The following is a 57671-nucleotide window of genomic DNA, read 5'->3' on the forward strand; positions in this document are numbered from 1 at the left end:
CACCATGTAATCCTGGAGGATTAGCGAAGCGGCCAAACGCATCAGACTGTAAATCTGCTCCCGTACGGGTTCGGTGGTTCGAATCCATCATCCTCCACCAGTTTTTCGAGTCATTAGCTCAGTTGGTAGAGCACCTGACTTTTAATCAGGGTGTCGAAGGTTCGAGCCCTTCATGACTCATCTTTTGAAAAAGAGTGATTGATCATTAATTTGATTAATCACTCTTTTTTGTTATAGATAAATAAATTAATAATGTGGAAACTCTGATAAAGACTGAAAAAGGCGATGCTGCGCAAGATATGATAAAATAATAGAAAAAAGCAGAGTGGTGGCGTTCATTATATGAAGCTCATACCTGATCTAAAAAAACAAATCGAAGCAATTATAGGTACTACATTGGACGAATCCGTGATAACTATAGAAGAATGGAATCAATATGGATTGAGCTCAGCTCACCGTATAACTGTTCCAGTGGCTCATAATACTCTTACAAAAGAGGCCGAAGGTTTCTTACGTGATGATGAGAAGATGGATGGTTTAGCAAAGGATGTAAGCAGTTGGCGTACAGAAGACCATATATATTTTAAAATCGGGATGAACGAGGAAGAAGGTACTGTTTTATATTGGGGATGCTCTGTTGACGCCGTTACGCTGGAAGTACAGCGTTTAATTGAACTTCTCATTAGTAGTCATAGGGAATCGTTAGATGAAGAACAGCCTGTGATATATGAAAACGATAGAGAACAACAGCTTGCTGAATTGGGACAGTGGCTTCGGAAACAGGTTGAGCAAAGAGTTCAGCAGGAACCTATACCGGATCATTTTTCATTGGATGGAGAATTGAACACAGAGAAAATCCCATTTTTGCTGCAATGTGAGACACCTGATGCTCATCGTATTCGTTCGAAGGAATTGAACAAGTTACTCGAAAGTTACTTCGGTGAAGAGATTATACTGATTCCTGTGGGAGCGCAGGAGTGGGTGTTTCTGGGTGATGAACAGATTGTCACAGGCGAAGCTGAAGAGGATACGACGGAAGCCAGAAAAGATTTGTTGAATGCCTTCTGTCAGGGGCTCTACGAATTGGTAGCCAGTGAATGGGCGGGTGTATTTCATTTGTCTGCATCCTTACCGTGTATCCCTGCAAAACAGCTATCTTCTGTCACGGCACTTCTTCAAGAGAGTGTTCACTTGGGCAGAGCTTTCCATGTCGTGCAACACATTCATCTTCCTTGGGATCTGCACCTTGAGCGTTTGGTAGATAGTATTCCTGTGCAACAGCGACTTCGTTTTATACAGGAAACGGGGAAAGGCACTGTGTTGTTTAGTGATAGTGAAACACTGGCTACAATGGAGACCTTCTTCAATCTCGATTGTAATGTCAGCGAGACGGCAAAGCGACTCTTTATTCATCGAAATACCTTGGTATATCGTTTGGATAAGATCAAACAGGAGATTGGATATGATGTTAGAAACTTCGAAAGTGCTGTTCTGGTGCGACTTTTATTGCTTATGTACAAAGTGACGAAAAAGCTTTGATATTTTTGTGCAGTTTGCGAATAGTCAAACATCATGCAAATGGGTTAATATAAAACTACAAAATGTATTCGATTACAAAATGATCTCTGAGGAGGCAACAATCATGGCTGGTGTACGTTTAGAGCATATTTTCAAAAAATACCCGGGTTCTGATAAAGCAACAGTAGTTGATATTAACCTGGACATTAAAGATAAAGAGTTTCTGGTACTGGTAGGTCCGTCCGGTTGTGGTAAATCAACAACACTGCGTATGATCGCAGGCCTTGAGGAAATTTCTGAAGGTAAACTCTATATCGGTGACCGCGTCGTTAATGATGTTGCTCCTAAAGACCGCGATATCGCGATGGTATTCCAATCCTATGCCTTGTATCCGCATATGAGCGTATACCAAAACATGGCGTTTGGTCTGAAATTGCGTAAAGTGAAAAAAGATGAGATCGACAAACGTGTACGTGAAGCAGCTAGAATCCTGGATATCGAGCATTTGCTTGAGCGTAAACCTAAGGCATTGTCCGGTGGTCAACGTCAGCGTGTCGCTCTGGGACGTGCGATCGTCCGTGATCCACAAGTGTTCTTGATGGATGAGCCTCTCTCCAACTTGGATGCAAAATTGCGTGGTCAAATGCGTGCTGAGATCACTAAACTTGCGAAACGTTTGGAAACAACCGTTATCTACGTAACGCATGACCAGATCGAAGCAATGACAATGGGTGATCGAATCGTTGTTATGAAGGATGGTATCATCCAACAAGCTGCTTCTCCGGAAGAGCTTTACAACCTCCCTGCTAATCTGTTCGTAGCTGGTTTCATCGGTTCCCCGACAATGAACTTTATCTCGGGTAAATTGGCTGAGCAAGGTGCTAGCATGCATTTCGTAGCTCCTGGTGTGGACGTTGAAATCCCACAAGGTAAAGCACAAGTGCTGAAATCAAGAGGATACATTGGTAAAGAAGTCATTCTGGGTGTTCGTCCAGAAGACATTCACGAAGAGCCAGTATTCCTGGAAGCATCCCCGAACTCTGTATTCTCTACACACGTAGACGTAACAGAGAACCTGGGTCACGAAATGCTCCTCTACTTGAGCGGTGTAGGTAACGACACTACAATCGCACGTGTAGACGGACGTTCCAACACTCGTGATGGTTCTACAGTTAAAATGGCAATTGACATGAACAAAGTTCATATCTTTGACAAAGAGACTGAAGCAAACGTTCTTCTTCAAGACTAATAGTACTGAGATTCATCGGTAACGATAGAATCTATCAGTTAACGCAATCATACATTGTAATCTGAGCCCCTTCCGTTATTGCTGGAAGGGGCTTTTTTACTCATACACGGGTGGAAGCCAAGATTGCATTCATCCCGGAATTCATTTAAGATTATTTGAAGGTTAGATGCTGTAACAAACAACATGAATGCGCTATTAATGCAATGGAATGACGCTAATGCTGATGTACATAGAGGGCAGCGAATGCTGAAAGGAAGAGACAAATGGCGAAAAAAGTGAAAGTATCTGAATTGGTACAACAATTCCAGTTGGAGGTTGTTTCTGGATCTCACGGACTGAAGAGAGTCATTACTGTAGACGATTTGAACCGTCCTGGCCTGGAAATGGCCGGTTATTTTGAATATCATCCACAAGAACGGGTACAGCTGCTTGGTAGAACAGAGCTGGCCTTTTTTGCAATGTTGCCAGAAGATGAGCGCCGTGATCGGATGCAACGCCTTTGTACGGAAGAAACGCCATGTATTGTAGTAACCCGTGGACTTGAAGTGCCACAGGAACTGATTGACATCAGTGAAGAACAGAACCTTGCTGTGCTTCGCAGCAACATGGCTACAACGATTCTGTCCAGCCGGATTACTGGATTTCTGGAGAAGAAACTGGCGCCTACAGCAACGATTCACGGTGTACTCTGTGATGTGTATGGAGTAGGGATGTTAATCACCGGAAGCAGTGGCATTGGTAAGAGTGAAACTGCACTGGAACTGGTAAAACGTGGTCACCGATTGATCGCCGATGATGCGGTAGAAATTCGTCAGACATCAGACTTCCAGCTGCACGGAACTGCGCCAGAATTGATCCGTCACCTGCTTGAGATCCGTGGTGTCGGGATCATCAACGTAATGACATTGTTCGGTGCGGGTGCGGTTCGTAATAACAAACGGATTACACTGGTTGTTCGTCTGGAAGCTTGGCAGCAGGATAAACAATATGATCGTCTTGGCCTGGATGAAGAGACGACACGCATCATTGACACAGATGTACCGCTTGTAACGATTCCTGTTCGTCCGGGGCGGAACTTGGCTGTTATCATTGAAGTAGCGGGAATGAACTATCGCTTGAAACAGATGGGGCTGAATGCTGCGTTGCAATTTACGAACAAGCTGACAGCAACGATCTCTGAAGATATGGAAGACATGGACTAAGAAGAGAAGGATCTATTATATGATTAAAGGCCAATTGTTGATGTGTTTTACTCCTTTATAGAGCGTTGGAGACATACAGCAGTTGGTCATGCTTGTGAATGAGTCAATTTATAGGAGTGTGAATGAATGGATACATTATTACTGTTGAACCCGATAGCGTTCTCCATCGGAGCGTTAAAGGTTCACTGGTACGGGCTTATTCTCGGTACAGCGGCACTTGTAGGTTTGCTGCTCGTCATCCGGGAAGGCAAACGATATAACATTCCGCAGGAAGTGTTCATGGACATGGTTCTGCTTGGTGTGCCTTCTGCCATTATCGGTGCCCGCATATACTACGTGGCATTTCGATGGGACGATTATAAGGATAATTTCTGGGATGTCTTTAAAATATGGAATGGTGGTATCGCCATATATGGCGCACTGATTGGTGCGATCATATGTGCAGTCATTTTCTTCCGTCGTAAAGGGTATAATTTCTGGCGTATGGCCGACATCTGTGCACCTGGATTGATCGTTGGACAAATGATCGGACGCTGGGGTAACTTTGTAAATCAGGAGGCCTATGGCGGTCCTGTAGAAGAATCATTTTTGAGAGACAAGCTTCATTTGCCAGACTTTATCGTTAATCAGATGAACGTGGAAGGTGTATTCCATCATCCTGCATTTTTGTATGAATCGATGTGGAGTCTTGTTGGTCTGATCATCTTGCTGGTGCTTCGTCGTCAGAAGTTCTTGCGTGCTGGTGAGCTGTTTATGTCCTATTTTATCTGGTACTCAATCGGTCGATTCTTTATCGAAGCGCTGCGTACCGACAGTCTGGGATTCCAGGCTCCGCAATGGGTTGCCTCCATGGTTAATGGATTATGGTCACCGATGACAGCTATGGGCTTCGAGCAAGGATATCTTGATCCAGCCTACGGTAACGTAAGAATTTCGCAGCTGCTGGCTATTGGGATCATTGTTGTTGCGGTAGTCTTCATCGTCGTGAGAAGAATGACAGGCAAGGCAGATGTACGTTATAGCGATCCGATTGTATCTTCCAAGGTTCCTTCAGAATCATCGGATGATATGGTGCAAACAGGCCCGGTTGCAGGCAAAGAGGACACGGTAACTCCAGTCTCGACCAAAGAGGATCTGAAGCAAGCTGAAGAGAAAAAGGAGTAATGCAACATGATTGACACGGTTTTGTTTGATCTGGATGGAACGATTATCGACACGAATGAACTAATTATTAACTCTTTCCTTCATGTAATGGAGGATTTGCAGTTATCTACCCCTTGGACACGCGAACAGATCATTCCTCATATGGGAGGAACACTGGAGAATCAGATGCGTACGTTTTCTGGGAAAGAGGATGTTGCGGAGTATGTCAAAGGATATCGGGCGTACAACGACGTTCATCATGAGGCGATGGTTCAGCCGTTTCCTCACGTGATTGAAGTCGTTGAGGCTCTTCATGAGGCAGGAATTGTGATGGGTGTTGTCACGACGAAGATTCGTCCATCTACTCTTAAAGTGCTGGAGCGTTTCGACCTGTTGAAGTATATGAAATCGATTGTGACAGTTACCGACGTAACCAATCCCAAACCGCATGCTGAACCGGTGCTAAAGGCGATCGAAGAGTTAGGTGCAGATCCTTCCAAAACATTAATGGTGGGTGACAGCCCAGTCGATATTCAATCGGCACAGAACGCGGGTGCGCTTGCGGCAGGCGTAGCCTGGTCCCTTAAGGGAGAGGCGGTATTGAGCGGCTATAACCCGGATTACATTTTGCACGACATGAAGGACTTGCTTAAGCTGATTGAAACGGAACGTTCATGAGAAAAGTAACCCGCTATCCCGTAGAAGGTCATAACGCACTTTGGCATATCTACAAGACAGTGAGTCCGTGGAAAGGCGTGCGTAATTTTATCTGGATTCAGTTGTCACGGTACTGCCCGATTCTATCGGTCAAGAACTGGATCTATCGTCGCATGCTTGGCATGAAGGTGGGTAAACATACGGCATTTGGTTTGATGGTGATGGTTGATGTGTTCTTTCCGGAGAAAATTACGGTAGGCGAAAATTCCGTGATTGGTTACAACACCACGATCTTGGCTCACGAGTATCTTATTAAAGAGTACAGACTCGGTGAGGTGATTATTGGGGAAAATGTATTGATCGGTGCTAATTCAACCATCCTGCCGGGTGTGACCATTGGAGACGGTGCGGTAGTAGCAGCAGGAGCAGTTGTTCATAAGGATGTAGCTCCGGGGGCTTTTGTAGGAGGGAATCCACTTCGTGATCTGTCTCGCTCGAATGCTTCGGCGGAGGAGATTGTCTTAAAGGCTGATGAAAACAAATGATTTTGGGAGACGGCCTACGGACATATCTGAAAAGATCACCAACAAAGGATACGAAAATTAACCTGAATGGATTCAGTCAGGGGAAGAGCAATAAGTCGAACGGACTGGAATAAGGAAGCTGCTGATGGCAGCTTTTTTCGTATACAAATAATTAGACTCATGTTCAGCAATGGGATCAAAATGGAGGATGTAGTACAAGCAACCCAAAGGGGCCGTATTGTTGACGATGGATAGTCATTCATGTTATCATATCCCATATCCTTTAGTTTGTTAGCACTTTACCATGTTAAAGAAACAAGATGGAAGTTAACTATAATTAAGCATAAATGAACACGTACTAAACATTTTCTAAAGGCTGCCTGGCAGCAACGATAAAAATTCAGGTTCAAGATAGAATGGGGATTTACACTACATAAATCCTGTTGAAATAGAACGTCTACCAATCTTAAATTACTGACTCGGGGTGAATAATACCAATGTCCAAACCAAAAGGCTTTGAAAAACCGACAGGTTTTCGTGACTATACACCACATGTTGTGACCAAGCTGCGAACGATTGAGCGGAATGTACTGGAATGCATGGAACGCTGGGGTTACCGTCAAATCATTACGCCAACGATTGAATACTACGATACCGTAGGTGTAGCTAGTTCCACATCGGATCGCAAGCTGTTTAAATTATTGAACAGTCGCGGGACTACGCTCGTACTAAGATCAGATTTGACAGCTCCGATTGCACGGGTGGTCTCTTCTCTATTAAAGGATGAGGAGCTTCCTCTGCGTTTGTCCTATCATGCGAATGTGTTTCGTTCCATTGAAGAGGAAGCAGGACGTGAGGCGGAATTTTTCCAGACAGGTGTAGAGCTTGTCGGTGATGATTCGCCAGAAGCAGATGCAGAAGTTGTAGCACTTGCGATTGCTTCTTTGCAGGCAGCGGGTGTGTCTTCCTTTAAAATTGCGATGGGTCATATGGGATTTCTGAACGGGTTACTGGAAGAAGTCATTCCGGGTCAAACGGTACAACAGGAACAGTTGAAAGAAGGATTGCTGGGACGTGATTATGTCGGCTATCGCCAATCCATTGAAGCATTGAATCTGGAACCGAAACTGAAGGAGCAGCTTGAAGCTATTTTGCGTCTGCGTGGCGGTAAAGAAGTATGTACACACGCAGCAGAGCTGAGTTCAAGTACTGAAGCAGCACAGTCCATTGCACATCTCTGTGCAGTATTCGAAGTGTTGGAAGCGTACGGTGTTTCTGAGCATGTGCTGATTGATCTGACGATGATTGGTGATTTCTCCTATTATACAGGCATGACGTTTGAAGGGTATGCGGCAGAGCTTGGATCCCCGGTATGCAGTGGCGGACGATATGATAATCTGTTACAGCAGTTTGGCCGTTCATTACCGGCTACAGGATTTGCACTCAAAACAAACCGTATTATCGATGGTGTTCATGGAATTACGATGGAAGAGAAGAAGCCTGTACTTATTCAATATACTTCGGAACACCGGGCTGAGGCTCTAACAGAGGCGGCGAGACTACGCAGCATTGGTCAGAATGTAGTAACATACCTCCTTCCTAAAGATGGGGCAGAGGCTCTAACAGGCAACAAGTCAATCCAGGCTGAGCAGGTTATCACGTACGGGCATGAAAATGGAGGGGGACGCTGAGATGTCGGATATTTTGAAGGTAGCTATGCCGAAGGGCCGAATCTATAAGAAAGCCTCCAAACTGTTCCGTGAAGCAGGGCTTGATATTCCGGAAGACGTGGACGATACGCGCAAGCTGGTCATCGAAGTGCCGGAAGCGGGGATGGAGTTCATCATGGCGAAGCCCGTAGACGTGCCAACGTATGTGGAGTATGGAGTAGCGGATATTGGCATAGTGGGTAAAGACGTTCTGCTTGAGGAAAATCGGGACGTATACGAATTGTTGAACTTGGGTATCGCCCAGTGCCGCATGTCTGTTATTGGACTACCGGACTGGACACCTGGCATTCAGCAGCGAGTGGCAACAAAGTACCCGAGAATCGCTTCCCAATATTTCCGCGAGCAAGGACAGCAGGTGGAAGTAATCAAACTGAACGGGTCCATCGAACTGGCGCCGCTGATCGGTCTGGCAGATCGAATCGTCGATCTGGTGGAGACTGGTCAGACGTTGCGTGAGAATGGACTCGTGGAGATGACGGGTATTCTGGATATCACAAGCCGCCTTATTGCCAATCGGGTCAGTTATCGGATGAAGAATGCACGGATTCAAGCATTATGCGATGCTCTCCAACAGGTCATTCCAGCCTCGAATGAGGTGTCTTCGGGGATCTTTCGGGGATAAATCTAGCATGTAAGATGGAGCAGAAGTAACTAATCGATGATTGATCATATAGCATAAACGGATATTAGAGGTATCACAGGTTATACAGGGATAGGGAGGTTGTACTCATGAAAATTGTACCTGCACGGGAGTTTGATTTGAAGCGGGAAGTGGAATACGGTACACCTGAGCAAAATGAAGCGGTACGGCGCATTGTCAGCGACATTCGCCGGGAAGGAGATGCGGCACTGTTGCGTTACACAGAGCAGCTGGATCGCACGAAGCTGACGGCTGCGGAGCTTCGCGTGCCGCAGGAAGAGCTGCAAGCAGCCTATGCAGCTGTGGAGCCTTCCTTCGTGACGGCGATCCGTCAGGCCGCCGCTAACATTCGTGCGTTTCATGAGAAGCAGAAGCGCAACTCATGGATGGATTGGCAGCCGGACGGCAGTCTGCTGGGCCAGGTAATCCGACCGCTGAAGCGGGTCGGCGTTTATGTACCTGGCGGCAAAGCAGCGTACCCTTCGTCGGTGCTGATGAATGTGATTCCGGCACAGGTGGCTGGCGTGCCGGAGATTGTTTTGGTGACGCCGCCGTCAACAAATGGCGGTGAAGGTATTAACCCGTACATTCTCGTGGCTGCTGCGGAAGCAGGCGTGAGCGAAATGTACCGAGTTGGCGGCGCTCAGGCAATCGCCGCCCTCGCCTATGGCACGGAGAGTATTGCCCCGGTCGACAAGATCTGTGGACCGGGCAATATTTACGTGGCGCTCGCGAAGCGTGAGGTTTATGGCGCAGTCGATATCGATAGTATCGCCGGGCCGAGTGAGATTGTGGTGCTCGCCGATGATACGGCGAATCCGGTATATGTCGCCGCCGACTTGTTGTCGCAGGCGGAGCACGACGAGATGGCATCGGCCATTCTCGTCACAACCTCGGCCGTGCTGGCGGAAGCCGTGCAGGCCGAAGTGCGGCAGCAGCTAGAAGTGCTGCCGCGGCGTGATATCGCTGCTGCTTCCGTGGAGCAGTATGGCGCAATTATTGTGGTCGATTCCATCGATGAGGGAATCGATGTGGTGAACCGGCTCGCACCGGAGCATCTGGAGATCATGGTGCAGGAGCCCATGGCTTACGCTGGCCGGATTGAGAATGCCGGAGCGATCTTCCTCGGCCCGTATAGCTCGGAGCCGGTAGGGGATTATTTTGCGGGACCGAATCATATTATTCCGACAAATGGAACGGCACGATTCAGCTCACCTGTGGATGTGGATGATTTTATCAAAAAATCAAGTTTGATCTATTACAGCAAGGAAGCGTTGCTCCAAAATGGAGCGGCTATTATAGAGCTGGCCCGGCATGAAGGGCTCGAAGGACACGCCCGTGCGATCGCTGTACGGTTAGAACAGGAAGGAAAGGCGGAATCGGATAATGGATAAGCAGAATAATGGTTTGGACCTTCAGAATAAGGGTGCTGTACGTCAGGCAGAGGTAGACCGCAAAACAAATGAAACGAACATTCAGCTTTCTTTTGCCGTAGATGGAACCGGGCAATCCGAGATTGAAACGGACGTACCTTTCCTGAATCATATGCTCGATCTGTTCACAAAGCATGGACAATTCGATCTGAACGTACAGGCGCGCGGCGATGTTGATATTGATGACCACCACACGGTGGAGGATATCGGAATCTGTCTGGGACAGACCCTTCGTGAAGCATTGGGTGACAAGCGGGGCATCAAACGTTATGCGAGTGTTTTTGTGCCTATGGATGAGGCTCTCGCTCAGGTAGTCATCGATGTCAGCAACCGCCCTCACTTTGAGTACCGCGCACAATACCCATCTCAGCAAGTGGGCAGCTTCTCAACCGAGCTGGTACATGAGTTCCTGTGGAAACTGGCGCTGGAAGCGCGCATTACATTGCACGTTATCGTGCACTACGGACAAAATACACACCACATGATCGAGGCGATCTTCAAAGCATTGGGACGTGCACTGGACGAGGCAACAACGATTGATCCACGTGTAACGGGTGTGCCTTCCACGAAGGGAGTGCTGTAGACGATGGCGATTGCAATTGTCGATTATGGTATGGGGAACCTGCACAGCGTCGGCAAAGCGGTCGAACGTCTTGGCTACGAAGCGCTGGTCACAGGTGACCGGGATGCGATTCTTGGTGCAGATGGTGTGATATTGCCAGGTGTAGGTGCATTTGGCGATGCCATGGTGCACTTGAGAGAGAGTGGCTTGGACGCTGTGGTGAAGGAAGCGGCAGCTGGACCAACACCGCTGCTCGGGATCTGTCTGGGCATGCAGCTGTTGTTCAGCTCAAGTGAGGAGCATGGCGAGCATGAAGGATTGAATATTTTGCCGGGTAAAGTGGTGCGATTTGCACCGGGAGAACTAAAGGTTCCACATATGGGCTGGAATCGATTGCAGTTCCTGCACCCGGAAAATCCGCTATTCGCGGGGCTTGAGGCAAGTCATGTCTATTTTGTCCATTCATATCATGCACGTACGGACGTAGAGAGCGATCTATTGGCAGTAACGGATTACGGACATCCGGTTACGGCGATTGTTGGCAGAGGCTCCAATTTCGGTATGCAGTTCCACCCGGAGAAGAGCGGAGAGCTGGGTATGAAGCTGCTTGGAAACTTCCTGGCGTTGACTGGATCAAAGGCGTAATCATAATCAGCGATCATATGATTTTTTAATTCCATCCTTATAAAATAATACGTAGCTAATCTTATATAGAGCACAAATATGAATATATTCAGGAGGCCTTGTATGTCATCTTTTATCATATATCCGGCAATTGATATCCGGGACGGCAAATGTGTAAGACTTGTGCAGGGAGATTACAATCAGGAGACGGTATATAACGATGACCCGGTTCAAGTTGCTCTTTCCTGGGAGAAGCAAGGTGGTACATACGTTCATCTGGTGGATCTGGACGGTGCAAAAGCAGGTCATCCCGTGAATGATGAGCTGATCGGGCGTATTGCTTCGGCCGTGAACGTGCCTGTTCAGGTCGGTGGAGGTCTTCGTACAGTGGCTGATGTAGAACGTTTGTTGGGTCTCGGTGTAAGTCGTCTTATTATCGGGACAGCCGCTATTGAAGATCGCGCTTTTACAGAAGAAGTACTGGGACGGTATGGAGACAAAGTAGCTATTGGCATTGATGCACGCAATGGCTATGTGGCGACACGCGGGTGGCTGGAGACATCGGAAGTTCAAGCTGAGGTACTGGCGAAGGAGCTGGCGGCATTTGGTGCCGAAACCTTCATCTTCACAGACATCTCCCGTGATGGCATGATGCAGGGTCCTAACGTGGAAGCGATCGTGTCTCTTGCGAAGGCGAGTGGCCGTACGGTGATTGCTTCCGGGGGAGTTAGTGTCATGGATGATCTGCTTCGTTTAAGCAAGCATGCGGAAGATGGTGTCGGAGGAGCAATCGTAGGTAAAGCGCTGTATACTGGTAGTATTGATCTTTCCGAAGCGGTACGTGCGGTAAATAAATAATAGCGATACTATATAGGCTCAAATAAACATTGGCACGATAACGGAGAGGACAGAAATAACCTGAAGAAGTGAAAGGTTCGCCTTTATCCCCGGATTTTCCCTTTAAAAAAGGATCAAAAAATCTGGGGATAACAGCGCTCGTAAGGTTGTTCTGTCATCGGAGTGGCTAGTGTGAATATTCTAAGTTGAACTTATACAGGTATGCGATCATCAGGAGAGAGGAAGAGGAGCATGCTGGCAAAAAGAATCATTCCTTGTCTGGACGTGAAGGACGGCCGGGTTGTCAAAGGCGTTAACTTCGTCAATCTCCGCGATGCGGGTGATCCGGTGGAGCTGGCGGCGCTGTATGACCGCGAGGGTGCGGACGAACTGGTGTTTCTCGATATCTCCGCTTCGGTGGAAGGCCGCGAAACGATGGAAGAAGTGGTGCGACAAACCGCAGGCGAGATCGCCATTCCTTTTACCGTAGGTGGAGGGATCTCCAAGGTGGAAGACATGAAGCGCATTCTGCGTGCAGGAGCGGACAAGATTGCGGTAAATACGGCAGCTGTGCTTAATCCTCAGCTGATTGCAGACGGAGCACGTCGCTTTGGTTCCCAGTGTATCGTCGTTGCAATAGACGCCAAGTATAATGAGGCTTGGGGCGAATGGGAAGTGTACACGCATGGTGGACGTAAACCTTCAGGAATTAAGGCGCTTGATTGGGTTAAACAGGCGGAGACCTTAGGCGCTGGCGAAATTCTGCTGACAAGCATGGACGCGGACGGAACGAAGGACGGATTCGATCTGAAGCTGACTGCAGCGGTATCCGAATCGGTACGTATTCCGGTCATTGCTTCAGGCGGTGCAGGCAAGGAATCCCATTTCTATGATGTCTTCACTACAGGCAAAGCGGACGCAGGTCTAGCAGCAACGATATTCCATTACAAAGAAATCGCCGTTCCGGCGTTAAAACAACATTTGAGAGAGCAAGGGGTGGAGATCCGTGACTAATGTAAGCAATGAGATTAAGGAGCAGTTATCCTTGGAGCAGGTTGTGGAACACATTCGCTGGAGCGATGGTTTGGTACCTGCCATTGTGCAGGATGCAGAGACACGTCAAGTTCTGATGATGGCTTATATGAATCGGGAATCCCTAAAATTGTCGCTGGAATCCGGTGAAACGTGGTTCTGGTCACGCTCGCGTCAAGAGCTGTGGCACAAGGGCGCAACTTCAGGTAACGTACAGACGATTACTTCATTGAAATACGATTGTGATGGTGACACCTTGCTGGTTGAAGTGAAGCCGAACGGACCTGCTTGCCACACCGGAGCAGTGACGTGTTTCCATAATGAAATCGTGGGCTTGCCAGAGCAATCAGCAAATCAGACTTCAGGTGATTCTATTGCAACGACTGCAAGTGCCAGCTCCGAAAGCCGTTTTGAAGTACTGGCTGAACTGGAATCGGTCATTGCAGAGCGTGAACGTGAGCGTCCGGAAGGTGCATATACGACGTACCTGTTCGATAAAGGCGTTGATAAAATTCTGAAAAAAATCGGTGAAGAAGCGTCCGAGACGATCATTGCCGCCAAAAATAAAGACAATGACGAGCTTCGTCTTGAGGTCAGTGACCTGATGTACCACTTGCTCGTTCTGTTGCAAGAGCGCAAGCTGCCGCTGGATGACATTATGTCAGAGCTGAGCCGTCGCCACGAGCGGCCTCGCCGCGATTAGGAGGCGAGCCTGTGCTAATAGACTATCATACACACCATGAGCGGTGTGGTCATGCGGTTGGCAAGCTGGAGGCTTATGTGCAGCGTGGGGTGGAGATTGGCTTGTCGCAGATTGGGCTGTCGGATCACATGCCTTTGCTGCATGTAGACCCTGCTCACTATTATCCTGAGATGGCAATGCCTATGGACGAGCTGCCGCGTTACGTGGAAGAGTGTTTCTCTCTGAAAGAGCGCTACCGTGGTCAGATTGATGTGCGTGTCGGCCTCGAAGGCGACTATATCGAAGGCTGGGAGACAGAAATTCGGGCCATTATTGAGCGGTATCCATGGGACTATGTGATTGGATCGGTTCATTTTCTCGGGGAATGGGACATTACGGATTTTCGCCAGACCCATCATTGGGAAGGGAAAGACGTACTAGAAGTCTATCGTCAGTACTATGATGCTGTGAGCAAAGCGGCAGCGACGGGAATGTACGATATTATGGGTCATACAGATGTGATCAAGCGCTTTGGCTTCACTCCGGCACCAGAGCAGACTGAAGAGCGTATAGATCTGGAGAATGCGGCGCTGCAAGCTATCGCAAAAAGTGGCTGTGCTATGGAGCTCAATGCATCAGGATTATCGAAGCCATGCGCAGAGATGTTCCCTGGTCGCCGGATGTTAACGGAGGCCATTCGATTGGGAATTCCGCTGACCCTTGGCTCCGATGCACATGATCCGCTGAAGCTAGGCGATTATCTGCCTGAGGCCGAGGCGCTCTTGCGTGAGCTGGGCTGTACGGAGGTAGCCGTTTTTGAAGGTCGACAGCGCTCGTTCCTTTCTTTAAATGTATAAGGTAGTGGAGTATAATGAGGGTAGGAAATAACCTTTTTAGAGGTAGTTCAAAAAAGTCCGCTTTTGATTACGAAGGATGCCTAATGGCATCATCAGCGTCGAAGCTGGAATTCAGCCGAAATGTTCGTTGCTCACGTAGTTTTGCCTACGCTCCGCTACTCCATTTCTAGCTTTATCCCATCTTCTCGGTACTGAAAACGGGTCTTTTTGAACATTCACTTTTAGACTGATAAAGGATTATATTGGGACTTCAACCCTCGGGAGGGCATTATGCAGCATTCGTTACGTATTTTTTCCGGTTCATCGAACCCTAAGCTGGCAGAACAGGTATGCGACAAGCTGGGTGTACAACTAGGCAAGATCAAACTGTCCCGGTTCAAGAGCGGAGAAATATACGTTCACTACGAAGAGACGATCCGCAACTGTGATGTATTTCTGATACAATCATTATCTCATCCGATCAATGAGTTGTTCGTAGAACTGCTCGTCATGATTGATGCAGCCAAAAGGGCTTCTGCGCGTACGGTAAATATTATTGTTCCTTATTACGGATATGCCCGTCAGGAACGCAAGTCTGCTCCGCGTGAGCCGATCTCGGCCAAGATGGTTGCGGATGTGTTAACTACTGCTGGGGCAAACCGGGTAGTTACCATTGATCTGCATGCAGCGGCAATTCAAGGATTTTTCAATATTCCTGTGGATCACATGACATCATTGGATCTCATCAGTGATTATTTGCTGAGTAAAGGGATTGAAAACCCGGTAGTTGTCTCCCCTGATGCGGGACGAGCCTCGATGGCAGAGAAACTGGCGAATCGTCTGGATTCACCTTTTGCCATTATGATCAAGAAGCGGCCAAGCCACAATGAATCGATTATTACGCACGTTATTGGGGATGTTGAAGGTCGAACTCCAATTATTATTGAGGATCTGATCGATACCGGAACGACAATTCTCAATGTTGTTGAAGGATTGAAGGAGCGAGGCTCCAAAAACGTATATGTATGTGCAACACATGGTCTGTTCTCGGACGGAGCTCTAAGTAAACTTAATCACCCGTCTATAGCCGAGGTGGTGGTCACAGACTCCATCGCACTGCCGGATGATCACCCAGAATGCTTCAAAGTGTTGCCCGTAGCTCCAATGCTTGCACGTGCTGTTCGCATTATTGTGGATGGCGGCTCCATGGCGACGTTGTTTAAAGATTCAGGGATTTAATCATGCAGCACAGATCTGTGCGAATCCAGGTGTATTGTACCGTGTTTGAGTGGTTTGCTGCTCAGCACGGTTTTTGTTTTTTTATGATGGATTAGGGTAAAGATGCGGATGAGTTAAGGAGAAGGAGGGAATCGATTACTGATTTGCTGCCTGGGGGCTTGTGCTATAATAACTTAAAATTGATTTTATGGCTGCGTATATAGGGAATTCAATCCCAGAGATGTAACTGATGTGATGAACAGTAGAACCACGGCTATTATACAACGGTGTCGTGGAGTGAGGAGTGGGGTCTATTGTCCCGGACTTGGTATTATCGTTTACTGTTTTCTTATTTTCCTATTTTCTTTCTTACCATGACCGTACTCATTTTTATCGCTTTTGTTTTCATTAATGACATCTCCAGGGAAGAAACAAGGAAAGCAGACCGTATCTCCTCCAGCTATTTGGTGGACAGTCTGGACCGGACGATCCGGGATATTGAGTTGTCGGTTATGGAAGCGGTGCAGAGTGAGCAGGCCTATAAGTACTATTTTAATAGCCAGAACCAGGTGGGCAAAGAGACCGTGTATAGCATTGCTCAAAACTTGCGTGAGCTGACGAGTTCCAACCCTTGGATCCAATCCATTTATTTGTATGACAAGAAAAATGAAAGCGTTTTAACATCAAGCGGCTCTAAGGAGGTAGATAGCTTTTCAGACAAGGCATGGATCGACCGAATCGACTCTGGTTCTCTTACTTCAGGCTGGCAGCCTGTCAGGGAATACGATGCAGGAGTTAATCAGCGTACGCCTATTCGGGTGTTGACGGTAGATAAGGATATGCCCTTGCCATTTGGCTCTGATGGGGTGCTTGTCATTAATATCAAGATGAGTAGCATCGAGCAGAGCATTGATAGTATGGTTAATGGACAGCTTTCTTTCATGAGCATTCTTGACCGTGGCGGTCAGGTTGTGTACGATGCGCATTCAGATCGTGAAGGTGCTGTAGAAGGCCAAGAGCTGAACACCCTTTCGCTGGAAAGATTGGGTTGGACGATCTCCAGTGGGATCAAGGAGGGAAACTTATATGGTTGGGTCTCGGTGGTTTCCTATGTATGGGTGATTATTGCGGTTGTTACCGTCATTTGTGCAATCGTCTATATTATCTATATCACTCGTCGCAACTATAAACCCATTCAGATTATTATGAATCGGATTGAAGCCCATCAGATTCGGGTGCTGGAGCAATCGGGCTCACGGACCGATGAGATGAAATTGATTGATGGCGTGTTAGAAAACCTGATTAACCATATGATGGATTCGGACAAAAAGAGCAGAGAAAACGTGCTGCTGCAGCGCAGCAAACTTTTTAACGATCTGCTGAATGGGGAGAATCTGGATCATGCGGTAGAGCGATTAAAGGATCTTTCCCCGTTAACTGGCGTGGATACTTCGTCATGCTTCGCTGTTGTGGTTGGCGAAATCAACCGATATGAGAAAGGATTCCAGGAACGGTTTACGAGAGGCGAGCAGAATACACTCAAATTTGCGTTAATGAATGTGCTGCAGGAGCTCTCACGCGATGCGGGTATGCAATGCTGGACCGAATGGGTCAGCTCAGATCAGATTGCGATCCTTTTCCTGTCCACAGACGGTAACGCGGATATGACGGAGCAAATTCGCTTAGTTGCGGAGGAATGCCGATCCTGGGTTGAGCAGAATCTGCGTATATCATTGAGTTTCGGTATCGGACCGATCGCGGAGGGCATCAAGGCTATTCGTGAATCATACGTAGCGGCTGAGACTGTGATGCACCGCAGATTGCTGAGAGATGGTGATATCGCTCTGGCCGGGTATGGAGAAACCCAGCAGCAGTTGCTTGATACCTATACCTATTTGCAGATGATTGCTGATTTTGTTAAACGGTTTCGGATGTCGAGCAGTCAGTGGCGTGATCAACTGGAGGAGATCTTCGCGGCTTTTGAACGTGATAAGCTGCCAGATGATGAGATTCACTCCTTGATTCAGGCGATGCTACAGATGCTCAGCCGGGAAGTAGCGGTCATGTCCGAACAGCTGCAGGAGAAATTATCGGAGGAAAACATAAACAAGTGGTTGATGCTGATGAAAGAAGCGGAGACACTTGAAGGTGTCAAAGACATTCTGTTTGATGACCTGACGGACTTGTTCAGAACTTATGTGTCGGTAACTGAAACCAAGAGCTACAAAGCGATGGTCAATGAAATGAAAAACTATATCGAGGAACAGTTTGCGAATCCTGATCTTTCGCTGAAACATCTGAGCGATCGATTCCAGATTACCGGCAAACATGCAAGTTATTTGTTCAAGACAGAGTTCAATATGAAGTTTGTAGACTTTCTTACAGAATTGCGGATGAAGGAAACGGAGCGTCTTCTGCGGAGTACGGATCTTTCCCTACAGGACATTGCCTTGAAGGTGGGGTATGCCAATGGAATTACCTTGGGACGTGTATTTAAACGGGTTGAGGGTATTACACCGGGAGACTATCGCCGTATGAAACGTGAACATCACGATTCCGAGTCGTAATTCAAAGGCTCATGCTACGTATTATACCGTGCTAAGCACAGGGTGGAATTCATGCAGGTTTTTCTCAGGAGAAGCCATGTAGGAGTCCGCCTTTTTTGCTGCTAGTGTAAACCTATATTCCGTCTTGGAAGCTTGCGCTTATGCAAGAAATCCTTGATTTACGCCTGTTTTCGGGTCCTTTACGAATATAGTCAGTCTGCGAAAATAGTCGCTCGGGATAAACCATTATCCTTATGTAAGCGTTTCCGAAACGAGTTTATTGCCAGAGCGCGGAAAGATGTGGAATACTCTGGGCAAGCTTTAAACATTCACGCAATGCTAAGGAGATGACAAAATGACAGGAAAAGCAACCAAAGGGAGTCTAAAGAAATGGATGGGATTGGCGCTTACTATGGTAATGGGAGTTTCCTTGCTAGCCGGCTGTTCATCTGCATCGAATCAGGAATCAGAAGGCAGTGCATCAGGCAATGGCGAGCGTGTCACTTTAAAAGTGGAGGTGTTTGACCGCGGGAATAGTCCTTCACCTTATACCATTACGAATAACTATTTGTCCAAACTGATCCAGGAACGGTTCGGCGATCCGAATAACATTGATATACAATTCGTACCGATTCAGCGCTCGGAGGAAGTAACCAAGCTGAATGTCCTAATGGCGAGTAATACGGATGTTCCGGATATTGTATTTGTTTATGACTCAAGTGTATTTTATCGTTACGCCGAACAAGGCGGTCTGACTGATGTGGGAGAGTTGATTGATCAATACGGACCTAACCTGAAAAAATTCCTTGGCGAGGACACCCTTAAGTTTGGTCAATTAGAGGGCCAGCAGTTCGCAGTTCCTGGCAAACGTGCCATCACAGGCAGATATAGCTCTTATATTCGTCAGGATTGGCTGGATAAACTGGGATTGCCAGTACCGAAGACGACGGATGAATTGTATACCACTTTGAAAGCATTTAAAGATAAAGACCCTGGTGGACTTGGCAGCAAAAACATTCCAATGGGAATGGCACTGGCGCCAGCTCAGTTCGAAACGCTGATCTACTCATTCATCAAGCCGATCAGCGGAGATCTGACTTATGCACAACGTTATGAATTGCCTCTCCATGAGGGCTTCAAGGATGCCATGAAGTTCATGAACAAGCTGTACAATGAAGGCTTGATCAGCAAGGACTTCAGTTTGGATGAAGATAAGGCCCAACTGGTGAAGGATGTACAGAACGGAAACATCGGCTACTGGTCTGAGGATGTCGACGCTATTTTCTATGCAGATGGCACTCTGGATAACTTGCTTAAAAATACGCAGGGCAGTAAAGTGCTTCCGGTTGATGCGTACACCAACGCAAACGTAGACAACAAACATATCAAATCCCGTTACGGTTCAAACGGCATGTACATCATGATTCCGAAGAGCAGCAAACGTTCGGTGGAAGCAATCAAATATTTGGATTGGATGGCATCAGACAATAACCTGATTGATATTTACAGCGGCGTGGAAGGAGAGAACTACGATCTGGTAGACGGAATTCCTGTTGTCAAAGAGGATGCTTCACAGGAAGCGAAGGATCGTCTGTTCAACGCAGGGGATACAGCTATTATCTCAAATGGTAAAAATATCGGTGATCAGGCTACCAACGAAAAAGCATGGATCATGGGCTTCCCGCAAAATAATCAGGAGATGCTTAAACAGTCGATTGATATTGCTAACACCGATACGGTAGGACCCATCATTTTTGACAAACCGATTCAGGCAGAGATGAAGTACAGCACGGCGCTCAAAGATAAGCTTAATGTCATTATCGTAAAAACAGCAATGGCTAAACCGGAAGAATTCGACGCAGTGTATGAACGGGAAATGAATGATTTCATGTCCCTGGGCGGCACAGAATTGAAGAAGGAACTGGATCAAGCGGTTCAGGAGCTTGCTGCGAAGTAGCAGTCGGAGATATGTGTGAACGTACGAATCCAAAGTAATCCAACTTACACAAGCTTGATATCGGATCATTTATGAAGGGACTTGTGCCGTCGGCTGAGGTTAAGGCGGCACAGTGTTTCTTCGTTGTTAGGAGGAGACCGACTTGACCGCATACTTGAAGAGGTATTGGCAATTATACGCGTTGATTTCACTGCCCCTCATCTATTTCGTGGTGTTTCGCTACGGACCGATGTATGGCGTTCAGATCGCATTTAAAGATTTTAATCTTTTTCAAGGTATTAACGGCAGTGAGTGGATCGGTTTTGATGCCTTTCGCGAGGTATTCGGGATGCGAGATTTCTACACCACGTTGCGCAACACCTTTATGCTGAATTTTCTTGATCTGATCGTTTCGTTTCCTGCTCCCATTATATTAGCCATCATGCTCTATGAAATCCGGTTTAAATGGTTTCAAAAAATATCGCAGACGATTCTGTATATCCCTCATTTTATTTCGTGGGTCATTATTGGGGGAATTGTGTACCAGTTATTCGGCAACCAATCCGGTATGGTAAACGGTGTACTTGAAAGTATGGGCTTAAATCCGATTCCATTTTTGACGGAGAAAAACCCGTGGCTTGTGACCTACCTGTTCACAGGTGTCTGGCAAAGTGCAGGCTGGGGAACTATTCTATATCTGGCTGCGCTGACGGGTGTTAATAAGGAATTGTTCGAAGCGGCAGAGATTGATGGAGCGACACGGCTGAAGAAAATCTGGCATATAACCCTGCCAAGCATCAAGCCTACTATTGTTACTCTGCTCATTCTTAATTTGGGACATATGGTCAGCATCGGATTTGATCGTCCTTATATTATCGGGAACACGGCAGTACGTGAATATTCTGATGTGCTCAGTACCTTTGTATACCGGGTCGGGCTGGAATCGGGACAATATACGCTGGCAACCGTCGTTGGACTGTTCCAGGCAGTCGTGGGACTTATATTTGTACTCGGTTCGAACTATATATCGAAAAAGACAACAGGTGAAGGAATTCTTTAAAAGAACAGAAGGTACGCTTAGCTGCTTTATATGTATACCATCAGTAAAGGAGTTGTGCGCATATGAGTGAACGCACCTCAAACCGGATTTTTGATACCGTTATCATTCTATTTATTAGCTTGTTCGTCGTGTTCTGTCTCGCTCCGTTTCTGCACACGATTGCCATATCATTAAGCTCCAATCGTGCCATTACATCGGGTGAAGTCACCATTTTTCCTAAGGAGTTCAATTGGGATGCGTATGTTAAGGTGTTCTCCGATCATTCGATGCTGTATTCCTTGGGATATACGACCCTGTTAACGATTGTGACAACGGTGTTATGCATGGTGTTCACAATCGCAGCTGCATACCCGTTGACCAAGAAAAAAATGAAGGGCCGCAAGCTCTTCATGTACGTGATCATCATTACGATGTTCTTTAGCGGGGGGATCATTCCCGAGTACTTGCTCATTCGTGACCTGCACTTGCTTAATTCGCCGTGGGCGCTAATTCTGCCAGGTCTGGTCAGTCCATTTAACCTGATTATCCTGATCTCCTTTTTCAATGGTATACCAGAAAGTCTAGAGGAGTCCGCTGAAATTGATGGCAGTTCACATCTGCACACACTGTTGAAAATCATATTACCGCTGTCGATGCCAGTCATGGCAACTTTGGCGTTGTTCTATGCTGTTGGACGCTGGAATGGCTTCCAGGATTCCCTGATGTACATTAATGATCCTAAGCTGTATCCACTTCAGCTTAAACTGTTCCAAATGGTGCAAAACAACATGGTGAGTGAGCTCACACAGATGGAAGGTGCCAACCGCGCTCCATTAACCCCGGAAAGTCTCAAGGCGGCCACCGTTATTTTTGCAACCGTACCGATTCTGCTCGTCTATCCATGGCTGCAAAAATATTTTGTTAGCGGTGCCATGCTTGGAGCTGTTAAGGGCTGATCATAGGTTTTCTTAAGCCAATCGTGATTAACCAGATGACAAGAATTATTGCGCCGAATATTCCGTTCATCGGCATTTGTTTGGAGGGACTGGACATGTACAGACAACTGGTGGAAAGCAATGACAGAGCAGTGCAAAAAGGGATATCGCGGCAAGTGCTTGATCCGGACAGCCGCTATTATGGAGGAACGATTGACCCCTCTACAGGTATCGCCTGGGTCAACCATACGACCGGAACACCTACGGACATGTGTTACTGGGGAGCAGCACTCGCCAATCCGGATTCGATCTATTATCGGGATGAAGATCTGTTAAATCGTCTGCAGCTTGCATCGGAGTACGTACTCCGTAATCAGCATAAAGATGGCTCCATCTCCCCCGGTTGGACCAATTCCCATTCTCCGCCGGATACCGCATTTCTTGTCGTGGGATATGCCCAGTTATATCAACTTCTTCAGCAGCAAGACTGGGAGCCATTGCAACCTGTGCTGGACAATATGCGCCTGTTTCTGGAACGAACTATTCCAGTCTTGCTGACTGGAGGCTGTCATACGCCGAATCATCGCTGGGTGCTATGCGCGGCGCTCGGTTTCCTGCATCAATTGTTTGACCTGGAGGAAGCTGTGCAGCGTGCAGAGCAGTGGCTGGCTGAAGGTATGGATATTACGCCTGATGGGGAGTGGACTGAACGAAGCAACGGAATCTACAGCGCGGTTAGCGACATCATGCTGATTCATGCGGCACGCCTGTTGAACCGTCCCGAATTGCTGGACCCGGTGAGACTCAATCTTCGTATGATGGTGTATCTTGTACATCCAACAGGTGAGGTTGTTACAGAATACTCAGGTCGCCAGGATCTGGGGAGCGTGCATGATTTATCACCGTATTACTTGCCGTATGCCATTATGGCTCGGTTGGACGGTGATCCGATCTTTGCCGGCATGGCCGATTGGGCTGGAGAAATGTTAACAGATCCCGGCGTCTGCTCGGTCAATGCGCTCGTTCGGCTGCTGCTGGAGCCTGAGCTTCAGCAGCAGGCTGGTAAGGCACGGGAACAGCTGCCTGAGCGGTACGAGATCATACTGAACGAACGATTTGTGCGGGAGGGCTATTTACAGCGAATGGATTCGGCAGGTCATCATGGACACATCTCGCACAGCCGGTTGCATACGGACTTCGGCGCACCTGTAGCACGTATTCGTTCAGGTAATACAAGTGCGACTGTAATGACGGAGGTGCCTTCATTCTTTGCCCTTCGTCATGGCGCCGTACGTCTGCTGGCCGTTCAGTTGGCCTCCTATTTTAATCCAGGGTATGTGCCGATGCAGCATATGTCTCGATTGCCAGCAGGTTACCGTCTGACGGGCGAACAGAGGAAAGGCTATTACGGCCCGATCCCGGATAGCCAACTGCCTGAGACGGCGGGAACAGCTATCAGTCCGTGGTATTTGTTGCCCCATCAGAGTCGAGATCTCACCCATGAACAGACGTTCCTTGTACAGACGGAAGTATTAAGAACGGAAAATGGCTGGACCCTGAAGCTGGCGGGAGAGCAGCCGGAGCAGCTTATGGTGCAGCTGTCTTTCGTGTTCGGCAGCGAGGGCGAACTTTCCCAGGGGGAATTGCTTGAGACAGATGAAGGCCATTATCTGTGGAAGAGCGGCACATTGCGTTATTCCTGTGGAGATGACTGGATTGAGCTGACCGGAGGCGAGGTAGGGCATTTGGCAGCAACTGTACGTGAGGCAAAGCTGCCAAATAAGTGTAAGGTTGTACTGGTTAACTTTATGACCCCTTTCCACAAGACAGTTCATATCTCTCTTTCGCCATCCATGGCGTTGAAGCTGTAATTCTGATGAATCTCTCTATAAGGAAGAGTACATGAAGCAAAAAGATGACATTTCATTCGAAAGGGATGAGGGGGTGTCATCTTTTTTTGCGTATTTTTGGCATAAACGACATGAAACTACATATTGAGAAGTGGGCCTTAAGATGTGGTATACTGGAGAGTATGAATGAAAGCAAAGAGGAGGTGCCTTGGAAGATGAAGGGCAAGCTACTGCGGGCTGAGGGACACCTTGCCAATGTAATACCGATTCACTTGGATGCTTCTTTCTTTTTTGAGAGAGCTGTCCGCTCGCTGGACCGTAATCACGTCGACAAGGCATTAAAATATTTTCGTAAAGCTGTTGAATATGAGCCGGAAAATCCGGTGAATCATTGTAATATGGCGGGTATATTATCAGAGAAGGGGGATTACGAGGCTTCCAATGCCGTTCTTGCGCATGTGCTCGACGTGGTAGATCCGTCCATGACGGAATGTTATTTCTACATGGCGAACAATTATGCGAATATGGATCGGTTTGAAGAAGCTGAGCAAGCGCTTGTTACGTATTTGGAGGAGGATACCCAAGGTCAGTTTATGACGGAAGCCGAAGAGATGATGGAGCTTCTGTACTACGAGCTGGATCGACCAGCCAAACTGAACCGGATCAAATCACGTAAAGGTGTCGTTGAACACGATCAGGCGCGGGAATTGTTGGAACAAGGGAAGTTTGCACAGGCGGCTGAGCTGCTGGAAGGCATGTCACCCGAGTATCCTGATTATTTGGCTGCTCGCAACAACTTGGCGCTTGCCTATTATTATATGGGGCTGTTTCCCAAGGCGAAAGAGACGATTGCCGAGGTACTGGAGCAGGAGCCTGGTAATTTGCATGCACTGTGTAATCTGGCGATCTTTCATCAGAACGAGAATCGAGCCGACCAAGTGCTGCTTCTGATCAAAAAATTGCGTGTCATCGTGCCTTTCCAGCACGAACAGGTCTACAAACTGGCTACCACGATGGGTATCCTAGGTCAACATGATACGGCTTATGTACATTTCCGTCGCCTGTTGAAGGATGAAGAAACCGCTGCGGACCCAGCTCTCGCACATTATGCAGCAGTCGCAGCTTATAATACCGAACGTTACGATTCCGCTGAACGTCTGTGGCGTCATGTAGGCAAGCTGGATCCAGGTTCGGAAGTATCCCGGTACTATCTGTCGGGTCTTGAGGCTGTGAGACAGGGAGAGAAAGATCCGGAGAAACTAAGTTATCACTATCATCTGCCATTTGACGAGCAATTCAGACAATGGGAGAACTATGGCAACGGCATACCTGAAGAGATGAAAAATGATCCCTTGATCCGTTCCTCTTTCTTCTGGGCGTTGCGACATGGGGATCGGGCAACTAAGCTCCAGGTCATTCATGCTCTTGGCATGATTGGTGATTACGAGGTGCAGCAGGCGCTGCAATCCTTTATCGAGGAACCTGGTGAAGATCAGGATCTGGTGGAAGCCGCTCGTTCCGTATTAAACGGTCTTGGTTCAGAAGGAACTAAGCAGGATGATTCTCCTGTTCTGCGACCGCTAACTGCGTTGAGCAAACGCACTATTCCGAAGATCGAGTCGATGACGGAACAAACGGAGACGAAAGCTTCTTCGCATTGGCAGGCGGTCGTGGACCGTGCGTTACAGATGTCTGAAGCCAAAGCCGAATTGCAGCAAGAAATGGAGCGGTTGTGGACCGACTATGTATCTCGCGTACACCTGGAGGTGCCTGGCACGAAGCAAATTGAAGGCTTGGCTGCGGGATTGGAATATCTGGCTGCTAAAATTCATAGTCGTCCAGTGACCTACCAAAGCATAGCCGACCGGTATGGCATATCAGCTGCCACAGTCAGCAAATATGCACGGCAAATCAATAAAGTGTGCAATTCCAACCCACCGGTCCAGTAAATGTTCCTTGAAATTCTCGCTTTGGAATAGACTTCATTGCGTGAAGGATACATAAGCCTGGAAAACGGGTAAACTTAACGAATAGGTCTCGACATGCCTGTAGGATATCATCATAGCAAGTTAATCGCCACTCAACACACTCTCAACCTTATTAAGGAGGCTGTATCTATATGTCTAAATACAGAACGATTGTGATCGGAACCGGACCTGCGGGTCTGACAGCAGCGATATATCTGGCTCGTGCTAATCTTAACCCACTGGTTATCGAAGGTCTTCAGCCGGGTGGTCAATTGACGACGACAACGGAAGTTGAGAATTTCCCTGGTTTTCCGCAAGGCATTATGGGTCCGGAACTGATGGACAATATGCGCAAGCAAGCGGAGCGTTTTGGAGCTGAGTTCAAAAATGGTTGGGTGGAAGAAGTGGATTTCAGTAAACCGCCCTTCAAGGTTAAAGTTGGAGGCATCGGTGAACTGGAAGCCGAATCAATCATTATCTCTACCGGTGCATCGGCCCGTTATCTCGGTATTCCCGGAGAGCAGGAGAATGTGGGACGTGGGGTAAGTACATGTGCCACCTGTGACGGATTCTTTTTCCGTGGTAAAAAGATCGTCGTTGTTGGCGGTGGAGACTCCGCGATGGAGGAAGCCAGCTTCCTGACCCGTTTTGCAACAGACGTTACCTTGGTTCACCGCCGGGACGAATTACGTGCATCGAAAATTATGCAGGATCGGGCTCGCAGCAACGAGAAGGTGAAATGGGCTTTGAACCGTACACCGCTCGAAGTTGTGCCTGAGGCTCTTGGTGTTAAAGGGCTTAAGGTACGTAATAACGAGACTGGACAGGAAGAATTGCTTGAAGCCGATGGCGTATTCATTGCCATTGGACATACACCGAATACGGGTTTCCTGAGCAACCAGATTACTTTGGATGAACACGGCTATGTTGTCGTTAAACCGGGTACAACCGAGACCAACATTCCGGGTGTGTTCGCCTGTGGTGATGTTCAGGATACGAAGTATCGTCAGGCCATTACAGCAGCAGGTTCAGGGTGTATGGCCGCAATGGACTGCGAGAAATTCCTTGAAGGCAGTATTGTGCATGACTGGAGCGAAACACTGGATAAGTAAGCATGAAAAGGGTATGGTTTGGCATAAATTAAGTAGAAGAGACAACGGGAAGTCTCATAATGTGAGAAGCCGGAAGGCTTCTCTTTTTTTGAAACCAAAGTGGGCATGAGATCGTATACATAATGGGCATATTAGCTGTGAGGTGAAGACTTTGGGGGAAATGATAAAAGATTGGTTACAGAATGCAACAGTGCGGCGATTTTTGATCCTGCTGTTGTTTTGTTTGGTTCTATTCAGCATGGGGAGTATGCTGCACATGATTTTGCTGTTATTCCTGGTGACCTATGTCATGAACAGGTTGCAGCATTTTATCACAGAGAAGTTGAATCGTTTATTTCCGGTTAACTATAAAGTTGTAGTCATCCTGCTCTATCTTATCGTTATTGCAGCCATTGTACTGGGCATCTCCAAGTATTCACCACGAATTGTGGATCAGGTCGTTCAGTTAACGAATGAGATCATGAAATTTCTTGATACCGCTGACGGAGATAATTTTGCTTCCAAAATTGCCGGTTATCTTCAATCGTTCGATATCAAAAACTATACCAACGATGCATTGAAGTATATTTTTGCGTTAAGCAAATGGTTGGAGTTCATTCTGTTGGTTATCATCCTGAGTCTGTTCTTCTTGTTGCAGAAGCGGGAGATTTCCAAGTTTACCTCCAAGTTCAAAACAAGCAAAATCGGCTGGTTCTATAATGAAGTGGCCTATCTCGGAGATAAGTTTGTATCTTCTTTTGGTAAAGTAATCGAGGCACAATTGATGATAGCTGTGTTTAATACGGCTTTGACGATTCTGGGATTATGGATACTTGGTTTCCCGTACTTGTTCGCCTTGACCATTCTGGTGTTCATGCTGAGTCTGGTACCCGTTGCGGGGGTTATCATCTCACTAGTTCCGCTGTGTCTGATCGGTTATCAACTGGGAGGATTACAACTCAGCGTGATCGTGATTATTATGATCATCATCATTCATGCGCTGGAAACGTATTTCCTGAATCCGAAGCTGATGGCTCACAAAACCAAATTGCCGATGTTCTACACGTTTATCGTACTGATTCTGTCTCAACATTTCTTGGGGATCTGGGGGCTTATCATCGGTATACCGATCTTTGTCTTCCTGCTCGATATTCTGGACGTCAACAAGATGGAAAAAACGGAAGAGCCCGTACGTGTGGAAACGAAGCTGTGACCAGTAGCTGAATAGCTGCTGAAGGTATAGGTTTAGGTAATGTTCATAAAAGTAGAGAAACGCCTCCTGTTATGGGAAGGCGTTTTTTGCGCCGTTAGGCTAAGGGTTGCAACAACTGAACCACGAGTGAACTTATCTTGAATCACGTCTGTTCTATAAGATATTTCCATCTTACCGAACTGTCTGAGACGTGATTAGTAAGGATTGTCATGAAATTCAGATGACAATTGTCATCTTTTACGCATGGAACGAGTGGATATGCAATATCATGAGTTGAGGCTTCCTCCTCTATGGAGGAAGGAATGAAGCCTGCGTTTTTAATAGAGACAAATAAGGTTGTATACGTATTCAAAAATAGCCTGTGATGTTGTTCACAATAGCGAGGAAGCTAATCACAGCAAAGGTCTTATCGTCTTGACCCAGGCGTATCCTTCAATTATAGTTGGTACGTAGGATTAAACTATTATAGATAGATAAAGGTGGCTTGTAGCATGTCTGAGAAAATCTACGTTGGGGTCGATCTCGGCGGAACAGCAATCAAGGTCGGTATATGTGATGAACACGGTCAGCTTATGCATACGTATGAAGGACCGACTGAAGTGGATAAGGGCGTTGACACGGTCATTGCCAACATCGAGAAGTATGTCCGTCATATCGTTGCTGAATCGCCTTACAGCTGGGAACAGCTTGAAGGTGTAGGAGCAGGAGTGGCTGGGTTCACCAATGTACGCGAGGGAATTATCGTTCTTGCCCCTAACATTGGATTTCGGAATGTAGCCATTCGTTCGATTTTGGAAGAACGTCTGGGCAAGCCAGTCAAAATAGATAACGATGCAAACGTGGCTGCACTGGGTGAAGCTTGGGCAGGTGCTGGCAAGGGTGTGGACAACTGTGTATGTTATACGCTTGGTACAGGCGTTGGTGGCGGACTGATCTTGAACGGCAAGATCTATCAAGGTTTCTCCGGTATGGCTGGTGAGCTTGGTCATGTCAGTGTTGTTCCTGATCTGGAAGCCATTCAGTGCGGATGCGGCAAAATGGGATGCGTGGAAACTGTATCTTCAGCAACCGGAATTATTCGTATGGCCAAAGACGCTGTAGAGCGTGGAGATCATACATCACTGGCACTCGTGGACAAGATTGCAGCTAAAGAAGTATTTGATGCAGCTAAGGAGGGCGATGAAGTTGCTCTTCGTATCGTCAATCGTGCAGCGTTCTATCTGGGCAAATCAATGGCGGCTGTAGCGGCTGTGATTAACCCTGAGATGTTCATTATCGGTGGCGGTGTATCCAAAGCGGGTAATATTTTGTTTGATGAAGTACGGACTGTATTTGCGAAACTGACACCTGAACCGCTGCAAGAAGGGGTTAAGATTCTTGAAGCAACGCTTGGCAATAATGCAGGTATTGTTGGCGCGGCAGGTCTTCTCTTGCGTTCCTAGTAACCTCGTAACAGTATAATCCGACAGCAATATGATAAGGAGGGGACATTTATGCTTGAAGGTGAAGTTTCACCGGGCACAGGCGCCACGCTCATTATCATTACGGGCATGTCCGGAGCAGGCAAGACGATTGCAGTACAAAGCCTGGAGGATCTTGGTTTCTTCTGTGTGGATAATCTTCCACCGGTATTGATTCCAAAATTTGCGGAGTTGATTGAGCAATCGAACGGCAAAATTGGCAAGGTCGCACTGGTTATCGACCTTCGCGGTCGTGAGTTCTTTACGGCTTTGTCCGAGTCACTGAACTATATTAAAGATCATTTTACCATTCATTGTGAAATATTATTCCTGGACGCGACAGACTCTGTATTAGTCCAGCGCTATAAGGAGAGCAGGCGCAGACATCCACTGGCTCCTGAGGGCATGCCGCTGGACGGCATCCGGCTGGAACGTAAGATGCTGGAGGAACTCAAAAATTCCGCTACTCAGGTATTGAATACCAGTACGATGAAGCCTGCTCAACTGAAAGAGCGCATCATATCCCGCTTTTCTCATCTGGAAAGCCATATGCTGTCGGTAAATATTACGTCGTTTGGGTTCAAATACGGTATTCCTATCGATGCGGATCTGGTGTTTGATGTTCGTTTCTTGCCAAATCCGCATTATATTGAACATTTACGTCCGAATACCGGACAGAATAGTGATGTATATGAATATGTTATGAAATGGCCGGAGACGCAGGCGTTTCTGACCAAGCTGCTGGATATGCTGCATTTTCTGATTCCGCAATACCGGAAGGAAGGCAAAAGCCAGGTTATTATTGGAATCGGCTGTACCGGAGGCAAGCATCGTTCGGTAGCAATATCGGAATATTTGGGCAAAATGTTGGGAAGCAGCGAAACTGAGGCTGTCACCGTGAGCCATCGCGACGCCGACCGGGACCGTCATTGAAGAGGGTGAAGGGATGAAAGAAGCCGGACCACGAAGAGAACGTCCGAGAATAGTAGTCATGGGCGGCGGAACCGGATTATCCGTGATGCTGCGCGGTTTGAAGGAAAAGCCGCTGGACATCACGGCCATCGTGACGGTGGCGGATGACGGAGGAAGTTCGGGCATCCTGCGTAATGAGTTGCAAATGCCGCCTCCGGGCGACATTCGTAACGTACTCACGGCGCTAGCAGATGTAGAACCGTTGTTGTCGGATATGCTGAACTATCGCTTCAATACAGGCGCGGGGCTTGCAGGCCACAGCCTGGGTAACTTGATTTTGGCTGCAATGACGGATATATCGGGCGACTTTGTGACCGCTGTGCGGGAACTTAGCCGCGTGTTTGCCGTTCGGGGTGAGGTATTACCCGCAGCCGGGCAGGCCGTTATACTGCATGCAGAGATGGAGGACGGATCGATTGTTACGGGCGAGTCCAAGATCCCTGAAGCTGGCTTACGGATCAAACGCGTTTTCCTTGAACCGGATCACGTGGAGCCGTTGCCAGAGGCTGTTGAGGCTATTCGTCAGGCAGACGCCATCCTGATTGGACCAGGTAGTCTCTACACGAGCATTCTGCCCAATCTGCTTGTACCTAAGCTGGCTGAAGCTGTCGTTGAAGCTGACGCAGTAAAAATGTTTATTTGTAATGTGATGACACAGCCAGGAGAGACGGATAATTACACGGTGAGTGACCACCTCAAGGCGGTACATGAGCATGTAGGACAACAAATTTTCGACTATGTCATTGTAAATAATGGTGATATTCCGCTGCAGGTGCAGAATAAGTATGCGGAAAAAGGAGCTAAACCAGTTGTGCTGGATATGAATGTGCTGAAGAGTGCCGGCTATCAAGTGGTTGCGGATACGTTGGTCCTATTCCGGACTTATCTGCGTCATGATGCCGACAAGCTGAGCCATCACATCTATCAACTTGTACAAAATTGGATGTTACGGAAGAGGTGAAGTCCCATGTCGTTTGCAGCACAGACCAAAAAAGAACTAACGATGATCGAAAGCGAACCGTGCTGCGAAAAGGCGGAACTTTCAGCCCTCATCCGTATGCTTGGTGCGGTGCAGTTATCGAATAAAAAAGTCATCTTGGATATTTCGACGGAGAATGCCGCCATTGCAAGACGGGCATACTCTCTGCTTAAAAAGCATTTTCAAGTGCATACGGAATTGCTTGTCCGCAAAAAAATGCGGCTGAAAAAGAACAATGTATATATTGTTCGGATTCCAACCATGGTACAGGTGATTTTAAAAGATCTGTACATTGTTTCCGAAGGATTTCTGTTTACTCCTGGGATCAGTGGAGAGCTGTTCAAAAATAACTGCTGTAAACGTGCTTATCTTCGAGGAGCATTTATGGCAGGAGGCTCAGTCAACAATCCTGAAGGTTCATCCTACCACCTGGAGATTGCATCCATGTACGAGGAGCACTGTCAGGCCCTGGTGGACCTGGCGAATGAATTTCATCTCAATGCCCGGTGTATAGAACGCAAAAAAGGATTCATCCTATACATTAAGGAAGGCGAGAAAATCATTGAACTGCTCAGTATCATTGGTGCACATCAGGCCCTTTTCAAGTTCGAGGATGTGCGTATCATGCGAGATATGCGTAATTCCGTCAACCGAATCGTCAATTGTGAGACGGCGAACCTGAACAAAACGATTGGAGCAGCCGTCAGACAGATCGATAACATCAGATTGTTGCAAAAGGAAGTTGGTCTGGAGTCGTTGCCCGAAAAGCTTCGTGAAGTGGCTGAAGTCAGACTTGCCCATCCGGATATCAACTTGAAGGAAGTAGGCGAACTGCTTAAGGGTACAGTAAGTAAGTCCGGGGTGAATCACCGGCTTCGCAAGATTGATGAGTTGGCAGAGAAGGTTCGTACCGAGCGTTATGGTTAAATGAAGGGTAGGGCTGCTAGCAAAACTGACTGCTTTGGTTTTCGCCTAAAGGTCAACTTAAAGTCAGCCTGTAAAGATCTTGGAGAGCTGCTCAGGTGTAATGAGGTGATGTAAAAAGGCTAAAATGGGTCATAATAATGACATCCAATCACCCTGAGTTTTTTCTTCTAGTGTCCTGCTCTGGTTATATGGTATAATGTTATAAATATAATTGTGTATTTAATGTCCAGATTTCATAATAGGGGGTAAGTTTCCATGACAAAGCACCCGGTAGTTGTCCGTTTGAAAACGGGTCTCCATGCCAGACCTGCGGCACTGTTCGTTCAAGAAGCGAATAAGTACTCATCTGAAGTGTTCGTCGAGAAGGACGACAAAAAAGTAAATGCAAAAAGTATCATGGGGATCATGAGCCTTGCAATCAGTACTGGTACGGAAATCCAGATTAGTGCAGAAGGCGCGGATGCCGAACAGGCTGTAAACGCTTTAGTTAGTCTGGTAAGCAAGGAAGAGCTTGAGAACCAATAAGATATGATTTGAACTCAATGAAGAAGTCCCGAAAGGGGCTTTTTTGCGTTTTATGACTGTCAAGTGCAACATTATGGAATTAAGCCCGTCTGTTAGGTATCAAATCGATTTGAGTTTGAGATGTTAAAACTTAAGGAGGCTAAAGTGATGGGTAAATTATGGATGAAACCGCTGGGCGCGGTGATGGTCGCAGGTACATTGCTAGTAGGAGGTACTGCGTGGGTGGCACCAAGTAACTACGCATATGCTGCTGAGGTACAGGGGGTACAGCAAAACGTGATTAACGTTGTGGGTACAGGTGAGATTCAGGTGAAGCCTGACATCGCTTATCTTTCCATTGGAGTGAACAGTACGGCAGATACCGCAGCCTCTGCGCAAAAAGCGAATGCAGCGAAAATTCAAAAGGTTAGCAATCTGCTGAAAAGTACGTGGAAAATCAGTGCGGATGATATTCAAACCAGCCAGTTCTACGTACAGCCTGACTACACGTATAGTGAAAAAGACGGACAGAAGATCAAAGGGTACACAGCTCATCACACATTGACTGTAACTTACCGGGAGATGGACAAGATTGGTGAACTCCTGGATGCTGCATCCCAAGCTGGTGCCAACAATATTGAAAATGTACGTTTTACGGTAGAAAAACCAGAGAGCTTTGAAGCTCAAGTGATTGAAAAAGCTGTTGCCAATGCTGATGTGAAAGCTGGAGCTATTGCAAAAGCGGTTAAACGTCAACTGGGTGCTGTTCTGTCTGTGAGCCAAGGTGACGCGAATGTACCTGTATTCTATGCAAGTGAGGCTTTGATGTCCAAGTCGTTAGCTGATTCTGCTGGTAGCACACAAATTGAAACAGGACAGGTTAAAGTAAGTACTACGTTGAATATTACTTATGAAATGAAATAAGTGAAATAAATAAGGCTGGATGTCCGTTAAAGATATGCTTGAGCGGGCGAAAGGCAATAATGACAAAGACGTTGTCCATCGGACAGCGTCTTTTTTGTTATAAAGGCGCACTTTGATGAAGTTTGGAAAGAAGAGGTGAAATATGACGAAATGAATTGCTGGTTTTTGGTATCTTTTTTGTCCATTTGTTCGTAACAAAACCTTCATTATAGACATCTGGATCGAACAACATTGTAACTGGAGCTGTAAACCTTTCCGCAATTGGGTTAATTATAATAAAGAGGTGAGCGTATGAGGCATACGATCAAATCAGGATACATACGCAATGACACTCAAATTTGAATTCGAGAGAGGAGTTTTATATATGACATCATGGAAAAAATGGACTAGTGCACTACTGGCGGCAGGAATTATTGTGGGGAGCGGGGCTGTATGGCAGGATAGTTCTGTACAGGCAGCTTCAGTATCCACGAAAGTGACAACACCTACTGAGGTAACTCTGAAGTCGGGAGGCAAAACTCTTACTCAAAAAGGGCTCCTTCAAGGTGGCTCCACTTGGGTATCGCTTACCGCAGTGAAAGATGTTGCAGGTGGAAGCTTGAAATATGATGCAAAGGCTAAGGAGTACTCCTTAACGGCAGCTAATAATACGATGACCATCAGCCTGATTGATGGGGCACCGAGTGTTAGAATTAATAACTACTATCCACAAGTGGAAGCGAAGCTGATCAATGGCCGATTGTATATTCCGTTTTCTGCAATGAGAGATTATTTGGGTGTTCAGGGCAACTGGGATGGCAAAGCCAAGACACTGACGCTGAGCAAAGTGAAGCAAAATAGCGTGACAGTCAAAGCGGCAACAGTGAAAGTCAGCATCAAGAACGCTGAAGTCGATATTCAATATCCTCAGGTTAGCGGACTGGCTAACGATAAAGCAGAAGCAGCTATCAACAAGGTGCTGAAAGATGAAGTCGATGCTTTTGTAGCAGATTTCAAAAAACAAACTAAGGAATTTGGTGACGCAGCAGCGAACCGTCCATATGCATTTGAGAGTTCTTATGTCGTGACATACAACGAAAATGGTGTGCTTGGACTCATTACGCAAAGTTATCAGGACTATGCAGGTGCACATGGCATGACGTTCCGTTCAGGTCACACCTTTGCTCTGGATTCCGGCAAGGAATTGAGTCTGGATGATGTAATTCAAAATAACAAAACTGTGCGTCAGACAGTAAGCAAAAAAGTTGGAGATCAGCTTAAAGCTAGCGGTGGTTACCTTGAAGGCTATAAAGGTCTGAATAAAGATCAGGATTTCTATGTAACACCAACAGGTGTAGTTGTATTCTTCCAGTTGTATGAGTATACAGCTTATGCGGAAGGCTTCCCAGAATTCCCGTTCACATACAAAGAGTTGCTTCCTAAAGGCACAGAGCCGTTCAGTGGCTTAACAGCAGACAAGTAAAGTATTAGAATTTCATTTCGTTGAAATGATGGCTAATAGCGTATGCGTAGCTCGGTTCGTAAATGTAACTTTAGTATTAGTCTTGGGCTTATTGCAAACGTAACGCTAAGAGAGTTAAAGTGAATCAATTAAATATGTATCATGCACTTTTAAATTATCTTCAAAAAAAGGACGCCCTCGTCATATTGACGAGAGCGTCCTTTTTTCATATAGCCCACTCAACTGGGCGTTGCCGTTTGAGTGGGCTATATGGTATATCCGTTTAATTGGCGATTCGCCTCGGCTTAGATGCCTTGGGAACCTACGTTTTCAATAACTTTATCGATGATACCGTAATCGGCAGCTTCAGCAGCACTCATAAAGTAGTCACGATCTGTATCTTTCTCGATACGCTCCAGCGGTTGGCCTGAACGCTCAGCGATGATGCGGTTCAAAGTATCACGCATTTTCAGGATGCGGCGGGCACGAATTTCGATGTCCGAAGCTTGACCTTGCGCACCACCAAGTGGTTGGTGAATCATGATTTCGCTGTTAGGCAATGCAAAACGTTTACCTTTGGCACCTGCGTTCAACAGGAATGCACCCATCGAAGCCGCCATACCTACACAGATGGTAGATACATCCGGTTTGATGAATTGCATAGTATCGTAAATCGCCATACCGGCCGTAATGGATCCGCCTGGGCTATTGATGTATAAGTGAATGTCTTTCTCCGGATCTTCCGCAGCTAGGAACAACATCTGTGCCATGATGGCATTCGCCACAACGTCATTTACATCACTGCCAAGGAAGATGATACGATCCTTCAGCAATCTGGAATAGATGTCATAGGCGCGCTCACCGCGGTTGCTCTGTTCAACGACCATTGGAATATAACTCACGTGAAAAACCTCCTCGGAAATGTAAATGTTAAATTGGTGTTTATATATAAACTGTTACCGTATTACCCACATCATAAACAATTTCAAACAAAAAGTCAAAGAAAGTCAAACTAAGTTTTAAAAAAAAGAAACCTATTCGGTTTCATTGGTTAAGAGTGTTATGAGCTACTAATTAAGAATGGCGCGCCCGCCAAGAATCGAACTTGGATCTCAGGCTTCGGAGGCCTACGTCATATCCATTGGACCACGGGCGCACATTGATTATTGCTGCAAACATAGTTGCATAAAAGCAGTTTTGTAATAGAAGCTTCAAATATGTGACAGCAATAATGATTATAGCTCATGAGTAATTTAATTGCAAGCTGATGTTCGCTGTTTTGGTTTGGATTACCCTAAAATTGATCATGATGAAAATAAGTGGATAAAGAGCGCAAATAGGTAAATGCTAAAAGAGGTTTTGGACATGCCATATGAAAAACCATAGCAAGCAATATGTAGATGAGAATTTTACTTTGCTTCTATATATGGTGTCGAACAGGTTGTTCTCGATCATAGTAGATTGACATTGTGAAAATAGGCGCGTACAAACGCCTGAAACGTGTCGAATTAACGCTTCGAAACACTTGCATGTCACGTCAGTTTTAGGTAGAATAGACGTGGGACTTAAAAAGTTAACCCGGGACGTTTTGGGGCCATGAAAGAGAGCTTGGAACGAGAAGCTTGCGGGAGTGGAAAGCATGCGAACGATTTTAGAAGTGCAAAAGCAGCTTCTGCCTGATCTCATGGATGTCTTGAAGAAGAGGTATACGATTCTGCACCAGATCATGTTATCGGATGTGATCGGACGAAGAACGTTAGCTAATTCCATGCAGATGACCGAGCGGGTTCTGAGGGCTGAGACCGATTTGTTAAAGGCTCAGGGACTTATTGAAATTGACAGTGCAGGGATGAAGATCAGTGAGGCAGGGCATGAATTGCTGCAGCAGTTGGAACCCGTCGCCAAAGAGCTGTTCGGATTATCCGAACTGGAAGAGCGCATCAAGCAAGCCTACGGTCTGCAAAAGGTAGTTGTGGTTCCTGGTGATTCGGACATTTCTCCATTTGCCAAACGGGAACTGGGTAGAGCCGGAGCGAAGGCTCTGGGTAATATTATGACTGATAACGATGTTGTCGCCGTAACTGGCGGTTCAACAACGGCTGGAGTTGCAGAGCAACTGACTCCGCCAACATCGCTGAAAGGTGTCTGGTTTGTGCCGGCACGCGGTGGGCTGGGAGAAAGCCTCGAAATTCAGGCCAATACGATTGCATCCACGATGGCAAAACGGGTAGGGGCCCAATACAAACTCCTGCATGTACCGGATTTGCTTAGTGATCATGCTTACGAATCACTAATCCAGGACCCAAGTGTTCAGGAGATTCTGCAGCTGATTCGAAAATCGCGGATCGTCATTCATGGAATCGGTGATGCCGTAGAGATGGCACGGCGCCGTAAACTTGCGACAGAGATCATAGATGAACTTCAGGCGCAAGGGGCCGTATCTGAATCCTTCGGTTATTACTTTAATGATCAGGGTGAGGTGGTACACACCATGCTTACGCTGGGCATGCGACTTCAGGATATTGAACGAACCGATGTCGTGATCGGAATTGCAGGTGGCAAAAGCAAAGCTGCTGCTATACACTCCGTGCTGCGATTTGGCCAGGAAGATATTCTGATTATTGACGAGGCTGCTGCCGAAGTCATCGTTGCCGAAATGGAATAAGAGTTTACTTTTCACCACAACCATTGTTGTCTTGACGGACTTCACGGTCTGTCTTGAATATATAAGTTTCATAAAAAAAATTAATCAAAACTTGGGAGGAACTTACTCATGATTAAAGTAGGTATTAACGGTTTTGGACGTATTGGACGCTTGGCATTCCGCCGTATTCAAAATGTAGAGGGCATTGAAGTAGTAGCAATCAACGACTTGACTGATGCTAAAATGCTGGCTCATTTGCTCAAATATGATACAACTCAAGGTCGCTTCGATGGCGATGTTGAAGTACACGATGGCTTCTTCAAAGTGAACGGTAAAGAAGTTAAAGTATTGGCTAACCGTAACCCAGAAGAACTTCCTTGGGGCGACCTGGGCGTAGATATCGTTCTGGAATGTACTGGTTTCTTCACAACTAAAGAAGCAGCTGAGAAACACTTGAAAGGTGGAGCTAAGAAAGTTGTTATCTCCGCACCAGCTACTGGCGACATGAAAACCATCGTTTACAACGTAAACCATGAAATCCTCGACGGTACTGAAACTGTAATCTCCGGCGCATCTTGCACAACAAACTGCCTGGCACCTATGGCAAAAACTCTGCAAGACAAATTCGGAATCGTTCAAGGTTTGATGACTACAATTCACGCTTACACTGGCGACCAAAACACATTGGATGCTCCACACCCTAAAGGTGACTTCCGTCGTGCTCGCGCAGCAGCTGAAAACATCATCCCTAACACAACTGGTGCTGCTAAAGCAATCGGTTTGGTTATTCCAGAACTGCAAGGTAAACTCGACGGTGCAGCTCAACGTGTACCAGTAGCTACTGGTTCCCTGACTGAGCTCGTAACTGTATTGGGTAAAAAAGTTACTGCTGAAGAAGTTAACGCAGTAATGAAAGAAGCTTCCGATCCACAAACTTTCGGATACACTGAAGACGAAATCGTATCTTCCGATATCCAAGGTATCACTTTCGGTTCCCTGTTTGATGCAACTCAAACTAAAGTTCTGACTGTTGGCGACCAACAATTGGTTAAAACTGTAGCTTGGTATGACAATGAAATGTCCTACACTGCTCAACTGGTTCGCACTTTGGAGCACTTTGCAAAAATGATTAAGTAATATCTGCAATAACATAGAGCGGAAACAGATGCTATTGTTTCCGCTCTTTATATATCAACATTTTGCAAATTTCTCAAAAACACCAGGATTGACAAGGGATTTCAGCTCTTGATTGGTCCACCAAATACATGGGTGCGGAGGAAATACAGATGAACAAAAAAAGTGTACGCGATATCGAATTGACAGGAAAACGGGCTTTTGTCCGTGTAGATTTTAATGTGCCGCTCGAAGATGGTAAAATTACAGATGACAAACGTATTCGTGCCACGCTTCCTACGATCAACTACTTGATCGAAAAAGGCGCTAAAGTTATTTTGGCAAGCCACATGGGCCGTCCAAAAGGCGAAGTGGTTGAATCCATGCGTTTGACTCCAGCTGCTGAGCGTTTGTCCGAATTGCTCGGTAAAAAAGTCGTTAAAGCGGATGATTCCGTTGGCGAAACAGTAAAAGCTCAAATCGCTGAACTGAACAATGGCGACGTATTGTTGCTTGAGAACGTTCGTTTCCACGCAGGCGAAGAGAAAAACGATCCTGAATTGGCAAAACAATTTGCTGAACTGGCTGACGTATTCGTTAACGATGCATTCGGCGCAGCTCACAGAGCACACGCTTCGACAGAAGGTATCGCTCATTTGTTGCCAGCAGTATCCGGTCTATTGATGGAGAAAGAACTTGAAGTGTTGGGCAAAGCAATCTCCAACCCTGAGCGTCCTTTCACAGCAATCATCGGTGGTTCCAAAGTTAAAGACAAAATCGATGTGATCGACAACCTGTTGAACATTGCAGACAACGTAATCATCGGTGGCGGCCTGACTTACACGTTCTTCAAAGCACAAGGACATGAAATCGGACAATCTCTGTTGGATGATTCCAAACTGGACGTTGCTCTTGGTTTCATTGAAAAAGCGAAAAAATTGGGCAAAAACTTCTACCTGCCGGTAGATATCGTTGTATCTGACGACTTCAGTGCAAGTGCAAACACACAAATCGTTGGTATCGACGGCATCCCTGCAGACTGGGAAGGCGTGGACATCGGACCGAAAACTCGTGCAATCTATGCTGAAGTGATCAAAAACTCCAAGCTGGTTGTATGGAACGGACCAATGGGCGTATTCGAAATTGAGCCTTTCTCTAACGGTACACGTGAGGTTGCTGAAGCTTGTGCAGAGACAGAAGCATACACCATCATTGGTGGTGGTGACTCCGCAGCAGCAGCTGAGAAGTTCAAATTGGCTGACAAAATGGACCACATCTCTACAGGTGGCGGTGCATCGCTCGAGTTCATGGAAGGCAAAGTGCTTCCTGGCGTAGTTGCATTGAACGACAAGTAAGCTTTAAGCTATAGCATGAAGGAGTTGAAAACCATGAGAACACCGATTATCGCAGGTAACTGGAAAATGTTCAAAACGGTTTCCGAATCCAATGACTTCATTCAGGAAGTTAAAGGAAAAGCGGAAGTTGAAGGCGTAGAGACTGTTATTTGCGCACCGTTTACGAATCTGCCATCCCTGGTAGAAGCCGTTAAAGGCACAAACATCAAAATTGGTGCACAAAATCTTCATTTTGAAGACAACGGTGCATTCACAGGTGAAATCAGCGGCGTGATGCTGAAAGACCTGGGTGTGGATTACGTCATTATTGGTCACTCGGAGCGCCGTCAATATTTTGCGGAAACCGATGAGACTGTCAATAAAAAGTTGCATGCAGCATTCCGTCACGGATTGACTCCAATCTTTTGTCTTGGTGAGACGCTTGAAGAGCGCGAAGCTGATCAAACGAAAGACGTGTGCAAAGTGCAAACGGAAGCTGCTTTTGCAGGTCTGTCCGCAGATCAGGCAGCACAAGTGGTTATCGCTTATGAGCCAATCTGGGCGATTGGTACAGGCAAATCCTCCACTTCCCAAGATGCGAATGAAGTTATTGCTTACATTCGTACGCTGGTGAAGGATCTGTACGACCAAAAGGTAGCAGATGCAGTTCGTATTCAATACGGCGGCAGTGTTAAACCTGAGAACGTAACAGAATACCTCGGACAAAGCGACATCGACGGCGCGCTTGTTGGCGGTGCCAGCTTGCAGCCGGCTTCGTTCATCGCGCTTGTTGAGGGGGCGAAGTAATGACAGCTCCAAAACCTGTAGCACTGATCATTATGGACGGCTTTGGTCTTCGTAACACGGTGGAAGGCAACGCGGTAGCGCAAGCCAAGAAACCGAACTATGACCGTTTTATGAGCCAATTCCCACACACAACTCTCACTGCTTGCGGTGAAGCGGTAGGTTTGCCTGAAGGGCAAATGGGGAACTCCGAGGTAGGTCACCTGAATATTGGTGCCGGCCGGATCGTATACCAGGATTTGACTCGTATCTCCAAATCGATTCGTGACGGTGAATTTTACGACAATGAGACACTCGTTAAAGCTGTTCGCGAAGCGAAACAAAGCGGTAAAAAGCTTCACTTGTATGGTTTGTTGTCCGATGGCGGCGTACATAGTCACATCGACCACTTGTTCGCTATGCTGGATCTCGCCAAAAAAGAAGGAATGAATGACGTATACATTCATGCTTTCATGGATGGCCGTGATGTTATGCCAGATAGCGGTAAAGAGTTCATGCAGAAGCTGATTGCCAAAATCGAGGAAGTCGGTGTAGGACAAATCGCAACGGTTCAAGGTCGCTACTATGCGATGGACCGTGACAAACGTTGGGAACGTGTTGAGAAATCATATCGTGCCATCGTTTATGGTGATGGACCAAAATACACTGATCCACTCAAAGCAGTTGAAGAATCGTATGAAAAATCCGTATTTGACGAATTCGTTGAACCAACGGTTATCGTTAAAGCGGATGGCCAGCCGGTAGGTTTGGTGGAGAGCGGCGATTCCGTCATTTTCCTCAACTTCCGTCCTGACCGTGCGATCCAACTGTCGCAAGTATTCACGAACCAGGATTTCCGTGGTTTCGACCGCGGTCCGAAGTTCCCTGTGGGCTTGCACTTCGTGTGCCTGACCTTGTTCAGCGAGACCGTTGAAGGTTATGTGGCTTACTCGCCTAAAAACCTCGACAACACGCTGGGTGAAGTTCTGGTACAGAACAACAAGAAACAATTACGTATTGCAGAAACCGAGAAATACCCGCACGTAACCTTCTTCTTCAGCGGCGGCCGTGATGTTGAGCTTCCGGGCGAAACACGTGTGCTGATCAACTCACCAAAAGTTGCAACGTACGACTTGCAGCCGGAGATGAGCGCGTATGAAGTAGCTGACGCATGTGTTCGTGAGATTGAAGCAGACAAACATGACGCCATCATTCTGAACTTCGCTAACCCTGATATGGTTGGACACTCCGGCATGCTGGAGCCTACCATTAAGGCAGTAGAAGTAACAGACGAATGCATGGGCCGTGTTGTGGATGCAGTTCTCGCTAAAGGCGGCGTTGTGCTGATTACTGCGGATCATGGTAACGCGGATATGGTGTTCGATGAGCAAGGACGTCCGTTCACTGCTCACACAACGAACCCGGTTCCACTCATCGTTACAGATGCTAACGTTACCCTGCGTGAAGGCGGAATCCTCGCGGATATCGCTCCAACGATTCTTGACCTGATGCAATTGCCTAAACCGGCTGAAATGACAGGTACATCTGTCATCGCTACCGGTAAATAATATAATTTTAATAGGTTATTGAATAAGGCCTAAGTTGAACCTTAACGAAGCGGGCAGAACCGATCTGTAGAAGCGAAGCGTTCGCCTTTATCACATGATTTCAACTTATAAAAACAATTTCAAAGAAATCAGGGGATAACAGCGATCGGAAGACGGTACTGCATGCGGAGTGGCCTGGTGAAACTCAACTATTCTGAACGTATTAAAATAAAATTCCAAATTAAAAGGAGATTATCACTCATGACTATTATTTCTGACGTGTACGCTCGCGAAGTCCTCGACTCCCGCGGTAACCCTACAGTTGAAGTTGAAGTATACCTGGAGTCCGGCGCAATCGGACGCGCAATCGTTCCATCTGGTGCATCTACTGGTGCCCACGAAGCTGTTGAGCTTCGCGATGGCGACAAATCCCGTTACCTGGGTAAAGGCGTTCTGCAAGCTGTTAAAAACGTAAACGAAACAATCGCTCCAGAAGTAATCGGTATGGATGCATTGGATCAACTGGGTATCGACAAATTGATGATTACTTTGGATGGTACGCCAAACAAAGGTAAACTGGGTGCTAACGCAATCCTGGCTGTATCCATGGCTGTAGCTCGCGCAGCTGCTGACGCTTTGGATCTACCATTGTACGTTTACCTGGGCGGATTCAACGCTAAAGTACTGCCAGTACCAATGATGAACATCATCAATGGTGGTGAGCATGCTGACAACAACATCGATGTTCAAGAGTTCATGGTTCTTCCAGTTGGAGCACCAAGCTTCAAAGAAGCTCTTCGCGTAGGTGCGGAAATCTTCCACAACCTGAAATCCGTACTAAGCTCCAAAGGCCTGAACACAGCTGTTGGTGACGAAGGCGGCTTCGCACCGAACCTTGGTTCTAACGAAGAAGCAATCACTACAATCATCGAAGCGATTGAAAAAGCAGGTTACAAACCAGGCGTTGACGTATTCCTGGGTATGGACGTAGCTTCCACTGAGTTCTACAAAGATGGTAAGTACACACTTGCTGGCGAAGGTAAATCTTACACTTCCGCTGAGTATGTTGACCTTCTGGCTTCATGGGTTGAGAAATACCCAATCATCACAATCGAAGACGGTATGTCCGAAGATGACTGGGATGGTTGGAAATTGCTCACTGAGAAATTGGGAGACAAAGTACAACTCGTTGGTGATGACCTGTTCGTAACGAACACAGAGCGTCTGGGTAGAGGTATCGAACAAGGTATCGGTAACTCCATCCTGATCAAAGTTAACCAAATCGGTACATTGACTGAAACATTCGATGCAATCGAAATGGCTAAACGTGCAGGATACACTGCTGTAATCTCTCACCGTTCCGGTGAGTCCGAAGACAGCACAATCGCTGACATCGCTGTTGCAACAAACGCGGGTCAAATTAAAACGGGTGCTCCTTCCCGTACAGACCGTATCGCGAAGTACAACCAATTGCTCCGCATCGAGGATCAACTGGGCGAACTGGCTCAATACAATGGTCTCAAAGGTTTCTACAACCTCAAAAAATAAGTTGTCTTACGACAACTCATGGGCAAGCCGGGTAACCGGCTTGTCTTTTTTATTAAGTTGATTTTAATTACTAAAGAAGATTAAAAGGGTTGAAAATGTTGGCTATATCTCAGTAATTGAGGAAATGCCACTACTTGTATCACGTTAATAGCTGTGTTACAATTAAAGTAACTGTTTTTATGGTGAGATGTTATGCCCACATGGGTAGGAGGTGGAAAGAATGGATATTGCTTTGAAATTGCTGCTCGTGGTGTTTTCGATCGGTCTAATCACTGTAGTATTGCTGCAGCACGGGAAAAGCGCTGGTTTGGCGGGTGCCATCTCCGGTGGTGCGGAACATCTTTTCGGTAAAACGAAAGCGCGCGGACTGGATCTTTTCCTGCAACGTGCAACAGTTGTACTGGGTGCAGGATTCTTCATTTTGTCTATCATCGTTACTGTTGTCTCCAAGTAAGAGTTGGAGTGCCTTATGTAACGCGATAGTTTCGAGCAGGAACGCTTGAATGATTAACCTTCGTTTCGAGAAGAAACGGAGGTTTTTTAATAAATTCATTCATGACCAGTCTTTTCCAATGAACTACATGATTCTGATCTTCGATTTCTTCTCACTTCCGTTCGGTAACCTTCCTACATATTCGCCCTGTTCTGGGCCGATTCTTTTCTGTCTTTTCGAGAGCAAAACACATGTAGCATAAATGCTGTTATGATGCATGAAAGCGCGGTTATGCAAGGGGCCATGCATGCTTGGTTTATTTTGCAGGGTACGGATGCGCCGGATTGAATTCGTGTATACTAGGGTATGAGATAGTGAGGCCTGAGTTAATTGGTTTTTCTATTTGTAAGGTTTCTGATACATAGAGAGATGAGACAAGATTACACTTTTATGTTTCCCGAGGTGAATATTAATGATAACAGAACAACAATTGCTCGACTTTATGCGGGATACCGCTTATAAACCGATGACTTATCAGGAACTGGAACAGCACTTCGAGATTGAAGACGCGGCTGATTTCAAAGCCTTTTTAATTATGCTTAATACGTTGGAGGAATCCGGCAAAGTCTTGCTGACTCGCAATAACCGCTACGGCATGCCAGAACGTATGGATTTGGTGCGCGGACGTTTGCAGGCTCATGCGAAGGGGTTTGCTTTCCTCATCCCTGAGGATCGGGAACACCCGGATGTGTACATCCATGCCAATGATATGAAAAGCGCGATGAACGGAGATACGGTATTTGTTAAAGTGACTTCTCAAGGTCCTTCCGGTGGGCGTTTGGAGGGCGAGATTGTCCGTATTGTTACCCGTGCGGTCACGCAAGTGGTCGGTGTATTCCAAAGCCACGAGGTTTATGGCTTCGTCATTCCGGACGATAAGCGGATTAACCGGGATATCTTCATCCCACGGACGAACTTTAATGGAGCTGTTGATGGGCAAAAAGTTGTTGCGAAAATCGTCAGCTATCCAGAGGGCCGGGCAGCAGCAGAAGGTGAAGTGATCGAGATTCTCGGTCATAAGGATGAACCGGGCATTGATATTTTGTCAGTGATCCGTAAACATCAGCTGCCTGAAGCTTTCCCGGATGAAGTGGTGGAAGAATCCGAAAAAGCACCGGATGCCATTACGGAAGAAGAAATTATCCAGCAAGGTCGCCGCGATCTGCGTGGGTTGAATATCGTTACGATTGATGGCGAAGACGCGAAGGATCTCGATGACGCTGTCAATGTGGAGAAACTACCTAACGGTAACTATCGTCTGGGCGTTCATATTGCCGATGTAGGCTATTATGTGCAGGAGAACTCCAAGCTGGACCAGGAAGCGTACAATCGGGGATGCAGCGTGTATCTGGTGGACCGTGTTATTCCGATGCTTCCGCAACGGTTGTCCAACGGGATCTGTAGTTTGAACCCGCAGGTAGACCGCTTGACCCTGTCTTGTGAGATGGAGTTCAACGACCAGATGAAGGTTGTGAAACACGACATTTTCACAAGTGTTATCAAGACCAAAGAGCGGATGACGTATTCCAACGTTCGTAAAATTCTTGAAGGTGAAGAGCCTGAATTGTTGGAGCGTTACAAGGACCTAGTGGATGATTTCCACTTGATGAAAGAGATTGCTTTGAAGCTTCGTGCGATGCGTATGCGCCGCGGTGCGGTTGACTTTGATTTTGAAGAATCCAAAATCATCGTGGATGAAGAATGCAAACCAGTCGATATCGTGAAACGGGAGCGTTCGATTGCGGAGCAAATCATTGAGGAATTCATGCTGGCAGCCAATGAAACGGTAGCAGAGCATTTCCACTGGTTGAAGGTTCCGTTCATTTATCGTGTGCATGAAGATCCAGATCAGGAAAAACTGCAAAATTTTCTCGCCTTTGCGGCGAATTTCGGACACCACGTCAAAGGACGTGGCAACGCGATTCATCCACGGGCGCTTCAATCCCTTCTTGAGGATATCAAAGAAACGAAAGAACAAACCGTTATTAGTACAATGATGCTGCGTTCCATGAAACAGGCCAAGTATGATTCCGAGATGTCCGGTCACTTTGGTCTGGCAGCAGAGTTCTACAGTCACTTCACATCACCGATCCGTCGTTATCCCGACCTCGTCATTCACCGTGTTATTCGGGAAGTGATTGAGAACAATGGAGCTTTGCCTGAGAAACGTCAGGAGTATTTGGCTGGACGTATGGCCGATATTGCGCAACAGTCTTCGGAGCGCGAGCGTGTGGCGGTTGAAGCTGAGCGGGATACAGAGAAAATGAAGAAAGCCGAGTATATGCTTGATAAGGTCGGTGAAGAGTTCGAAGGCATGATCAGCAGTGTTACCAGCTTCGGTATGTTCATTGAACTGGAAAATACGGTAGAAGGTCTGATTCGCCTGAGTGCGCTCACAGACGACTATTACCATTTTGACGATCAACATATGGCTTTGATTGGCGAACGTACCTCCAAAGTCTTCCGCATCGGTGATGAGGTGAAGATTCGAGTGGCGCGTGTGAGCATGGAAGAGTACACGATTGACTTTGAAATGGTTGATATGAAACCTCGCGGCGAACGTCCAGGTAGCTTCAGCGGTGGACGTGGTGGTAAAGGTGGACGTCCTGCTGGTGGCGGAGCACGCGGTGGTGCGAAGAGTGGTTCCGGTGGATTCAGTGGCTCGCGTGGTGGTAAAGGCGCCCCAACTGGTGCTGGAGGCAGCCGTGGGGGCAGATCTGCCGATGAGAGCAGCAAAGGCGGACGTGGCGGTCGTAGCGGAGCTTCGAACACAGCAGGAAGCGCGGGTGGCAAAGGTGGCGGCAAACCGAGAGGTGAGCGTCGTGCTGGAGATATCGGCGGATCAGCGGGTCGGAGCAAGGGAGCGGTAAGCTTTGGTTTTGGCTCGGGCAAAGGTGGTTATAGCTCTACCGCAGGTGGCCAGGAAGGCACTTCAGCTAGTGGACAAGGGAATGCTCTGAACAGCGGCAGCAGTCGCGGTGAAGGTAGCTTCAAATCCGGTAAAGGCGGAGGTAAAGGTGGCAAAGGCGGTAGTGGACGCAAAAACACCTCACCTAGCGGTGTGTTTATCGGAGAAGGAGCTACACCGGGTGGTGTTCAGGAAGGCGGCGCACCACGCCGTAAGCGCAAGAAGAGTAAAGGCGCACCAGCCAACGGAACGGCGGCTTTTGTACGGAAGAAGAAAAAGTAATCGCGTTTCGCTGAGCATGAAATGAGTGTAATGGGAAGGGGCGGCGCAGACCGCCTCTTTCTTGATTTTAACAGCGGTCCTTGCTACAATTAAGGTCTGGCATGTGGTACCTGAGAAAATGTATGGTGCGCTGCTGTAGAGCATAGGTACCGGCTTATTTTACGGAGAAGGAGTGAGGACATGGGCAAGAATGATGGACAGAGTAAAGTGCTTGCACAGAATAAAAAGGCTTCCCATGACTACTTCATTGAAGATACGTATGAAGCGGGCATGGTGCTTACCGGAACGGAGATTAAATCTCTTCGTAACGGCCGTGCGAATATTGGCGATGCTTTTGCCACGATTCGGAACGGTGAGATTCATATTCACAATATGCATATTAGTCCTTTTGAACAAGGGAACCGTCATAATCCAATTGATCCAACACGTACACGCAAACTGCTGATGCATAAAGTGCAGATCCACAAGCTGCTAGGGTTGTCGAAGCAAGAGGGATACAGCATTGTACCGCTGAAGATCTATATTCGTAACGGGTATGCGAAGCTATTGCTCGGACTGGGTAAAGGTAAGAAGCAGTATGATAAACGGGAGTCTGCAGCAAAACGCGATGCACAACGTGATATTCAGCGGGTACTGCGCGAGAAGCAGAAGGTGGCTCGTTGATTGGGTTGCTATGTGTTGGCATGGTAAGTTAGTTAGTGATAAGCGCGTCATGTTAGAAATAAGGATCTCAAGGTTTGCCCGTAATTGGGTGGAGCTTGAGATTTTTTGTTTTGATTAGAGGTTTCTTGTTAAAGGGGAAGCGGTGTAATGAGTTTGGCGCAACACGCTCATTTGCCGTGCGCCAGTCAGATTATTGTGCCGGTTATGATATGAGATACACCAGTTGTTGCCACGTATCCTGTCTATTAAGATGTTAGGTTAGTACAAGTTAAAACTGTATGGTTTATTGGCAAGGTTGATGGAGTAAGTTTGCAGATGGCTGCGTAGTTTGTTCGGATCGTGGGTAAGATAGTTAAGTGGAACTGTTTGTGAATCGTTGGCATTGGGTACTCAACTTTACTTCCCTTGAGGGACGCGGTATAATATGTAGACGCTTGAGCCTCATATGTGTGTTGGTTAAACTTGCACAGTTGCTCAGTCTGCTGGAACGTCTTCCAGCAATCTGTACTATATCGGTGATTGTTCCTGTGTTATGATGTTCTTGTAGCAGACAGGAATGCCGAGTTTGAAAGAAGCATCTTTTTACCTTGGAGGAAAAAGATGTGCAGCACCTTTGCTCCGTATTCACGGATTAATCCTGGAGCCCTTCTTATATGAGGGGGCGTTTATGGATTCGACGGGGATAGTTCGAGCATGGGTAGCGGGTAGTGGGGACGCGTCCGCTTCATCAACGCTAAAGCCTATTAAACGGCAAACAACAAACAAACTACGCTTTCGCAGCCTAAGAAACTGTGTGCGTGCTTCTAACCTGCATCGCCCATGTGACAGGATTAGGGGCTAACAAGTAGTGGGATACGCTGTCACATCTCCGCCTGGGGTGTGCTGAAGAAGACAATCAGGCTGACCCAACGTATAGCCGGTTACAGGGCGATACTCGGGTGACATCAAAACTGTGACTACACCCGTAGAAGCTTATGTGTCGTTATCTTCGGACAGGGGTTCGACTCCCCTCGCCTCCATTAGAGTCAAGTCAAAAGCCATCAACCAGTGTTCTGGTTGGTGGTTTTTCTGTTTATGATATAATAAGCATAAATTTAAATTGGTTTTTTTAAATAAATTTATAGTACATACCTACGCAAAGAGATGGATGATAAAGTCATATCAATCGGGTTAATTCTGATGGGATTCTATAAGAAGTTAATTTTATTGAAGGGAATGTTAAATAAGTGAAAAAAAAGTTTTAGTCATTACTGGCACCATTATATTGTTTATATCACTTATTATTGGAGTATCTATTGCTTGGAAAAGTAATATGGATTTAAAATTTGAAGAGGAAAATGAAATTACTGAAATCAGTCCTAATACATCTAAGGAAACACAAACACTAACTTGGGATTTGATGGGTGATCAAGTAGACCCTGTGAAAGATTATTTTGTTTCAATAGGGTATCCACACATTAAACTTAATGTAAAAAATACAGGAGTACACTCTTTTAGAGTAGAGGTAAAGCACAACATTAAGAATACAGTTATTTTTGATGAGAACGTTACAGCAGGAGCAACAGTAGAATTAGTAAATAATGATCATATGCCGCTCGTTCCTTCAGGTGCCTATACAGTAACTATTTATGGTGGATTAGGATTACCCAAAGGACAAGTTCTTCTTACACAATCAAAGGAACCACTCTAAAAGATTGTGATCCTGTATTTTTAACATACAGATTAATATGTGGATATCCTATCTGTATTGTCCAATCACCATTAGGGTCAGCAGTAGTGTTTTTTAATAAATCCAATTCGAAGTTTTTATTTTGGATTGCATAAGGAGTAAATACATTATCCTCAGTCCCTACCTCAGATAATGCATTTTCATTTGCTGTTTGATGGCATTAGCTTTAAAAGTTCTGTATCTAATGGATATAACCTTGTATTGTTTGATGCTAATGTTTGTAAATATACAAGTGAAGAATCAGATGTTTTGTTATGTGAAGAGGTGAAGTACAGTATTCGCGGAATTAATGAGGATGTGGTATTTGACGAACAAGATTTTGAGGAGTATTAATTGTATTACGGGGCGATACTCGGGTGACATCAAAACTGTGACTACACCCGTAGAAGCTTATGTGTCGTTATCTTCGGACAGGGGTTCGACTCCCCTCGCCTCCATTAGAGTAAGTAAAAACCATCAACCAGTTGTTCTGGTTGGTGGTTTTTCAGTTTTTAATATAATAACCTTAACAATAATAAAAACGGAGGTGGTCAAGACGTTTGGAGATCGAAAACAGCTCCAGGAAATTTTAAAAAAAGTAAATCAACATGCACGAAGCAAACCAAAGGTGCTATCACTAGATTCTAGTATTTTTTAAGTGCGTCAATCATTAGTTTCCAAAAACCGTCTACATCAAGTTCTAAACCAAACTTAGCATTAACTTTTCTACCAGTAACCCCGTGCAGATCAACAAGGGTTGTTCCCGCGGTATACTCACCTTTCGTTTCCACGACAATATTCACATCTTTAGTCTTGAACAATTCTGGTGCCACACAATAGGCCACAGTTAAGACATCGTGTACCGGTGCCCCATCAAAATCGAACATTTCTTTATAGGTCGATGCAAAAAATACTAGTAGTTCGCCCACTATTTTAGCGACATGGTTATCGATTTTATTTACTTCGTCGATGACTTCTTTGGTCGCCAAGGCTTGATGTGTAATATCCAGTCCCATTACTACGGTTGGAATACCGCTATCAAAAACTTTTTTTGCGGCTTCTGGATCAGCCCAAATATTAAACTCAGCAGTTGGTGTCCAGTTGCCGATAGTTCCGCCGCCCATGAGTACAATTTCATCAATATTGCTTTTTATTTCCGGTGCTTTTGTTAATGCTAACGCAATATTGGTTAACGGTCCTGTTGGAAGAAGGGTAACTGGCTCTGTCGACTCTTTTACAAGTCTAATAATGGTATCAACGCCATGTTCTTCGCTCCAGCTGCGGGAAGGTTCAGGAAACTTAGGACCATCCAAGCCTGACTCCCCATGAATGCCAGGAGCATTTTCACGTAATCGGACCAAAGGCTCACTGGCACCTTTTGAAACCACAACATCATTTAACGAAATCAAATCACAAATTTGTAAAGCATTTTGAGTCGTTTTTTCAATTTCTGCATTTCCGGAAACTGTTGTAATCGCTAGAATCTCCAATTCCGGTTGTGCAGCAGCTAAAATAATCGCAATGGCGTCATCATGTCCTGGATCACAATCCATAATCACTTTTCTTGTTGTCATTATATTTCACCTCTACATTTTATTTACATGACAAGTCCCATCATTGTGCCTGAAATAACAGATGCTAATGTTGAACCTAACAGCAATTTAAGAGCAAACTTCGCAACATGGTCTCCTTGCTTGTCGCTGATCGATTTGATTGATCCGGAGATGATGCCTAGCGTTCCGAAATTTGCGAAACTAACTAAATAAACAGATATAATAGCGACCGTTTTCGAGGAGAATTGGTTCGACATATCACCAAAGCTCAACATAGCAACAAATTCATTCGTAATCAGTTTGGTAGCCATAATTCCGCCTGCTTGTACAGCTTCTGTCCACGGAACTCCCATTAAGAAGGCGATTGGCGCAAAAATATAACCAATTACCGTAACGAATGAAACGTGTAATGCGCTTTGGAAAATCACATTGACCAGCTCCATCAGGGAGATAAATCCGAGCAGCATGGCACCAACAATAATGGCGATTTTAAAACCATCGATTACGCTTTCCCCAACCATTCGGAAGAATGGTAGCCGTTCTTTTTCCTCAATTTCAACTAAGTCCTCATCCTCATCCAGATCATATGGATTAATTATATTGGCAACGATAAGAGCGCTGAAAATATTCAATACAACAGCCGTTACAACAAACTTGGGCTCCAGCATATTGGCGTATGCTCCAACCATCGCCATGCTTATTGCACTCATTGCAGATGTACAAATCGTATATAATCTTTCTTTGGACAGATGAGGGATTTGTTTGAGAATGGTTAAAAATACTTCCGGTTGTCCAAGTGCAGATGTAGATATGGCAAAATAACTTTCAAGTCTGCCCATTCCCGTTATTTTGCTTAGAAACAGACCTAAATATTTAATGAGGAAAGGCAATACTTTGATATAATTCAGAATTCCAATCAATACAGACATGAACACAAGAGGCATTAACACGCCAAGGAAAAACGGGACTTGACCTTCATTCGCCAAGCCGCCAAATACAAACTGTATTCCCGCATTGGCAATCCCCATCAGCTTTTCAAACAACAAGCCCACTTTTGTAATCGCAATGATCCCTATACTCGTGTTCATCATAGAGTAAACCAAAAGGATCTGTATGACCAACATGATCAGAACACAGTTGTATTTTATTTTTTTGCGATTGTTGCTTACTGCAAAACCAATAATAAAAACAAGAAGAAGGCCAGTTAGTAAGAAAACAAAATTCATGTATATCTCCTCCATGTTAATGCCAATGTCTCATGCAAGATTGACTTGTCTGTCCACAAGATAATTAACAGCCAATGTACACCTCCTAATAATTATAAACAAATGTTTATATATAAAACATATGTTTAGTATACGCTTTCATTTTATTGTGTCAATACACAAAATTAAATCATGATGCTAGAGATCCATAACAATCCATAACAAATGGCTAAATTTCGCATGGCACGACTGCATGAATTCATTTGAAGGTAATTTTAGTTGTATAATGAATACGACAGACAAACACGCGGTTGTATTGAGGAATATAAGAAGAAATGAGGTTACTTCGTGGATAAAGAAAAACAAATTTTAGACTATATAAAAATGAATCCTTATATATCTCAACAAGAGTTATCCGCTAAGGTTGGTTTATCCCGTCCGACGGTTGCCAATTATATTGCCAGCTTGACCAGACGCGGTGAAATCAAGGGACGGGCTTATATTTTACGGGAAGACTCGTCGGTTGTTTGTATTGGAGGGGCCAACATAGACAAGAAAGCGCGATCCAATCAGATGATCAGTTATTCTTCATCCAATCCGGTAAAAATCAATGAATCCTGCGGCGGCGCAGCACGCAACGTTGCTGAAAATTTAAGTCGGCTCAATTGTAATACTTCCATTATGACTTGTGTTGGAGACGATAAAGAAGGCGACTGGATCCTAAATGAAATAAAGAGCCAAGGTGTTGATGTTAGTCAAGTTTGGGTGTTGCCAACTGAACGGACGGGGATTTTCATCACTCTTCTGGATCCAACCGGTGAGAGCGTGGTCTCGATGGATGATATGCAAATATATGAAAAAATGACGACGTCCATGTTTGAGGAGAAGTGGTCCTACATCGTTTCCTCGCAAGCCGTTTTTATGGATACGAATATTCCTAAGGAATGTATCAGCTATATCATTAAACGTTGTGCCGATGAACATATTCCTTTGTACATAGATCCTACATCTGCAGCCAAGGCGCAAAAACTTCCATTTCGTCTCGACGGAGTAGAACTGTTGCTCCCCAACCGAGTTGAAGCAGAGGTGCTTGCCGACATGAGAATTGACTCAATTGAGGATTGCCAGATCGCGTGTGAAAAAATAAGAGAACGTGGCGTTAAACAAGTAATGATTACGCTTGGCGATCAGGGGGCGTATTATTCTTCCTCGGAGGAATCTGGACATTTACCTGCTATCCAGACGGATATTGTGGATACCACAGGGGTTGGTGACGCGTTTTCTTCTTGTGCCATATATGGAATCATGAACAATGAATCGCTTCATAGCGCGTGCCAGCTGGGACTTGCCGGTGCTGTTCTTACCCTTCAAACGGAAGAATCGATTTGCACATCTTTAAAACCTGAAAAAATACATGAAGTCGTACAGGTATATTCACGATAATATTTACTTCTTCGCTACATTAAATGGGCGATGTCTATGGCGAGTCAAATAGGACCATGCTTTTAACCATAACTATGTAGGCGATCCCCATGCCTCCACCAAACTTTGAAAAAAGCGACCGTATTAGGTCGCTTTTTTGCTTTTCCGTAATCTGTCGGGGATGGTGAAATCGTGTGGTTGAGGCAACATCAAATAAACTGGCATCTATAAGGTCAAAAAAGGGCCAATCCCAAGTGACCTCTTGCACAGGTATGAGGTGAACGAGTGCGGCAGTGCAATCTACGCAAAGATTCCATCGTCAATGACAGTAAATCTTTTAATAGTATTAATTATTAAAAAGTGGTTCCGTTCGAAGCAAATAGTTACCCCTTACCTCTGCAGCCCAATAAGCAAAGACCTCTCTCCATTGAACACTGTTAAAGAAATCGTCTACGGATTGGTTGTCGGAATCCCAGTCAACAAATATGTTGAGAGGTGTGATTCCTCCAGCCCAAATTCCATTACTGACGTCCGTTCCCTTCTCTCTCACTAATAAGATTGGAATGCCGAATTGAAAGGCCATGGCAGGCTCAATTTGAGAAAAGGTCGATCCTTCCCAGAACGGAGTGGTCGTTGGGGGCTCTCCTACATTGGATTCAAGAATTTGAACAAAAAATCTGCGGAAGTTGATCGCGAGCAGACCATAGCTTGAAAAAACCAGGCGTCGTATATTCGTTAGAATGTTTTCCGGGTATTGTTCACTAACGGGCAATGTGCGGGGAAAGAGCAATGCATCTTCAATTTCCCTAATCAGACGGTTCAAAAATTGCTCTTGCGGGCCATTTACCGTGTTGGTTGTACTCAAAAATATAGGAATACGAAAAGCACGGTCTACACATGCATCGATAGCGGATGTTTTGTCCTTTTCATTATGAATGGCCTTATTTGGATTTAAGGAAGAGGTTCTTAAATTACCGCGGACGGGAGGAAGCTCCGTTACCATGCTTACGGGGGAAAGCTTTTTCATGGCAATAGGCTGAGTCTTAGCCTTATTTTTTGTATTACTCAATGTTCACATCTCCAATGCAAGAGTCTGGTTTATATTTAGCCCAGTCTATGCACATTAGCCCATTTATGTGACGTGATACTCATGAGCGGGGGCAAGTACCCTTTACCCATCAACCGATTACTGTATTATTTTGAAATTTTACTTCGTACTAGAATGTAATTTATAATAATAAGTTAATATAAACCGCGTCAGGAGGATACAATGGACTTTATCAAAAATCAACTAGACGGAACTGGCATGAGTGAACAAACCATTGGATATCTTTCGAATTTGATCATGGTGGTATTTATAGCTGTGGTCTCCATACTGGCCAATTTTATAGCCAAAAAAATCGTACTGAAGATTATTATCCAAATCATCAACAACAATCGGTACACGTGGGATAAAATCATTGTGGAGAAAAAAGTGTTCCACAACCTCTCGCATCTGGTACCGGCAATTATCATTTATTATTCTGCGTATGTCTTCCCGTCCTATCAAGCTTTGATTGAAAAAGCAGCTTTAACTTATATGATCGTCATAACCATCACGGTATTAAATGCGCTGCTTAATGCCTTTGATACCATATATCGTTCCTATGAAGTCTCCAAGATCAGACCCATTAAGGGATACATTCAGGTAGCCAAGATCATTCTTTTCATCATTGGAGGCATTATCGTCATCTCGAGCCTCATTGGTCAGAATCCGTTGATTATTCTCAGTGGACTCGGCGCTTTATCTGCCGTTCTGATGCTCGTCTTCAAGGACTCCATATTGGGACTGGTGGCAGGCGTGCAATTATCATCGAATGACATGGTGCGTGTCGGTGACTGGATTGAAATGCCCAAATATAATGCAGACGGCGACGTCATCGATATTACATTAAACACGGTGAAGGTTATGAATTTCGATAAAACGATCACGATGATTCCGAGCTACGCGCTCATCTCGGATTCTTTCAAAAATTGGAGAGGCATGCAGGTATCCGGTGGTAGAAGGATTAAGCGAAGCGTCTATATCGATACAAGCAGCATAAGCTTCTGCACCAAGGAAATGATTGGGGAATTTCAGAAGATCCACTATCTTACGGACTATCTCGAGACAAAATTAAATGAAATTAACGAATACAATATGGAACATCACATTAATACGGAAAGTATTGTGAATGGTAGACAGCTTACGAATGTGGGTGTATTCAGAGAATATATCCATCAATATTTGAGGAATCATCCGAAAATTCATAAGGATATGACATTGATTGTGAGACAGTTAGCGCCGGGAGATAACGGACTACCTCTTGAAATCTATGCATTCAGCAATGATATCACCTGGGGTGTGTATGAATCGGTTCAAGCGGATATTTTTGACCACATCTTCGCGGTTGCGCCGACATTTGGCCTTCGTGCCTTCCAAAATCCAACAGGACATGATATCGTGCAACTAAAAGAAAGCCCCCAATATTCGAGAGGATATTGAGATCTGTTATTTACCTGATCCAAAATGAATATGAACAGAGAGAGCACCGTAAAGGTGCTTTTTTTGTTCAAAAAGTGACATATACACTATTTACAAAATTGGAAATAATTAATAGTATATTCATATGGGCATGATTTCCAGATTTTATTTTACACGTATCGTATCTTGAAGCTAGAAATAAAATGTCCCGCTTTGAAGATTGGAAAATTTAATGGAGGTGAATTTCGTGGCACGTGTATTAGTTGTAATGATGCCTGCAGAAGGGCATATCAA

48 protein-coding genes, 3 tRNA genes and 1 other RNA gene (1 of these 52 running past the window's edge) are annotated in these 57671 nt (G+C 45.9%); 47 read left to right on the forward strand and 5 right to left on the reverse strand.

The annotated features are described in order from the left end of the window. The first annotated feature begins 14 nt into the window (after window positions 1-14). The 33 genes from BUA17_RS28640 to BUA17_RS28800 all read left to right on the forward strand — a co-directional run bounded on the left by BUA17_RS28640 (window position 15) and on the right by BUA17_RS28800 (window position 35692). Window positions 15-100: transfer RNA gene (locus tag BUA17_RS28640), tRNA-Tyr, on the forward strand. A gap of 7 nt (window positions 101-107) precedes the next feature. Next, window positions 108-180, forward strand: a tRNA-Lys gene (locus tag BUA17_RS28645). A gap of 162 nt (window positions 181-342) precedes the next feature. Next, window positions 343-1539: a PucR family transcriptional regulator gene (locus tag BUA17_RS28650; RefSeq protein ID WP_244552245.1), complete on the forward strand. Its 1197-nt coding sequence runs from the start codon at window positions 343-345 to the stop codon at window positions 1537-1539. 103 nt (window positions 1540-1642) lie between these two features. Next, on the forward strand, window positions 1643-2767 hold the full coding sequence (gene ugpC / locus BUA17_RS28655; RefSeq protein ID WP_063566522.1) for an ABC transporter ATP-binding protein: 1125 nt from the start codon (window positions 1643-1645) through the stop codon (window positions 2765-2767). A gap of 263 nt (window positions 2768-3030) precedes the next feature. Continuing rightward, complete coding sequence (hprK, locus tag BUA17_RS28660) at window positions 3031-3969, forward strand: HPr(Ser) kinase/phosphatase (protein ID WP_063566521.1); 939 nt, start codon at window positions 3031-3033, stop codon at window positions 3967-3969. 126 nt (window positions 3970-4095) lie between these two features. Beyond that, complete coding sequence (gene lgt, locus BUA17_RS28665) at window positions 4096-5133, forward strand: prolipoprotein diacylglyceryl transferase (RefSeq protein WP_063566520.1); 1038 nt, start codon at window positions 4096-4098, stop codon at window positions 5131-5133. A 6-nt stretch (window positions 5134-5139) separates the two neighbouring features. Further along, window positions 5140-5790: a pyrophosphatase PpaX gene (gene ppaX, locus BUA17_RS28670; RefSeq protein ID WP_063566519.1), complete on the forward strand. Its 651-nt coding sequence runs from the start codon at window positions 5140-5142 to the stop codon at window positions 5788-5790. Then, window positions 5787-6314 carry an acyltransferase gene (locus tag BUA17_RS28675; RefSeq protein ID WP_072735749.1) on the forward strand — a complete coding sequence of 176 codons (528 nt, stop codon included), beginning with the start codon at window positions 5787-5789 and terminating at the stop codon, window positions 6312-6314. The genes ppaX and BUA17_RS28675 overlap by 4 nt, the downstream gene beginning before the upstream one ends. A gap of 476 nt (window positions 6315-6790) precedes the next feature. After that, window positions 6791-7984 (forward strand): ATP phosphoribosyltransferase regulatory subunit, encoded by a 1194-nt coding sequence (locus BUA17_RS28680; protein WP_072735750.1) that lies wholly within the window; start codon window positions 6791-6793, stop codon window positions 7982-7984. Between the two features lies 1 nt (window position 7985). Further along, window positions 7986-8645: an ATP phosphoribosyltransferase gene (gene hisG, locus BUA17_RS28685; RefSeq protein ID WP_063566516.1), complete on the forward strand. Its 660-nt coding sequence runs from the start codon at window positions 7986-7988 to the stop codon at window positions 8643-8645. A 107-nt stretch (window positions 8646-8752) separates the two neighbouring features. Further along, complete coding sequence (gene hisD / locus BUA17_RS28690) at window positions 8753-10057, forward strand: histidinol dehydrogenase (protein ID WP_072735751.1); 1305 nt, start codon at window positions 8753-8755, stop codon at window positions 10055-10057. After that, on the forward strand, window positions 10050-10679 hold the full coding sequence (gene hisB / locus BUA17_RS28695) for an imidazoleglycerol-phosphate dehydratase HisB (protein WP_063566514.1): 630 nt from the start codon (window positions 10050-10052) through the stop codon (window positions 10677-10679). The genes hisD and hisB overlap by 8 nt, the downstream gene beginning before the upstream one ends. 3 nt (window positions 10680-10682) lie before the next feature. Beyond that, on the forward strand, window positions 10683-11303 hold the full coding sequence (gene hisH, locus BUA17_RS28700; RefSeq protein WP_072735752.1) for an imidazole glycerol phosphate synthase subunit HisH: 621 nt from the start codon (window positions 10683-10685) through the stop codon (window positions 11301-11303). 102 nt (window positions 11304-11405) lie between these two features. Next, the gene (gene hisA / locus BUA17_RS28705; protein ID WP_024634114.1) at window positions 11406-12140 is read left to right on the forward strand and encodes a 1-(5-phosphoribosyl)-5-[(5-phosphoribosylamino)methylideneamino]imidazole-4-carboxamide isomerase; all 735 of its coding nucleotides are present in this window, start codon (window positions 11406-11408) and stop codon (window positions 12138-12140) included. A 231-nt stretch (window positions 12141-12371) separates the two neighbouring features. Beyond that, on the forward strand, window positions 12372-13133 hold the full coding sequence (gene hisF, locus BUA17_RS28710; RefSeq protein WP_072735753.1) for an imidazole glycerol phosphate synthase subunit HisF: 762 nt from the start codon (window positions 12372-12374) through the stop codon (window positions 13131-13133). Further along, on the forward strand, window positions 13126-13854 hold the full coding sequence (gene hisIE / locus BUA17_RS28715) for a bifunctional phosphoribosyl-AMP cyclohydrolase/phosphoribosyl-ATP diphosphatase HisIE (protein WP_064641184.1): 729 nt from the start codon (window positions 13126-13128) through the stop codon (window positions 13852-13854). Before hisF ends, hisIE begins: the two co-directional genes overlap by 8 nt. An 11-nt stretch (window positions 13855-13865) precedes the next feature. Further along, window positions 13866-14690, forward strand: a complete 825-nt coding sequence (hisJ, locus tag BUA17_RS28720) for a histidinol-phosphatase HisJ (RefSeq protein WP_072735754.1) — start codon at window positions 13866-13868, stop codon at window positions 14688-14690. Between the two features lie 270 nt (window positions 14691-14960). Beyond that, window positions 14961-15908 carry a ribose-phosphate diphosphokinase gene (locus tag BUA17_RS28725; protein ID WP_063566509.1) on the forward strand — a complete coding sequence of 316 codons (948 nt, stop codon included), beginning with the start codon at window positions 14961-14963 and terminating at the stop codon, window positions 15906-15908. A gap of 293 nt (window positions 15909-16201) precedes the next feature. Further along, window positions 16202-18454 carry a helix-turn-helix domain-containing protein gene (locus tag BUA17_RS28730; RefSeq protein WP_072735755.1) on the forward strand — a complete coding sequence of 751 codons (2253 nt, stop codon included), beginning with the start codon at window positions 16202-16204 and terminating at the stop codon, window positions 18452-18454. A 334-nt stretch (window positions 18455-18788) separates the two neighbouring features. Next, on the forward strand, window positions 18789-20390 hold the full coding sequence (locus tag BUA17_RS28735) for an extracellular solute-binding protein (protein WP_072735756.1): 1602 nt from the start codon (window positions 18789-18791) through the stop codon (window positions 20388-20390). A 142-nt stretch (window positions 20391-20532) separates the two neighbouring features. Next, a complete protein-coding gene (locus BUA17_RS28740) occupies window positions 20533-21429 on the forward strand; it encodes an ABC transporter permease (protein ID WP_063566506.1) in 897 nt (298 codons plus the stop codon). Between the two features lie 62 nt (window positions 21430-21491). After that, window positions 21492-22364: a carbohydrate ABC transporter permease gene (locus tag BUA17_RS28745; protein WP_063566505.1), complete on the forward strand. Its 873-nt coding sequence runs from the start codon at window positions 21492-21494 to the stop codon at window positions 22362-22364. A 95-nt stretch (window positions 22365-22459) separates the two neighbouring features. Next, entirely contained in the window at window positions 22460-24214 is a 1755-nt protein-coding gene (locus BUA17_RS28750) for a hypothetical protein (RefSeq protein ID WP_072735757.1), read from the forward strand. Window positions 24215-24408: 194 nt separating this feature from the next. Further along, window positions 24409-26142 (forward strand): tetratricopeptide repeat protein, encoded by a 1734-nt coding sequence (locus BUA17_RS28755; RefSeq protein WP_063566503.1) that lies wholly within the window; start codon window positions 24409-24411, stop codon window positions 26140-26142. Between the two features lie 170 nt (window positions 26143-26312). After that, the gene (gene trxB, locus BUA17_RS28760) at window positions 26313-27272 is read left to right on the forward strand and encodes a thioredoxin-disulfide reductase (protein ID WP_063566502.1); all 960 of its coding nucleotides are present in this window, start codon (window positions 26313-26315) and stop codon (window positions 27270-27272) included. A 160-nt stretch (window positions 27273-27432) separates the two neighbouring features. Continuing rightward, window positions 27433-28464 carry an AI-2E family transporter gene (locus BUA17_RS28765; RefSeq protein ID WP_072735810.1) on the forward strand — a complete coding sequence of 344 codons (1032 nt, stop codon included), beginning with the start codon at window positions 27433-27435 and terminating at the stop codon, window positions 28462-28464. A gap of 491 nt (window positions 28465-28955) precedes the next feature. Continuing rightward, window positions 28956-29906: an ROK family glucokinase gene (locus BUA17_RS28770; RefSeq protein ID WP_064641195.1), complete on the forward strand. Its 951-nt coding sequence runs from the start codon at window positions 28956-28958 to the stop codon at window positions 29904-29906. A gap of 51 nt (window positions 29907-29957) precedes the next feature. Beyond that, window positions 29958-30857: an RNase adapter RapZ gene (gene rapZ, locus BUA17_RS28775; protein ID WP_053782949.1), complete on the forward strand. Its 900-nt coding sequence runs from the start codon at window positions 29958-29960 to the stop codon at window positions 30855-30857. 13 nt (window positions 30858-30870) lie between these two features. Continuing rightward, window positions 30871-31857, forward strand: coding sequence for a gluconeogenesis factor YvcK family protein (locus BUA17_RS28780; protein WP_063566496.1), 987 nt, complete (start codon window positions 30871-30873; stop codon window positions 31855-31857). A gap of 6 nt (window positions 31858-31863) precedes the next feature. Then, window positions 31864-32802, forward strand: a complete 939-nt coding sequence (gene whiA / locus BUA17_RS28785) for a DNA-binding protein WhiA (protein WP_063566495.1) — start codon at window positions 31864-31866, stop codon at window positions 32800-32802. A 255-nt stretch (window positions 32803-33057) separates the two neighbouring features. Then, on the forward strand, window positions 33058-33327 hold the full coding sequence (locus tag BUA17_RS28790) for an HPr family phosphocarrier protein (RefSeq protein WP_017691248.1): 270 nt from the start codon (window positions 33058-33060) through the stop codon (window positions 33325-33327). Window positions 33328-33474: 147 nt separating this feature from the next. After that, window positions 33475-34230 (forward strand): SIMPL domain-containing protein, encoded by a 756-nt coding sequence (locus tag BUA17_RS28795; protein WP_072735758.1) that lies wholly within the window; start codon window positions 33475-33477, stop codon window positions 34228-34230. A 364-nt stretch (window positions 34231-34594) separates the two neighbouring features. Then, the gene (locus BUA17_RS28800) at window positions 34595-35692 is read left to right on the forward strand and encodes a stalk domain-containing protein (RefSeq protein ID WP_072735759.1); all 1098 of its coding nucleotides are present in this window, start codon (window positions 34595-34597) and stop codon (window positions 35690-35692) included. A 284-nt stretch (window positions 35693-35976) separates the two neighbouring features. Here BUA17_RS28800 and clpP read toward each other — a convergent pair whose 3' ends face one another. Further along, entirely contained in the window at window positions 35977-36573 is a 597-nt protein-coding gene (clpP, locus tag BUA17_RS28805; protein ID WP_072735760.1) for an ATP-dependent Clp endopeptidase proteolytic subunit ClpP, read from the reverse strand. 179 nt (window positions 36574-36752) lie between these two features. Then, window positions 36753-36827, reverse strand: a tRNA-Arg gene (locus BUA17_RS28810). A gap of 483 nt (window positions 36828-37310) precedes the next feature. Between BUA17_RS28810 and BUA17_RS28815 the strand changes: the two genes are divergently transcribed. The 11 genes from BUA17_RS28815 to BUA17_RS28865 all read left to right on the forward strand — a co-directional run bounded on the left by BUA17_RS28815 (window position 37311) and on the right by BUA17_RS28865 (window position 50676). Further along, a complete protein-coding gene (locus BUA17_RS28815; RefSeq protein WP_063566491.1) occupies window positions 37311-38336 on the forward strand; it encodes a sugar-binding transcriptional regulator in 1026 nt (341 codons plus the stop codon). A gap of 108 nt (window positions 38337-38444) precedes the next feature. Then, window positions 38445-39452, forward strand: coding sequence for a type I glyceraldehyde-3-phosphate dehydrogenase (gap, locus tag BUA17_RS28820; RefSeq protein ID WP_056695277.1), 1008 nt, complete (start codon window positions 38445-38447; stop codon window positions 39450-39452). 149 nt (window positions 39453-39601) lie between these two features. Continuing rightward, window positions 39602-40783, forward strand: a complete 1182-nt coding sequence (locus BUA17_RS28825) for a phosphoglycerate kinase (protein WP_024629502.1) — start codon at window positions 39602-39604, stop codon at window positions 40781-40783. A 33-nt stretch (window positions 40784-40816) separates the two neighbouring features. Next, on the forward strand, window positions 40817-41569 hold the full coding sequence (tpiA, locus tag BUA17_RS28830; RefSeq protein ID WP_063566490.1) for a triose-phosphate isomerase: 753 nt from the start codon (window positions 40817-40819) through the stop codon (window positions 41567-41569). Beyond that, window positions 41569-43113, forward strand: a complete 1545-nt coding sequence (gene gpmI / locus BUA17_RS28835) for a 2,3-bisphosphoglycerate-independent phosphoglycerate mutase (RefSeq protein WP_072735761.1) — start codon at window positions 41569-41571, stop codon at window positions 43111-43113. The genes tpiA and gpmI overlap by 1 nt, the downstream gene beginning before the upstream one ends. 240 nt (window positions 43114-43353) lie before the next feature. Then, window positions 43354-44640 carry a phosphopyruvate hydratase gene (gene eno / locus BUA17_RS28840; protein ID WP_063566488.1) on the forward strand — a complete coding sequence of 429 codons (1287 nt, stop codon included), beginning with the start codon at window positions 43354-43356 and terminating at the stop codon, window positions 44638-44640. 220 nt (window positions 44641-44860) lie between these two features. Continuing rightward, complete coding sequence (gene secG / locus BUA17_RS28845; RefSeq protein WP_024629498.1) at window positions 44861-45094, forward strand: preprotein translocase subunit SecG; 234 nt, start codon at window positions 44861-44863, stop codon at window positions 45092-45094. Between the two features lie 451 nt (window positions 45095-45545). Continuing rightward, complete coding sequence (gene rnr / locus BUA17_RS28850) at window positions 45546-48323, forward strand: ribonuclease R (protein WP_072735762.1); 2778 nt, start codon at window positions 45546-45548, stop codon at window positions 48321-48323. 180 nt (window positions 48324-48503) lie between these two features. Then, entirely contained in the window at window positions 48504-48986 is a 483-nt protein-coding gene (smpB, locus tag BUA17_RS28855; RefSeq protein ID WP_072735763.1) for an SsrA-binding protein SmpB, read from the forward strand. 657 nt (window positions 48987-49643) lie between these two features. Further along, window positions 49644-50008: a transfer-messenger RNA gene (gene ssrA / locus BUA17_RS28860) on the forward strand. 290 nt (window positions 50009-50298) lie between these two features. Then, a complete protein-coding gene (locus tag BUA17_RS28865; protein WP_244552246.1) occupies window positions 50299-50676 on the forward strand; it encodes a hypothetical protein in 378 nt (125 codons plus the stop codon). A 662-nt stretch (window positions 50677-51338) separates the two neighbouring features. Here the strand turns inward: BUA17_RS28865 and BUA17_RS28875 are convergent. Then, a complete protein-coding gene (locus BUA17_RS28875) occupies window positions 51339-52268 on the reverse strand; it encodes a nucleoside hydrolase (protein ID WP_072735766.1) in 930 nt (309 codons plus the stop codon). 23 nt (window positions 52269-52291) lie between these two features. Further along, window positions 52292-53473 (reverse strand): NupC/NupG family nucleoside CNT transporter, encoded by a 1182-nt coding sequence (locus BUA17_RS28880; protein ID WP_072735767.1) that lies wholly within the window; start codon window positions 53471-53473, stop codon window positions 52292-52294. Between the two features lie 327 nt (window positions 53474-53800). Here BUA17_RS28880 and BUA17_RS28885 point away from each other — a divergent pair, with 327 nt between their 5' ends. Then, the gene (locus tag BUA17_RS28885) at window positions 53801-54895 is read left to right on the forward strand and encodes a carbohydrate kinase (protein ID WP_072735768.1); all 1095 of its coding nucleotides are present in this window, start codon (window positions 53801-53803) and stop codon (window positions 54893-54895) included. 325 nt (window positions 54896-55220) lie between these two features. On the opposite strand, the gene BUA17_RS28890 is transcribed toward BUA17_RS28885, so the two are convergent. Beyond that, complete coding sequence (locus BUA17_RS28890) at window positions 55221-55943, reverse strand: hypothetical protein (RefSeq protein WP_083584903.1); 723 nt, start codon at window positions 55941-55943, stop codon at window positions 55221-55223. A gap of 201 nt (window positions 55944-56144) precedes the next feature. Here BUA17_RS28890 and BUA17_RS28895 point away from each other — a divergent pair, with 201 nt between their 5' ends. Next, complete coding sequence (locus BUA17_RS28895; RefSeq protein WP_072735769.1) at window positions 56145-57398, forward strand: mechanosensitive ion channel family protein; 1254 nt, start codon at window positions 56145-56147, stop codon at window positions 57396-57398. Window positions 57399-57624: 226 nt separating this feature from the next. Next, a protein-coding gene (locus BUA17_RS28900; RefSeq protein WP_072735770.1) for a macrolide family glycosyltransferase crosses the window boundary here: on the forward strand, window positions 57625-57671 show its 5' end (the start). 1204 nt of this gene lie beyond the right edge of the window; 47 of the gene's 1251 nt are visible here — the first part of the coding sequence; its start codon is at window positions 57625-57627; its stop codon lies beyond the right edge, outside the window.

The organism is Paenibacillus sp. ov031, assembly GCF_900143165.1.
Classification (GTDB): Bacteria; Bacillota; Bacilli; order Paenibacillales; family Paenibacillaceae; genus Paenibacillus; species Paenibacillus marchantiae.

Coding starts and splice junctions, on each gene's coding strand:
- BUA17_RS28735 (WP_072735756.1), top strand. CDS start 18,789: ATGACAGGAAAAGCAACCAAAGGGAGTCTAAAGAAATGGATGGGATTG.
- gpmI (WP_072735761.1), top strand. CDS start 41,569: ATGACAGCTCCAAAACCTGTAGCACTGATCATTATGGACGGCTTTGGT.
- BUA17_RS28875 (WP_072735766.1), bottom strand. CDS start 52,268: ATGACAACAAGAAAAGTGATTATGGATTGTGATCCAGGACATGATGAC.
- rnr (WP_072735762.1), top strand. CDS start 45,546: ATGATAACAGAACAACAATTGCTCGACTTTATGCGGGATACCGCTTAT.
- hisG (WP_063566516.1), top strand. CDS start 7,986: ATGTCGGATATTTTGAAGGTAGCTATGCCGAAGGGCCGAATCTATAAG.
- BUA17_RS28800 (WP_072735759.1), top strand. CDS start 34,595: ATGACATCATGGAAAAAATGGACTAGTGCACTACTGGCGGCAGGAATT.
- BUA17_RS28780 (WP_063566496.1), top strand. CDS start 30,871: ATGAAAGAAGCCGGACCACGAAGAGAACGTCCGAGAATAGTAGTCATG.
- gap (WP_056695277.1), top strand. CDS start 38,445: ATGATTAAAGTAGGTATTAACGGTTTTGGACGTATTGGACGCTTGGCA.
- hisF (WP_072735753.1), top strand. CDS start 12,372: ATGCTGGCAAAAAGAATCATTCCTTGTCTGGACGTGAAGGACGGCCGG.
- hisB (WP_063566514.1), top strand. CDS start 10,050: ATGGATAAGCAGAATAATGGTTTGGACCTTCAGAATAAGGGTGCTGTA.
- hprK (WP_063566521.1), top strand. CDS start 3,031: ATGGCGAAAAAAGTGAAAGTATCTGAATTGGTACAACAATTCCAGTTG.
- eno (WP_063566488.1), top strand. CDS start 43,354: ATGACTATTATTTCTGACGTGTACGCTCGCGAAGTCCTCGACTCCCGC.
- whiA (WP_063566495.1), top strand. CDS start 31,864: ATGTCGTTTGCAGCACAGACCAAAAAAGAACTAACGATGATCGAAAGC.
- BUA17_RS28865 (WP_244552246.1), top strand. CDS start 50,299: ATGGATTTAAAATTTGAAGAGGAAAATGAAATTACTGAAATCAGTCCT.
- BUA17_RS28765 (WP_072735810.1), top strand. CDS start 27,433: ATGATAAAAGATTGGTTACAGAATGCAACAGTGCGGCGATTTTTGATC.
- ppaX (WP_063566519.1), top strand. CDS start 5,140: ATGATTGACACGGTTTTGTTTGATCTGGATGGAACGATTATCGACACG.
- hisA (WP_024634114.1), top strand. CDS start 11,406: ATGTCATCTTTTATCATATATCCGGCAATTGATATCCGGGACGGCAAA.
- BUA17_RS28675 (WP_072735749.1), top strand. CDS start 5,787: ATGAGAAAAGTAACCCGCTATCCCGTAGAAGGTCATAACGCACTTTGG.
- BUA17_RS28790 (WP_017691248.1), top strand. CDS start 33,058: ATGACAAAGCACCCGGTAGTTGTCCGTTTGAAAACGGGTCTCCATGCC.
- rapZ (WP_053782949.1), top strand. CDS start 29,958: ATGCTTGAAGGTGAAGTTTCACCGGGCACAGGCGCCACGCTCATTATC.
- BUA17_RS28795 (WP_072735758.1), top strand. CDS start 33,475: ATGGGTAAATTATGGATGAAACCGCTGGGCGCGGTGATGGTCGCAGGT.
- BUA17_RS28755 (WP_063566503.1), top strand. CDS start 24,409: ATGAAGGGCAAGCTACTGCGGGCTGAGGGACACCTTGCCAATGTAATA.
- secG (WP_024629498.1), top strand. CDS start 44,861: ATGGATATTGCTTTGAAATTGCTGCTCGTGGTGTTTTCGATCGGTCTA.
- BUA17_RS28815 (WP_063566491.1), top strand. CDS start 37,311: ATGCGAACGATTTTAGAAGTGCAAAAGCAGCTTCTGCCTGATCTCATG.
- hisD (WP_072735751.1), top strand. CDS start 8,753: ATGAAAATTGTACCTGCACGGGAGTTTGATTTGAAGCGGGAAGTGGAA.
- BUA17_RS28825 (WP_024629502.1), top strand. CDS start 39,602: ATGAACAAAAAAAGTGTACGCGATATCGAATTGACAGGAAAACGGGCT.
- BUA17_RS28680 (WP_072735750.1), top strand. CDS start 6,791: ATGTCCAAACCAAAAGGCTTTGAAAAACCGACAGGTTTTCGTGACTAT.
- tpiA (WP_063566490.1), top strand. CDS start 40,817: ATGAGAACACCGATTATCGCAGGTAACTGGAAAATGTTCAAAACGGTT.
- BUA17_RS28750 (WP_072735757.1), top strand. CDS start 22,460: ATGTACAGACAACTGGTGGAAAGCAATGACAGAGCAGTGCAAAAAGGG.
- BUA17_RS28895 (WP_072735769.1), top strand. CDS start 56,145: ATGGACTTTATCAAAAATCAACTAGACGGAACTGGCATGAGTGAACAA.
- BUA17_RS28770 (WP_064641195.1), top strand. CDS start 28,956: ATGTCTGAGAAAATCTACGTTGGGGTCGATCTCGGCGGAACAGCAATC.
- BUA17_RS28745 (WP_063566505.1), top strand. CDS start 21,492: ATGAGTGAACGCACCTCAAACCGGATTTTTGATACCGTTATCATTCTA.
- smpB (WP_072735763.1), top strand. CDS start 48,504: ATGGGCAAGAATGATGGACAGAGTAAAGTGCTTGCACAGAATAAAAAG.
- hisH (WP_072735752.1), top strand. CDS start 10,683: ATGGCGATTGCAATTGTCGATTATGGTATGGGGAACCTGCACAGCGTC.
- BUA17_RS28650 (WP_244552245.1), top strand. CDS start 343: ATGAAGCTCATACCTGATCTAAAAAAACAAATCGAAGCAATTATAGGT.
- lgt (WP_063566520.1), top strand. CDS start 4,096: ATGGATACATTATTACTGTTGAACCCGATAGCGTTCTCCATCGGAGCG.
- trxB (WP_063566502.1), top strand. CDS start 26,313: ATGTCTAAATACAGAACGATTGTGATCGGAACCGGACCTGCGGGTCTG.
- BUA17_RS28725 (WP_063566509.1), top strand. CDS start 14,961: ATGCAGCATTCGTTACGTATTTTTTCCGGTTCATCGAACCCTAAGCTG.
- BUA17_RS28880 (WP_072735767.1), bottom strand. CDS start 53,473: ATGAATTTTGTTTTCTTACTAACTGGCCTTCTTCTTGTTTTTATTATT.
- ugpC (WP_063566522.1), top strand. CDS start 1,643: ATGGCTGGTGTACGTTTAGAGCATATTTTCAAAAAATACCCGGGTTCT.